Genomic DNA, 41,609 nt, shown 5'->3' on the forward strand with positions numbered 1-41,609 from the left:
AACGTTCTTAATAAGGATTAAATAAATTTTGAAACAAAAAATGATTAATGATTTTACAAAAATAATATTTTAGTTCATTTGGAAAAACTATCAATGCTTCTGTTATATTAGCATATAATTGAAGCATTAAAATAAAGGAAAGAGGTTTTTAAATGAACTTAATTTCTAAATTAATTCAAGAAGATATAGAAAATAATCCGGAATTAGAAACATTGTATAAAGAGCAGGATGAGAATTTCGAATTTGCTATGAGATTAGTTGAATTGCGTAAAGAAATTGGATGTTCATAAAAGCAACTTGCTCAAAAACTAGAAGTTCCTCACACCACTATTGAAAATATTGAAAACGGAGATACGCGTCCGACCATGTCTCTTTTAAAATCAATTGCTAATGTAACGAAAAAATAATTGCATGTTGAATAGATATAAATTCGTAACAAATAAGACAGTATTTATTATGAAAATTAATTTTTGAAATCTGAAAGATTAGTATATAAATAATGAGAATGAAGTATATAAGTCATACAACAATTTAAACTTTCAGGAGGATAAAATAATGGAAAAAGAAAAAACAATTAAAGAAGAAATCCAAGAATTTTACTTGAATGGTGGAACCTATAATGAAGTAGAAATCGATTTTGGAACACCTAAAGGATCAGAAGCATTATAAAAATTAAATATTACAAATGAAAATAATCAAAAAACGGTGGACTATTATTTTTGATTATTAGATTTTGGATGTGGACTTCTATCTTTGAGAAGTCCATTTTTAAATTCAATATAAATAATTATTAAGTAGCTATAATGAAAAAATAGAAAGATTAATACATTAATTTAAGTAGGAGTTGATGTGGAAAGTTTTCAATTAGTAATATCGAAATGAATCACTTCATAATATTTTTAAACTTTTTTGAGTATAAAAAATAAGAGCATAAGGAAATACAATGCCACTTGCGTGTCAATCAGCATAGCTGATGTATTTTTCTTTAATATTTCTGATCCGTTTATTCTATTTAAAACACTGGTGTAATAGCGTTTTATTGATTTTTATACACACTAAAATTAAGTGATTGTAAAGTTATACATTTTTATGTAAATGGCATCGAGTATTTTACACTTTTATTCAAAATCACCTTGATATAGAGCCTTTTATATTTGTTTTTATACATGGTGTATAAGTTTTTAATAGGATTTGATACACGATGTATAAGTCGATTTTTATTAAAAATAGAAAGTTATCAATGGAAAAGTGACTTAAAGTAGAACTAAAAAAGAGGAATTAGATATATAGTGAAATTTGATTTGAGATACTAGTTTACATTTATATTTTTGAAAAAGAGTAGAAATATTGAAAGAAACAATAAGTTTTTTTACTTTAGCTTTTACTTCTTTTAAGTTTACAAAAGATACTTTGATGGAAAAACATTAGACTGTTATTCTCTAATTTTGTATTTGTTTATTTTATGGAATGAAGGTAATCAACATAGTGTGCTCCTTGATATATTTTTTATGGTAGATTTGCTATTTCAAAAGGAAGGAAACCTCCACAAAAACTTTGGTTGTCTTGTGGAGGTTTTTGATTTATTAAGAGTATCTATTTCACTTTGATTTTAGAGTTTTTAAAGTGAATAGTGAAAGTATTTCAATTTACTAGAGAATTTTTGTGAAGTGATATGAATTTAACAAAGCTAGACAATTCTTATTTTATTCTTTAGAAGGTTTAGTTGCTAAGTAAAACTTTATTCATTATACAGAGGAAGAACTTAAAAAGTATTTAGGTGATAGTTACTATCCTGTAAATCTAGTGGAATTTTTAACACAGTTAACATTAGATAGGATTGAAAATTTTGGTTCAAAGGATAAAAAGCAAATTATCGGTAGAATTAAGCATATTGATATAGAAAGAGTCTTGAAATCAGCTGAAAAGCTAAATCTAAAATCTGAGATAAAATGATTTGAATCTACAACGAAAGTCCCCTTATTAAGTTAATTAAAACTTAATAAGGGGACTCGAGAAAGGAATAGCATTATCTGATTATGAAATGCTGATGGTTGTACTCATAATCATTGGTTTAGTATTAATTAGCAATAAAGACCAAAAAATAATCATTCTCAATTTTTGACCGAGTAGGTAAAGTGGATATTTATCACTTTACTGAAAGCCTAACATCTTTCAAAGAGGCTCATTAGGACAGCATGTTAGCGCATGTTGTTCTTTTTACACATTTAAATAATAGCATAGTGTTTTTTAAATATTCAATAACCTTCTTTAAATAAGATAATAATACACAACTGATAATTTATTGGACACACGTGTACACATTATACATGTAGATTGTATGCACGTATAATGTATGCAGTAAAACATAAAGTAGAAGTTGTGTTATTTTGAACGAAGTTGGTTTAATCATAATAAAGTTGAACTGACATAATTCAACTTATCGGAAGTGCATATTTTCGCTATTTGTTGTAGTGATGCTATAAGTTAAAAACTTGCTTTATCGTACAATTTCTTGTACAATTAAGATAATAAATATTTAACAACTGTAAGGAGGCATTTAATATGACTGTTAAATCTTATTCATATGTACGTGAGAACTTTAAAGATATGATTAATAAAGTTAATGATGATAGCGATACGATAACAATTACAACAAAAGATCGTAATGCAGTTATAATGTCAGAAGATAATTATAACGAAATAATGGAAACACTATACTTGCAACAAAACCCTGCCAATGCGAAACATTTATCAGAATCTATTGAAAACCTAGAACGTGGTAATGTAAAAACTAAGGATATTTTGATATAAGTGGCTAAATTGAACATTACCTTTTCGCCACAAGCATTTGATGATTATGAATATTTTCAGACAAAAGATAGAAAGATGGTTAAAAGGATTAATCAGTTATTAAAAAGTATCTCTAGAGAGGGCGCATTAGATGGTATAGGTAAACCAGAAAAGTTAGTTGGCAATTTTTCTGGATATTACAGTAGACGAATTAACCAAGAACATAGATTAGTATATACAGTGAATGACAATGCAATATTAGTTGCATCTTGTAGATATCATTACAAATAAAAGCACCCTACTATTTGATATAATAGAGTGCTTTATACTTAATACTACTTATTTAAATCTCTATACTTTTTTATCAATAAAGATATTTATTAATTGAACAATAATAAGTAGAATAATTACAGCAAAACTACTATAAATTAATATATTAGTTGATGGTCCTTGTGCAAGTAATAATCCTCCAATTCCCTAAGTAGTTAAGAAAAGGGTAATGTGATGAAATAGCTTCGCTTATAACTTGAGAGAGGTATATAAACCTAAGCTTGCATAGGATTAATAGCATATAATAAAGGTATATTGCAAAAAGTATTGAGTATTTTAAGTGAATAAGAAGTTTACTATGGATACACTTTAATCACACAATTTCTAACTTGTTGTATAATAGACTCTTATTATATGGATTTATTAAAGTATATTTTTAGTAATAAAAGTATTTTGCTCTGAATCTTTAAAGTACTACTACAATTTTTCTATTAACTAATAAATTAAAAGCATTATTTACTGGCATTTTATAAAATAATATACATTAAAAGGACAATTTCCATCTTTGGAAATTGTCCTTTTTAAAATTATAGTTAATATCAATAAGAAGGAACTTTGGTTTTCTTAAAACAGTTCGTATTTTCAAAAATAATTTACACTCACTTTATAATCAACTAAATATTTGAAAATTTAAACTTATATGATAAGTAGGTATGGGCTCTCGATATTTTTAACTAGAATTTTTAAGAAGTCAGATGCGGACGCGCCATCCAATACCTGATGATCGAATGTTAGGCTGAGTGGTAAACGTGAAATTTGTTTTACATTTTCATCTTCTAAAATAAGTTCAGTTGAAACATCACCAACACCTAGGATTCCAGTTTCACCTAAATTAAGTATAGGTGTAAAATATTCTATACCACTTGCTCCCATATTTGTAATTGTGAATGTAGCACCGTCTAATTTCACTTGGCTTGTATCACCGTCTCTTACTGCATCAGCGTTAATTTTTATAGATTTTGCTAACGAACCAATTCCCTTTTCGTTAGCCTTTTCAATTACTGGAACCATAAGGCCATCATCTAATGAAGTTGCAATACCTAAATTTACGTTATCGTACCTAGTAAGTTCACCTTGTTCATAGCGCGCATTGATAGGTTGGTATTCAGTTAAACTAAGTACTACTGCCTTGGCTATTAGCGCAGTTACTGATACTTTGACTTCTTGACCAGCTTGGTTTAACTCTTCGTTTAGTTTATCTTTGAAAGCTAATAGTTGGTCGAAGTTTGCTTTTCGATGTAATGTAAGCTGCGCTGTTTTATCGAGGCTTTGGCGCATATTTTGGGCTATACTCTTACGCATAGGATTTAATCCCTCACCAATAGATGAAGCGTTATCGGTGCTTGTTTGTGCCTTCAAATTTTCTGAAGTAGAGTTACTATAAGATTCTTTGTCATCGCCGTTTTCTAACACACGATTAATATCTATTTTAGTTATTCTACCATTTCCACCAGTGCCTTTAATTGTAGTTATATTGAGACCATTATCATTGGCCATATTTCTTGCCAATGGTGAAATGAAGATACGTGTTTCACTATTTTGTTCATCTTCTGTTGGATTTTTGCTTGTAATATGGGAATTATTATTTTCTTGACTATCATTACTGTCTGATGATTCGTCTTCGTTTGGATTATCGGTTGTTTCATTAGTTGTTTCAGTATCTGTAGATTCTCCTGACTCACCGATTATACCCAGGACAGATTTCACTTCTGTATTTTCACTTTCTTGTACTTTTATCTCTAGTAATGTCCCAGTGGCAGGGGATTCAATATCTTGCGTTAATTTTTCTGAGCTAATTGTTAGTATAGCTTCACCAGACTCAACAGTGTCCCCCTCTTGTTTATGCCATTCTTCTACTGTACCCTCAGTCATTGTCATACCTAATTTTGGCATTATAATGTTATTACTCATAATTCCACCCCCTTTAGTTTAAGATTTTGCTTTTTTCAAGTCATTAATTAATTCTGAGGCGATATCTAACACTTTATTTACATTTGGAATATATGCTTGTTCCAAATTTTGAGCGAATGGAACAGGCGTATCTGGTGCAGTTACTTTTTTAATTGGTCCATCTAAGTAATCGAAACCTTGATCCCCGATAACTGAAGCTACATCGCCAGCAATATTACATTGTGGATTAGATTCATCGATAATGATTAGTCGACCTGTTTTCTTTACAGATTCTAAAACAGTTTTTGTATCCCATGGAGATATAGAACGTAAATCGATTACTTCTACTGAAACGTTATCTTTATTTAATTGGTCTGCAGTTTGTTCAGCGACTGCCACCATTTTACCTACGGCAACAATTGTTACATCTTGACCCTCACGTACAATATTTGCTTTACCAATATCGACTGTATAATAGTCTTCAGGTACTTCACCTTTTTGTCCGAGTAGAGTTTTGTCTTCTGAGAAGACGACGAGATTGTCTTCTTCTAATGCGGCTAGGAATAATCCTTTGGCATCGTAAGCATTGGAAGGTACAACTACTTTAACTCCTGGTATGGCAGCAAAAACGTTATATAATGTTTGAGAGTGTTGGGCTGCGGCACCAGCGCCAGCGCCATGAACAGTTCTTAATACCATTGGTATTTTTGCTTTGCCGCCAAACATATAACGCATTTTTGAGCCTTGGTTTAAAATAGGATCTAAACCGAAACCAATAAAGTCATTGAACATAAGTTCAGCTATTGGTCTTAATCCTGTTGCAGCAGCACCTACAGCAGAACTTAATGTAATGTGTTCAGCAATTGGCGTATCTATAACACGATTACGGCCGAATTTTTTAGCTAAGCCTTGTGTAACGCCGAATACACCACCAAATGAATCATCATCTTGTAAGTGGTCAACCTCGGCGCCACCGGATACATCTGTTCCAATTAAAATTACAGAATCATCTTGTTCCATGCCTTGAACAATACCTTCGTTAATTGCAGACATAAATGTTATTTTACGTGTTTCACTCATTTTAAATCCCCCTTATTTATGCAAAAACATCTTTATATAATGATTCTATATCTGGTAACTCACTATTTTCTGCATAGGATGCTGCATCTTCTACAACTTGTTCAGCAGCTTGTTCAATTTCTTTTGCTTCACTAGATGTTAGCCAACCTTCGTCAATGGCCTTACTTTTAAATTCTTCAGTAGCATTACGATCTGAGTTACGATCGTCTTTAGATTTTACTTTTTGTTCATCGCCTTCGAAATGCCCATATTTACGATAAGTATCACACTCGATTAAAGTAGGTCCATCACCATTTTTAGCGCGCTCTATAGCATCTTGTGCTGCATCTCTGACAGCTATTAAGTCCATTCCATCAACTCGTGCACCAGGTATGGCATAAGCAGAGGCACGTTCAGCAATTGTTTCGGAAGCACTGGCATAGTCGTGTGTTGTACCTTCACCGAATTGGTTGTTTTCACAAACAAATATGACAGGCAAATTTAAAATTGACGCAAAGTTTAACCCTTCATGAAAATTACCTTCGTTTGCAGCACCATCACCAAAGAAACAAACTGCAACGTTTTCTTTACCTTGATTGCGAAGTGAAATGCCTGCACCTGATGCCAATCCAAATCCACCACTCACAATACCGTTTGCGCCTAACATACCTTTATCAATTTCAGCTACATGCATGGATCCACCTTTACCATGACCTAAACCATCTTTTTTGCCCATAATTTCAGCCATCATACCATTTAAATCACAACCTTTTGCGATAGCATGTCCATGTCCTCGGTGTGTACTAGTTATATAATCATCATCTTCTAACAATGACATAACACCTGTAGCTACGGCTTCTTCTCCGATATACAAATGTACAAATCCTGGTATCTTCCCATCACTAAATGTTTTATGCACTTTCTCTTCAAAGTTACGAATTTCATTCATCGTTTTATAAATCCAACGTGCTTGTTCTTTTTCCATAAAGCAGACCTCCATTTATATTTAGTATTTTAAGACTATAAACATTAGGGATTCAGTTACTTGTAATTACATATGAATAGCTTTATTAAAGAAATTATCTGCACTTTCTCCTATGGATTCAGAGAGTGAAGGATGGGGTTGAATAATATTGGATAGTTCATTGATCGTTCCTTCAGAAGATTTAACACTTAATAATTCGCCAATTAAATTTGTTGCTTCAGGTGAAACAATAAAGGCACCCAAAACCTCTTTATATTTTTTATCAACAACTAATTTAATAAATCCTTCGTTTTCTCCTTGAATGATCGCTTTTGCGTTACCTTGCAAAGTTGATTGTGTGACTTCAATATCATAACCATTTTCTTTAGCTTCATCCTCATCCATACCTATAGAAGTAGCTTCTAATTTAGTATAAATGCACCTAGGAACTTGAGTGTGTTGGATAGGCGATGGATTTAAACCGGCGATTGTTTCGCTGGCAATAATACCTTCAGAACTAGCAGCATGGGCAAGTTGATACCCACCTATGAGATCTCCAATAGCATAAACATGATTTATACTTGTGCGATAATATGAATCAATAGAGACAAAGTCTTTATTTTGCTTTAAATTTAATGACTCAAATGACTTTGTATTAGGTTTACGACCAGTTGCTACAAGTAATTTGTCATGAGTAATATTTGTCCCATCTTCTAATCTAATTTGTTGTTGGGACACGCTATCAATATTTATATTTGTGTGAATACTGATATTTTGACTTTTTAATTGTTTTTTTAACATGGTTCTAACTTCTTTAATTTCTGTAAGTAAAATATCTTCGGCAACTTCAATCATCGTTACTCTGACTCCTAAGTCTGCCATGGAAGATGCTAGTTCAGTAGCAATGACACCACCACCAATAATTGTTAGCTTTTGAGGTAATTCTGGTAAATTAAAGAAGGTGTCAGTAGTTTCGTAATTAATTTCATTTAATCCTTTAATAGGTGGGATAAAGGGATGGCTTCCAGTAGCTAAAATAATATCTTTAGATTGGATAGTATACTGATTGCAATGGATACTTAAGTCTTCATTAATTTGTGCTTTACCTTCAAATATATCAACCTTATTTTTCTTTAATAACTGTGTAACGCCACCGGTTAACGTTTGAACAACATGTGTTTTTCGTTCTAACAATTTATCGTAATCGATATTGATACTACTTGTTTTGATGCCCCAGTCATTTGCTTTTTTTATATCGCTCATTTTTTTGCCATAAGTTAATATTAATTTGGATGGTATACATCCAACATTGAGACAAGTCCCCCCAATATGAGACTTTTCAATAATTGCTACCTTTTTACCAAGTTGTGCCGCTCGAATTGCTGAAACATATCCGCCCGGACCAGAACCAATGACAACAACATCATAATTATTAACTGTAGAATTCACGTTTAAAACAATCCCCCTTTCAATATGTAAACACCAATAAAAGAAATTAGTTTTGAAATTCCAATTTAATTATCGATATTTATTTTACATAAGTAGACAAAAGAAAGCGCTTACTTATGTAGTTGAGATAATATTATCAACAAAAAATACATTTTTCAACTTTTTGAACATTTGACAATTTAAAGCGATGACTAGAGAATATAGTGATGTATAAACTGTTGATCTACTAACTCCAGTTTGTGTATCAATTTCTTCACCTGTAAGGTTTTTTGCATATAAAAACTTAATTACTCTTAATGACAATAATTTAGATTCTCTCTTAAATAAACTTGTCTATTTAATCCTGAAGGAGTAACATCTTTGGAATCGGCTTTTTATAAGGGTTGCTTTCAATTTTTTGTTTGTGTTCTTTTTCCATTACTCTAGCTGTTTATATATACGTTTAAAGGCATAATTTGATAAACCTTGAGATATTATTTGTCACAAGTGTGTAATTGAGTTCCTATAACGTCTGTACTACGCGTCACTTGTACTGTAGGTAAAACCCAACTTATATCTGCAACGTCACTAGAACCTGACATTGGTTGGTCTGTTTTTTCATAACTATTTACGACATCGCTTGAAAATTTATTATATAATTTTTCTTTATCATTTATAACGTCAAAGCTATTTAAAGGTTTCAAGGCATTAACTTTTTCATTTTCTGATAAAGTTTCTCACGTTTTTTTGGCAAAGTCCATTTCATCATTAGTATACTGTATGATGTTTTCCTCTTCTTTTAAGTATTCATACATTACTTTTTCTAATGCTTTGTTTGGTGAGTAATCAGAACACACTTTATCAATTATTATTTCATATTCTGTTTCTGTCATTAAAGAAGCACCATGTGCAATTTTTTTAATACGCTCAAATAACTTTTTTGTTTCTTTTAAATTTTTAGTACGTATTAAATATAATACTTCTGCTTTTGATTGAACTACATTTGGAGATATGCCTCCGGTATTGGTAACTGCATAATGAATGCGCGAGTTATCGTGCATTGAAGAATGGAGATGAAGATATTAAAAAATGAATCAAGCTTATTTAGAACGACGTAACTATATACATATATAGTCGAATCCAAAAATGGGCCTACCTGTTGAAAAAACGAAGGTGCTTTTTATATTTTTCCAGATGATAGTCAATATAATAAAGACCTGTTTGAATTTTGTACACAATTTTTAGAATCAGAACAATTGGCCTTAGTGTCCGAAAAATCCTTTTTAGAATTTGGTGAAGGTCATATTAGACTATCGTTTGCTTGTATGACACGAGAAATAAAAAAAGCATGTAATAGGATATTTAAACCCTCCGCTCTTTTATTTAAACATAATTCAACTTATCGGAAGTGGATATACTTACGTATTTACAGATGGTATAATAATGAAGTCGCCTATAACTCCATGCGTATAACATGGAGGAGGTGAGTTTATGTGGCATGATATATTTGTTTCAGTAATTGCACCCGTGATCACTGGTGTAATTCTCATATTATTTAGATGTTGGCTAAATAACAATGATAAATAGGCGACATACCAATAACACCTAAAAAAAAACCCCCTAATCTATGTCCGTAGATTAGGGGGTGGTGTTTTATGTGCATAATACATTTGTTAATAACATTATAACATCATGTCGGATGGAAATGCAAAATAAGAATAAATATACATAGTTTAAATAAAGAGCAATTTACTTAGCTTTGCCTCCACTTAATTCATTCACTGCTAGTATAGCTTGCGCTATGTCTTCAGCAGTGAATTCATCACTTAAATTAGAGAAAGTATCATTAGAGTCTTTTGCTAATTCTCCTACTTTTATTAAGTCCTCAAAAGAAGCGTCGTGTAAATACATATTACTTAAATTTGTTGGCATTTCTAAGAATTTATAAAAGTCCATATATTTTTTAATTTCTTCATAAGGTCTATTTTCTAAAACCATTTGAACCAAAGTCCCATACGCTACTTTTTCGCCGTGTCCAAGTTTATGAATGTCTCCTGATAAAGCTGTAAACCCATTGTGTATTGCGTGGGCTGCAGCAAGACCCCCATTTTCAAAACCAAGTCCTGAAAGTAAAGTGTTTGCCTCGATAATAGACTCCACTTGAGGTGTTACAATACCTTGTGCTGCAGAAAAATAGGCGCTTTTACCGTATTTAAATATTGTTTCTTCTGCTTTTTCAGCAATGGCTAAAGAAGCTAATGTTGGTTTTCCATCTACCATAGTTTCCCCTCTACGGTTTAAAGTTGCTTTAACTTCTACTAAAGTAGCTAAAGCATCGCTCATCCCCGCCGCAAACAATTTAATTGGTGCTTGGACTATAATTTGTGAATCTGCTAGTACTACATTTGGGTTTTTATAGTAAAATCTGTAACCCGTAAAAACACCTTCATCCGAATAGATAACTGATAAAGCACTCGTAGGGGCATCTGTAGAAGCAGTTGTTGGGACAATAATAACAGGAGAATTAAGATCATCCGAAATTGCTTTTGCTGTATCTAACGTCTTTCCTCCTCCAACCCCAACAATTACATTTATGTTATGGTCTTTAGCTATTTGGCTAAGTCTTGCTATTTCGTTTTCAGAGGCTTCCCCATTAAATTCTTCGTATTTATAACTCATTTCGCTAGATTTAAAACTCTCATTTATATCTTTATTTGTTAGTGACCAAACTAAACTATCTGAAATAATCAAGGGTGAGTCACCTAATTTATTAACCTCATTAGCTAAACTTTTTATTTCTCCTTTTCCTTGTATATATCTACTTGGCGATTGAAAAACGTATTTTGACATACAAACCCCTCCTCATTATTTGATATACACTTATTTTATCCCCTGTATTCATATGTATAAATCATAAATCTTTGTAAATGAGAAAGGCTATACGTAAAACAATTACTTATTCGAATGATTTAACTTCTTTGTTTTTTGAGCAAGAGGTATTCGGGGTGTGGGTTGTTGTTTTTTTATTATTCAAATTAGCAAATAAGTTTTTGTTTAAGTCAATATTTTAATTTTGTGTGTTTAACATACTTCTTTTGAGGTTATTTGAGGTTGTAAGTAGGATATTTATTATGGCTTTCTATCAACGTTAGGAATTACTTAATATTAACGCAGTTTGAAATATTACATTACTGGAGGGGTTTTATGGATTTTATCATTACAATAGTAATAGGTGTAATCGTTGGCGTGGCATTTTCAATCTGGTTAACTAACAATAAAATTACTAATCTTATTATTAGTTTGATTTCAGCAGTAATTGGTGCATTCATTGGTCTAACAATGTTAAATTCTTCAGGCAACGCATTACCAAATTCAGCAGGCATGTTCTTTATAATCCCGACACTTGTTGGCTCTGTTTGCTTGACTTTACTTGTTTTGTTTATTATTAAAACGAGCAAAGATATTGCAACAAATTAAATTAGTTTACATTGCCGTAGTATATGAGAGCCTTCTAGCAATGAGGGCTCTCATATTAAGTAACGCTGCATTAATTTTTAATAATGCAATGAACAATAAATTTTAAAATAACTATGACTATAAGGACTAATATAAATTAAACAGTGTTTTTTCTATAAAGAGAGTTGCGTATTCATCAGAAACCAAAAACAAAAAAGGTAACATTATGGATTCAGTTGAACTAGCATGTTTTTTAACTGCGACGATACTCGCGGTTCATAATATATTCATAATGATTGGTGTAGGTGTTCCATTAATATTTACTATAGCGATGATTTTTACAATTATAAAAAAAGAATGGCTGGGCGTTCATTATGGTTATTTTACAAATGGTCTTTTCTTTTTTGTTTATAGCGCAAGTAAATTACTATATCTTTTATATCCTTACGTACGTTTAGAATGTGGTGCTGTAAATGATAACATGGCTATAGCTTTAATTATTGCATTTATTGCTGTTTTTCTATTACTTATTACTTTGTTGATATTATTAGTAAAATTATTTATTTTCAACAAAAAATATGTCGAAGGAGAAAATAAATTAAAGCTAATTATATTAATTCTTGGTAATAGACTATATAGAACAAATATTAATAATTAGGTGATAAATATGAAAAATAATTACAAAGATAAAGAAGTGGCTTTAAAAATTATTCATAATGACAAAATACAGGAACATATGGATGAAGTAAGAAAAGAATATTTTAATATCTTTAAATCAGGATATAAATGTAAAAAAGTTTACGAGAAATTTAATTTAAAAGAGAGATACACTAAGAATCAGTATAAAATGTTAAAAGAATTATCAAAACCATATAATTGGGATGTTAAGTATAATATTTTATCAAAACGTATTGAGCTAAGAATACCATTATTTACTTAAATAGCAGAAGGTTTGAATGAGATTATTTCAAACCCTTATTAACCATTTAAGAAGAAATTAGAATTGTATCGAACGAATTATCAAGAAGATTTAGCACATGTTATGAATGAAAGTTTAAAAATTATATCTTTCACGTAAATAATCTAAACACTTATCAAGTTCCGTTCTTTTCGTTTTACGACCACTTGCTTTCTCGCTAAAGATGCGTTCACAACCATATTCTTCAAGTGTATCAATTTGTCCATCAAGACTTTGATCTTGTGTTGATACACGTGCATAACCAATTTTAGCCATTTGAATGCCACCTCTTTTAATCGTTTTCTGGGTACTTATTAACGAAATCTAATTCTCGATGCAAATAAGCGCGTCTCTCATCGTCTAAAAACTCACTATTTTTGATATTTATGGTACATTGATTATAACACAAGTTTAGAAACTGAAATATGTAAGAAAAACCTCTAACTTTTATAGTAAGAGGTTTTGTGTCAAAAACGAACCATTTGTAAAATATTTGAAAAAGGTCATTATCGTCACAAATCAAAAAATGATAAAACCGTTCTTATAATGTCAGATTTATTTGTGAAAATATAATTAAGTGTGATATTAGTATGAAAAATACTACTAGCATTAATTTCTTTTTTTCGTTTCTTTTTAACCCTTTTATGAGAGTCTTTAGTGCTAAGGGTGTCACGTAATCTTTCTATTACCGCAAATTTCAATACAAAAGCTAATGATTATCCAGGATTAATCTAATCTGTTAATAGTATTAAAACACGCACTTATAATGCTAAGCGCGTGTTTAGTTAAATTATTTGAAATAAAATTTTGATGTAATACCTAGATATTTTTCTTCTTGAAAACAAAAACGAGAAGTACCAAGAAAATTACAATATAAACAATATTTCCGATGAACATTTCATGTAATTCCAGCTTAGTTAAGGATTTTATCGTGTCGTTATTTATAATTTGAGAGCTTAAATTCAACATATTAATCGGTAACCATTTTAACCATTCCCATTGCGTAATAAGTGCGAATAAGATACCTGAAATAATAGAAATGGCGAAATAAAAGATAATACCGATTGCGATAGAAACCCCAGGGCTTTTAAAGATACAAGAAATAAGAAGCGTTAAGCTTAGTAATAACCACATACCTATATAATTACCTAATGCAGTTAATAACATATCTTGTAAAAGGGATAAATCATCACCAGATTGTTTTAAAATATTCACATCAGAGAAGAAAGTTAAGTTAAGAATTAAACTAATCACAATACTAATAGCAAATATGATAAGTGAATAAATAACTAAAGAAATGATCTTACTGATGATAATGCTTGTTCTAGAATAATTTCTATATAATAAGTTTTTAATCGTGCCATAATGGAATTCCATCGTTATAATCGTACTCGCCTGAATAATCATAAGGAAAAAAATCCAAGAAAATGAGCTATAGCCTTGTTTAAATAAGGACTCGGATCCCATGATATTAGGGTAGTTCTTGCTTAGTATTGCTAAGCCAAGCATTACGGCAAAAATAAGTATAGGTATAATAATTGATGATTTTTTCTTGAACATTTTAAATAGTTCTTGTTTGATGAGTGTTGCCATAGTTATACTTCCTCCTTGCGATCAATGATATTAAGGAGAACATTTTCGAGGTCGCTTTCACCTGATTGGTTTAACTCATCCATCGTTGTTTCTTTAATGATTTCTCCATCATCAATAATTAGTATTGAATCTGTGACTTTAACGAGTTCACTTAATATATGACTTGATATGAGGAAGGTAACTCCCTGTTCTCTTAAGCTGATAATTGCTTCTCTTACATTTTTTACAGCTTTTGGATCTAAACCATTCATAGGTTCATCTAAAATAACAAGTTGCGGATGATTTAAGAAAGCAAGTGCAATACCTAATTTTTGTTTCATTCCTAATGAATAGGTTTTTACTTTTGTATGTATAAACTTCTCCATTTTTAATTCTTTGATAATCAAGTCGATGTTTTTATTGTCTGGATCTTCATCGATTAATTTCATGTTGTCATAACCTGTTAAAAATGGATATAAACCAGGACTTTCAATCAATGCGCCTATGTCATTCTTATTTGAACTTAGATGCTTTTTGAATTTTCCTGATTGATAACTGGAAAGACCCAAAATCACTTTCATAAGTGTGGTTTTACCAGCACCATTACCTCCAACTAAGCCTATGATTTGGCCTTTTTCAAGCGAGAATGTTATATCTTTCAAAATATGTTTTCGCTTGATTTTTTTATTAATATTTTCCATGGATAGCAGCTTCAACGTAACCCTCCTAATTTGTGACACAAAATAAGTTTAACAAAAATATTATTCAAAAGGAATACTGTTATTATAATGATAGTGTGTTTTAAAAATGTAATGTAGTTAGGAATTCAAACTATAAATTTAAAGTAACGAAAAAACCCAAAAACTGGTTTGTCAGTTTTTGGGCTTTTTTAGTTAACATAATAGGACTTTATCAGTATTAGATAAACATTCTCTGTAGTAAACCATTTTTTCGTTGTTTTAATACCTCAATTTTATTGTATTGTTTTCTTATTAACTTATCTAATTTATTTAAGAATACTCCTATTTTTCTTTGTTCCTCAATACTTGGTAGAGAAATTTTTATAGAATAAAACAACTCTAAATTTAAATTACGTCTAACGATACTTGCTCCTTGTTCAGAAGCTTGTGCATATTCATAAATATATCGAGGACTTTTTAATAAATCTTTTGCAAAATTAATATCAAATTGATGACTTAAATTATATATTCTATAAGACGGTGAAACTATACCTATATCAAAACGTTGGTTAAAATTAATATTTCCTAACCATAAGTTTTGAGGACTTAATACTAATTGGTTCAACCGTAAAATTTTATATCCTGTACTATCTTTACTACCAATCTGCTTTTTGAAATACTCTTCTTGAGATAATAAACAATTTTTAGTAGAAGAAAGTAACACATATTGATTATTAGATGTTGTTCTTTCATTTACTTCATTTATTAAATCACCTAATTTTTCATTTTCCCAATTAGGATAATCATTTCCATTGTCATCTTTAAATCTTAACTCTTGAGAAAAAATCTTTTGCATATATCCCTTTTTCTGTTCTTCTAACTTCTCTAATTTTTGTTCCTCTAATTCAATTTGTCGGTCAAGTTTGCTAAAAAAACTACCGATTTTTTGTTGTTCTGAGTACTGCGGTATACTAAATTTTAATGTATCCATAGCATTAAAATTTAGTGCAGGCATAGCTGATTGACTAGATAAAGATTTTATTTTAAAGTGACTTTTCTTTAATAAGAAATAGAAATATCTATTATCTACATTTTGTTTTTTTACAAATTTAAATAAATTATTAGCTATAACTCCTTCGTAACCCATTGATATCGTGCCCGCTGATGCTCCATACCGAATCATGATTAAATCTTTTTGATTTATTAAACCACTTTCTTTACGGTCTTTTATATATCTTTTTTTTGGATTTTCAGTAACATCTACTATTCTTATAAATCTTTTCATATTATTAATTTGTATTTTGTATTGATTTTCCACTGGTATCTGTTGCCCCTGTTGGTATTTATAGAGGTCTCCCAATCTTTTTTCTTCCCATTCTTCGATAAACTCAGGAAATCTCAATTCAGGCACATTCTTCATCTTATTAGTCATGTTTTAACACTCCTAATTCTTTGAGATAGCTATTAATTTCTTGTTCCACTTCTACAATTTCATCGTCAATTTGATTTAAGTCTTTTTGAACTTGTTCTAAATCAATAGGTTCTTCTTCTTCAAATGTATCAACATATCTTGGAATATTAAGGTTATAATCATTTTCTGCGATTTCTTCTAAACTTGCCGCGTAACTATACTTATCTAATGTTTCTCGATTTTTATACGTTTCAACAATTTTTTCTACATCTTCGGTTGTTAAATGGTTTTGATTTTTTCCTTTTTCAAATGATTGTGATGCATCAATAAACAACACATTTTCATCATCTTCACGACACTTTTTAAAGACGAGTATACTTGTTGGTATCGATGTACCGAAGAATAAGTTCGATGGTAAACCGATGACCGCATCTAAATAGTTTTTTTCTTTAATTAAGTATTCACGAATGACACCTTCAGCTGCGCCACGGAATAACACGCCATGCGGTAAAACGACAGCCATTGTGCCATTATCATCTAAGTGATAAATCATGTGCTGAATGAATGCAAAATCTGCTTTTGATTTCGGTGCTAATTTCCCATAATTACTAAAACGTGGGTCTTCTAAGAATTGTGAATCTGAACTCCATTTCGCACTATAAGGTGGATTGGCCACAACTGCCTCAAAACGTTCATCTGAAATGGCTGGATCTTCTATTGTATCTCCATTTTCGATTTTAAAATTCGCATAGTTCACATCATGTAACAACATGTTCATACGTGCTAAGTTATACGTTGTACTGTTGTATTCTTGACCATAATATTGACGCACATCGGCTTCACGACCAACACGAAGTAATAAGGAACCTGAACCACATGTAGGGTCATAAACACTTTTGAGGTCTTTTTTATTGGCTGTTACGATTTTAGCTAAAATGGTTGAAACTTGTTGGGGTGTATAGAATTCGCCTGCTTTTTTACCTGAACTTGCTGCGAATTGACCAATTAAGTACTCGTAAGCATCACCTAACATATCAATCTCCATATCACTATGAACAAAAGGTAATGTAGATATCTTCATCATTACTTTTGAAATCAATTTTGTACGTGCAGCATTAGAGTTACCCAAACGTGAAGAATTAAGGTCTAAATCATCAAATAGGTGAATAAAGTCATCTTCACTATCATGACCCCGTGTAGAATTTTCTATGTTTTTAATCGCATTACTCAGGTCTTCCATTTCAAAAACTTGTTTCTCAATTTTTTTAACTAAGTGACTAAATAGATATTGTGGTTCAATCACATAACCGATACGTGAAATAAATTCTTGCTCTAAGACAGGTCTATAATCTTCATCTGCCATCGCAGTTTCATAATCTATATTGTCTTCAGCTAAGAGTATTTGTGCTTGTTCTTCAATTTTTTCACTTAGGAAACGATAAAAAATCATACCTAAGATATAGTTTTTAAACTCGTTGGCATCCATATTGCCCCGTAAGTCATCAGCGATAGACCATAGATTTTTTTGTAATTCAGCTTGTTGTTGGCGTTGTTTTTCCGTAATAGACATTTAATTGTCCTCCTTGAATAAAGTGTTAGATAAGAATTGTTTTTTTAATCGACTTTGTCTTTGTTTTAATACGTTTAATTGTTTTTCTTTAATACCAATTTGCCCAATCAACCGTTGTCGTTCAATGGAAGGTAAGGTAATATAGAGTGATTTTAACTGTTGATGTGTTAGTTTTTTTATTGTTGAGCCACCCTGCATATATTGCTTATATTGTGATTGTACCTCTGGGGCTAGTTGAAACCAATAGACTAAAAAAGCAGGTTCCAATAAGTCTGAAGTAACTTCAATTTTTGTATAGTTATAAGGTAAAATTGAACCGTCGTGTCTTGAGCTCACTAAGGTACACTCACCTGTCATCATACTTATGACAATATCATCTTTACGTACAACGGTTGCTCTTGATGTATCTTTTAATTTGATGACTCTAGGTTGATATGTATCATCTATGGTTAACCCTAAATCTATATCTAACATATTTTGATCATATACCATATAACGATTCCCCAGGTCGCTCTCATCAACTTCTAAGCGCTGTATTAATGTGCCACTTTGATAATTAACATAATCTTTTAACATACCAAACCTCCTGTAGTTGTGTTTTTCTACAAAACAAATATAGCATGACTTTAAAATAAAAACAAGTGTAGTTTTTGAAAACTACACTTGTTTTACATTAAACACTATATTTTTTAACCATATCTTTGATAAATGATTTAACACGCTTTATTTTTTTAGTACGTATTAAAAGACCGCCAGAAACGCCTTCTTCAATTAAATTATTATTTAAATGACCACTAAACTCAAATTCCTTAACCAATGATTTCAATAATTCTAACGGATAATCTGTTTCCTCAGAAAATTGTTCCAACTCTCCGACCTTCACTTTAGATTCATAATTATAATAAGCATCATCAATTGAATCACCTTCATTTAAGTTCGGTACGACTTTATCTAGGAATGTTCGAATTAAATCGGATTTTAATCTCAATTGGTCATCGTCAGCTTTATCAAGCACTTTACGAATCTCTTTAATGTCTTTTTCTTGTTGTTCTGTATCGCTTAAATCAATTTGATTTAATAAATCTAAAATATACTGAACATTAATCAAATCATTTCGTAAAATCTCAATATTAAAATCAATATTATCTAATATAGATTCTCCCTCTGGAATTTCTTTATCAGGTCGTATCACTTTATCATAGATATCTAAATATTTACCTTTATAATCTTCATATGTTTGTTCATCAATACCTAACGTTTCCTTATCAAATGCAAATTCATCAAACGTTTTTAACTTTTGCATATGCTTTGCTAACTCGCGATATGCAATAACAAAGTCACGCTGATCTTCTTCTCTTTCTAATTGGTCTGCGGCTTGAGGTGTTTCAGCTAATTCAAATAGTTCGATCAGAGCCTGTTTAAATTTCGTTAAGTACGCTTGGAACGATAAGCTCAATACCGTATCTGTATTGTCTGTTTTAGAGAAAAGCTCAATAGCTTCATCCGTTTTTTCTTTTAAGTTTCTATAAGCAACGATATTTCCATAAGGCTTCGTTGGTTCTTCCACACGGTTGGTACGTGAGTAAGCTTGAATAAGCGTATGATGCTGTAAATTACGATCAACATATAACGTATTTAATTTTTTACTATCAAAGCCTGTTAAGAACATATCGACAACGATAAGAATATCTAATTTTTGATCGGGTAATCCTTTTTTGACACGGTTTGATACATCATTGAAGTAACCATCAAACGTATCCGTTGAGAAATTTTTATCAAAGGTCTCGTTATACGTTTGAATAATACCTTCTAATATATCTCTTCTCGTTTGTTCATCCATCGTATCATCTATGGCTTCATTATCTTGATAACTGAATATTGTCGTGACATTAAAATCATGTACACCTTGTTTCTTCAATTTTTGGAAAACATGATAGTATTGAATTGCCATTGGAATACTTTGAACGGTCAACATACCTGTGTACATTTGGTCACGTGTTTTTTTATTATGATTCGCAATAATATGTTCTGCTACTTTTTGAACACGTTCGTCTGCCATCCATATTTCAGCTTCATTAATTTTATTAACATAACCGTCTTCGGTAATTTTTTCACTACGGTCAAACGTATTCATATATTCAACAGAAAAACCTAGCACGTTACCATCTCTAATCGCATCTTTGATTAGATAATGGTGTAGACATTCTCCAAAAATATCCGCAGTCGCGCGTCCATCTTGACTCGCATTCTCTTCAAATCTAGGTGTTCCCGTAAAACCAAAGTATTGGGCGTTTCCGAAATGTTGTCTGATGATACGGTGCATTGAACCAAATTGTGTTCGATGGCATTCGTCAATAATAAAAACGACTTTATCTTCTTTATAACGTTCCATTACTGGATGTCCTGATTTAATCGCATTATCCATTTTTTGAATCGTCGTAATAATTAGTTTCCGTGTCGGATCATCCATTTGTTTGAGTAACTTTTTAGTATTGAACGTCCTATCAACAGAATCTGACTCAAACTTATTAAATTCCCCTAAAGTTTGACCATCTAGGTCTTTGCGATCGACTAAGAATATCACTTTCTTAATATCTGGTTCTTGCGCTAAGATTTGACTCGCTTTAAACGATGTGAGGGTTTTACCACTCCCTGTCGTATGCCAAATATAACCATTGTTATTTGTTTCTATAGCACGATTTAACAAAGCCTCTACAGCATAGACTTGATACGGTCTCAAGGCCATTAATATTTTATCCGTTTCATTAATAATCATATAACGGCTAATCATTTTAGCAATATGGCACGGTTCTAAGAAAGATTCAATAAAATCTTTAAGCACATTAATGCGCTCATTTTTTTCATCGCTCCAATAAAACATATGACTTTTCATGATTTTTTGATCGCTATTCGCGTAGTAGCGCGTTTCCATTTTATTACTCACAACAAACATTTGTATGAATCTGAATAGCCCTGTATAGTTTTGGCGGCGATAGCGTTCAATTTGATTAAAAGCTTCTGTAATCGCAACGCCACTACGTTTAAGTTCAATTTGAACCAAAGGTAATCCATTAATTAAAACAGTTACATCATAACGACTTTTGTGTGTATCATTTACACTCACTTGATTTGTGACTTGAAATGTATTTTGACACCACTTTTTTATATTCATTAAACTAAGATAAACTTTTGTTTCATCGTCACGTTCTAGTACATATTTATCTCTTAATATTTGAGCACTTTCAAATACACTTTTATCACTTATATCAATCATGATACGTTTGAATTCACTATCTGATATAGGCGTACCCTCTAATTTATCTGCATTTCGTTCATTTAAAATACGTCTGAAATTCTCTTTCAATTGTGTTTCGTTGCGCAATGATACACGCTCATACCCCAAATCTTGTAGCTGTTTAACTACATTTTCTTCTAAACCATATTCACTTTGGTATCCCAATTTAATCGCTCCACCCTATTAAATTTAAGTATAATTAAATATTAACATATCAGAAATTAAATAGATGTTAACTAATCATCTTCTGTTATATGATTTTTATGTATTAATTTATGATTATAAAAAGACTCCTTTTAAATAAGGAGTCTTTTAACTGATATAAAATAACAGTTATCTAAATGAAAAATCAGTTTTCAATCACTACTTAAATTTCGAGTTCTACCGTAGTTTAAGTAGAATATTGTGACCTAATTTATTTGTTTCTTAAAATTGCAATATCAATGTGTCGTATAACATTTTATTTATTAATATAACCCTTTTAACTCATTACTTGTATCAATAAATATATTTTTAACTTGTTGATAATTACTTAAGGCTTCTTTATATGTTTCTCGTCCAATACCTGATTTTTTATAACCACCAAACGGCGCGCCTTCTGGCACTTGATTATATGTGTTAATCCAAATGCGACCTGTTTTTACAGCTTTCGCAATGTTTAACGCACGTGTAATATCTTGGGAGAATACGCCTCCTGCTAAACCATACTCAGAATCATTAGCAATTTTAATTGCTTCTTCGTCATCTTTTACTTTTATAATTGTTAAAACAGGACCAAAAATTTCTTCTTGAGCTAATTTATCAGCATTATCTTTAACAGCGATTAATGTTGGTTCTAGGAAGTAACCACTATCTAAACCATCGTTAGTAATACGTTTACCCCCTGTGAGAATTTCAGCATTAGATTGTTCTGCATAAGTGATATAAGATTGGATTTTTTCCATCTGTTCTTGGCTTGTTTGACTACCCATTTGTGTTTTTTCATCTAATGGGTCGCCTATTTTAATATTTGAAAAGGCCTCTTTTAGACGTGAAATTAATTTATCATATATACCTTCCTGAACCAGCAGACGAGATCCAGCACTACAAACTTCCCCTTGGTTAAATAAAATTCCAAGTTGTATACCTTCAACTGCTAAATCTAAATTAGCATCATCTAAGATAATATTGGCACTTTTACCGCCAAGTTCTAAAGTAGCTGGTACAATACGTTTTGCACCGGCTTCAGCAACTTGATATCCCACATTTGTTGAGCCTGTAAACGAAAGCTTGTTAACACCTTCATGATTAAAAATAGCATTGCCTGATTCTGAACCTTTACCTGTTACTACATTGACTACACCTTTAGGTAAAATTTCTTGGAAAATTTTAGCAACTTCCAATAAACTTAAGGGTGTTGAGGAAGAAGGTTGAATAACAATTGTATTACCTGCTGCAATTGCTGGTGCTATCTTCCAAGATGCTAATAACATCGGGAAGTTCCAAGCTACAACTGCCCCTACGACACCAATTGGTTCGTGGCGAATGATGCTCATTGTGTCTTTATCTATATCATTGACAGAACCTTCATGTGTTTCGATAACGCTTGCAAAATAATTAAAGTGTCTTGCAGCGTATGGTATGTCAATACCTGAGGTTTCACGGATTGGTTTACCATTATTTAAGGTTTCGATTGTTGCAATTTTTTCTTTATTTTCCATCATTTTATTACTAATTTGTCTTAATAAATTAGCACGTTCTGTTTTAGATGTTAAACTCCATGACTCAAATGCCTCTTGAGCTGCTGCTACAGCTGTATCTACATCTTTTTCATTAGCTTTGGTAATATGTGATAATGTTTCTCCTGTCGCTGGATTTTTAACTTCTAGTGTTTCATCACTATGCCCTTTCACAAATTCTCCGTTTATAAACAAACCATAATTCTCATCCAAATAATTTTTAATATCTACTGTCATTTGAATCTCTCCTTTGTTTTAAAACTTCTTGTGGCTTAGTTATCTTATTGTTACTTTAGTATAACTTATATGGTAATACTTATTAAATTTTTCAACTGTTAACTATTTTGATTTGAAAAAGCTTGAGCTACTTTATTTAATTTTTCTGGTGCATCATTTACATCCATGTGAACTTCAATAAAATGCATTTTATTTGGCGTATCATTAATTTCATTTAACACCTTTTTCAATTCTGAACTAGTTGTGACATTATTTATTTTAATGTTATTTCCTTTCGCCCCAAATATTGAAGGTAACATTTTGTAATCCCACATTTGAATGTCATTATAAGGTGCTGTTTTACCATGAATCTTACGCTCAATTGTATACCCATCATTGTTGATGATAAATATAACAGGTTTTAAATGCTCACTAATAATTGTTGATAAGGCTTGTACAGTTAATTGTAATGCACCCTCACCAATTAATAACACATTTCTACGATGTTTATTTGCAATTTGTGTACCAAGGGTCGCTGGTAGTGTATATCCTATTGAGCCCCATAATGGTTGGCCAATAAATTTATTATCTTCATACAGTGTTAAATCGTAAGCCCCAAAGAAAGCAGTACCTTGGTCAGCGATAATAACATCGTCTTTTTTTATAAATTTTTGTATTAATTTGAAATAAGTTTCTTGTGTCAATGGTTTCTCATTTATATCTAAATTGTTATCTTGATAGCCTTGATAGCTTGGATAATTTGCTTTACTAACGTAATTCATCGTTAATAAGCCTTTTAAAAGGTCTGGAAGGTTAACTTCCGAGTCTTTGATTTCCTCTATTATGAAATTGCGATGATTCATCGTTATTACATCTTCTAAATCAAAGTTGTATGAGAAGCCTGCAGTTGCAGAATCTGTTAATTTAGCCCCTATATTTAAAATTACATCACTTTTATCTACATAATTTTTAATTTGTTCTTCTGCAACCTCTCCATCATAAATACCCATGTAATATGAGTTTTCTTCATTAAATGCACCTTTACCTAAAGAGAGTTGAACTACTGGAATTTGCGTTTGGTTCACAAATTTTTCTAATTGCTGATGCAAATTGAAACTATTGATTTCATGGCCTGCAATAATCAAAGGATTTTTTGCATTTTTTAATTTTTCTTCTATCATTTTAATATAACTAGAAACGTCTCGTGTGTTGGGTTTTCTATAACGGTAAGGTGCTTTTACTTCAATTTCTTCTGCTGCAACATCGATTGGTAAATGAAGGTGAACTGGACGTTTTTCATTTATTGCAGCATCAATTAGCCGTGGTATTTCCTCTTCTGCATTCTCAGGCGTTATATATCCTTGTGCGGTAGTAATGTGTTTATACATTTTACGGTAATCATCAAAACGACCTTCCCCTAACGAATGGTGTACATATTTACCAGCATTTTCGACTTCGCGTGTGGGGGCACCTGTAATGGCTATGATAGGAACACGTTCTGCATAAGCCCCTGCTATTCCATTTATAGCACTGAGTTCTCCTACTCCAAACGTGGTAACCATAGCACTAATACCTTTCATTCTGGAATAACCATCTGCAGCATAACTGGCATTTAATTCATTTGTATTACCTACCCAATCCATATCATCTCGGTTAATAATGTCATCTAAAAAGGTAAGATTAAAATCTCCCGGAACTCCAAAAATTTTGTCAACGCCCACAGTACTGATACAATCCATTAAATATTGTCCTACTCTTTTTTTCATTCATCATTTCTCCTTTAATCTCATATTAACACTACAAAAATAACTCAATTAACAAAATAAAGATCTTGAAATTGAATTTTTCCTTATTAATCTTTTTCGATTACTGTTAAAAATTGTATACGTTAACTTCTGATTATTTGAGGTACAATTATGACTAAAATAAATGTATTTATTTATTAATTTGATTATTGGCTTTTGACGAAAATTTACCATGTACACGTAGTAAAGCTTCAATACGTTCTTCTGCTAAATGTTCTGCAGCTTCTAATGGTAGGATGTTTTTTTCATTAGCGATGTTTAAAATCTTACCTATTTGATTATATACACCTTTCACTTTTTGAGTTGCACGTTCCTTATTATAACCTTGTAACTCATCTGAAACATTAATCACGCCCCCACTATTTACAACAAAATCTGGTGCATAGATAATACCACGTTCATTTAACATTTTCCCGTGTTTATCTTGGTCTAACAACTGATTATTAGCGCTACCACAAATCATTTTAAATTTTAATTTTGGTATGCTCTCATCATTTAAAACACCACCTAATGCACAAGGAGCGAAGATATCAGCTTCAACACCATAAATATCTTCGATACTCACTGCCTTAGCATTAAAGTCCTCTACAGCACATTTTATAGCTTCTTCGTTAACATCCGTTACAATAAGATCAGCGCCTTCTTCATGTAAAAATTTGCACATATGATATGCAACATTTCCTACCCCTTGTACAGCGACCGTTTTACCTTCAAGAGTATCGCTACCAAATGCTTCTTTTGCCGTACGTTTCATAGCATAATAAACACCTAATGCTGTCATTGGGCTTGGATTACCACCCGAACCAAATGACTCACTTATACCACATACATAAGGTGTTTCTTGATAAATCATATCCATATCTTCAACACTTGTGCCTACGTCTTCTGCAATAATATAGCGCCCATCTAAACTATTAATATAACGTCCCAATGCTCTAAAAAATGCTTCTGACTTATCTGTTTTTGGATCGCCCATTACGACTGTTTTTGCGCCACCTAAGTTAAGTCCTGCAGCTGCATTTTTATACGTCATACCTTTTGCTAAACGCATCACATCTACAATCGCTTCCTCTTCTGTATCATAATTCCAGAAACGACACCCACCTAGTGCAGGACCAAGCGTAGAGTCATGAATACAAATAATTGCTCTTAAGCCACTTGTTTTATCATGACAAAATACTAGTTGCTCATAATCAGATTGTTCCATTTTCTCAAAAATCATGTCTATTCCTCTCCTATGCATTTAATAATTATAGAAAGCCCTTACATATTTACTTTAACATGCATATAATGTTACTGTTTTCTGAAAATATAAAATGATAATTTGAATCCTGTTTTATAACTTTTAGGTTTATTTAATTATTAATAGATAATGCTTATTCTTATACTAAAAATCCAAAAAAATTGAAAAAATATAATTCGCAAATTTCAAGTTTAAGTTAGCCACCTTGAGTTCACCATAATCAGAGATTGTGAAAGCACTATGATGGTGGGTGTGTTCCTCCTCCCCCGAGGGGGCGGAGGCGATTTTACACTAGGCGCTCTGAGCCGATTGCGTCTGTTTGAATGCTTTAACGAAACATTCGTGTGGCGTCTTGTAGTCCAGGATTTTACGCGGGTAGTCATTCATCCACCGCTGAATCCGTTGAACTTGCCGATCACTGATGGACGAGATGGACTGGCCTTTCGGGATAAACCGACGGATGAGCTTGTGCTGGTTTTCGCTGGTGTCCCGTTCATATGAGGCAAACGGCCGGGCGAAGTACACATCGGTCACTACTTTCAGCGTGTTATACAGTTCACTGAATTCCGAACCATTATTTGACGTGATGGTCCGAAACAGTGACGGCATATGCGCGCCGGCACGTTCGACGAGTGATTCCGCCGCCTGTGTGACAGGCTGGGCGGCTTTACCATTGATTTTCAGGATGACTTCAAATGAAGTTGCGTCATGTGATTTCATTCCTTTATTGAGAGTTGTGGTTAACTTCAATATAACATGAAATTCACATGGCGTTTTTTGTATCATAGGTGGCTAGGTTCATTATAAAATCCACCTCCTCCAAACAAACGTTTATCTAAATGAATACTAGGGAATTATATAAATTACAATAGCAAATTATGGAGACAGAGCAATATTAAGGAGGATAAACGTTGAAACAAGTACCAGAAACAAAAATTAAACTAAAAGATGCAAAAGAATTGATGAATAAAGGATATAATTTACTAGGTGAGCTACGCGAAGATGTGGATGCTCCAGTAGTGAAAGCAGAATTTTTTAATGAAAGTATAACAGTTATTTACGGCGAGGAAGCGGCTCGGAAGTTTTATGACCCTGAAAATTTTAAACGGGAAGGTGCGATGCCAAAACCTGTGCTCAAAACATTGTTCGGCGAAGATGGAGTGCAAACATTGGACGGAAAAGCGCACCACCATCGTAAAAATTATTTCATGGATTTAATGACACCGGAAAGAATGGAAGAATATCATCAAGTTTTAGCGAAACATTTATCAGAAGCTTTAGATAAACAACATGGTGAGTTTGAGTTATTTGATCTAGCGAATAAAGTATTATTTAATGCTATTTCGGAATGGTCTGGAATTAATTTAGCCAAGTTTGATAAAGAAACATTAGAAAAGCTTGCTGAGAATCAAATTTCGATGATTAGTAGTGCGGTTACTTCTCCTACAGATCATATGAAAGGTATTTCAGATCGTAAGGAGTCAGAGAAATGGGCGCAGGAACTCATAAAAGAAGCGCGAAAGCATCCTGTTCCGGGTAAAGAAAATCGTGCTTTATATACTTTTGCGAATGCGACAGATCTTAATGGGGAATTATTACCTGTCGAAGTAGCGGCAGTTGATTTATTAAATATTATCCGTCCAACAGTAGCACTAACTGTTTGGGTAGCCTTAATGGGGCATGCGCTTTTCGCCAAAGAAGGTATTTACAATGCCTTACAAGCAGATTTTGCTAACCTGCAAGACCCTTTCATCCAAGAAATGCGTCGTTATTATCCATTTTTCCCAATGTTACCGGCAATTAGTATAAGTGATGTGGAAATAGATGGGTATGAGATTCCAAAAGATAGTTGGGTCGTTTTAGATGTTTACGGAACGAACCATGATGAGCGTAATCTGGTTTTACCAGAGCAGTTTGATATCGAGCGCTATATCGGTAAAGCAAAAGATTTATCATATGAAGAAGAATATGAAATGATTGCTCAAGGTGGCGGGAAATTTAGAGAAATGCATCGTTGTGCCGGGGAGTGGATTACCTTGCATAGTATGCGAGTGTTTTCAGATCACTTAGTGAATAAATATGAATTTACTGTACCTGAACAAGACTGGACGATAGCGATGAATCAATTTCCAACCTATCCAAATAGTAAGGCATTATTGTTCAAGGATTAGTAAAAAAGTTTACTACTTTAAAAGTTTTTCAGGTCGCAAATTTCAAGTTTAAGTTAGCCACCTTGAGTTCACCATAATCAGAGATTGTGAAAACACTATGATGGTGGGTGTGTTCCTCCTCCCCCGAGGGGGCGGAGGCGATTTTACACTAGGCGCTCTGAGCCGATTGCGTCTGTTTGAATGCTTTAACGAAACATTCGTGTGGCGTCTTGTAGTCCAGGATTTTACGCGGGTAGTCATTCATCCACCGCTGAATCCGTTGAACTTGCCGATCACTGATGGACGAGATGGACTGGCCTTTCGGGATAAACCGACGGATGAGCTTGTGCTGGTTTTCGCTGGTGCCCCGTTCATATGAGGCAAACGGCCGGGCGAAGTAAACATCCGTAACAGACTTTAATGTTTCATGGAGTTCACTGAATTCAGACCCGTTATCGGCTGTGATGGTCTTGAATAATGATGGCATATGCGCACCGCCCCGTTCAACGAGTCGTTCGATTGCCTCTGTGACAGGTTGAGCGTCCTTGCCTTCAATTTTCAAAAGCACTTCAAAACGGGTCTGTCGCTCCACCAATGTCAGCAGCACCGCATCATCCTTGTGTTTTGAACCGATGACGGTGTCGATTTCCCAGTGACCGAATGTCTCCCGGGATTCGACACCTTCTGGCCGTTCAGCGATGGACGGTCCCAGATCACGTTTATGTTCGCGGTCCTTGCGTGTTTTTGATTTTGTGTTGCGGCTGAGCTTCTCCGATAGATGGATGTTCTTTGTGCGCATGATCTGCCGGTCAATCCAGTTGTACAGTGTCGTCGTACATGGTATCAGTTCAGCAGGGCACACATCCCTTTGTTTCGCAGCACCAATGACGGCATCGGGCGACCAGTGGTGGTCCAGCATCTGTGTATCTGCCCAGTCGACAAATGTATTGGATCGGCTCCATTTTGGCCGCCGGCCAGAGTGAAGGCGGTGGGTTTCATAACGCGTCTGAGCGTAGTCTGGATCATAGACATGATACTCATAATCATATGTTTTTCCATTCTGTTTCTGACGGCGGATTTGTCGGACGGTTCCGCGTTTGATTTCGTTATTGATGGTCTGGGGTGCACGTCCTAAACGCGCCGCAATGTCACGGTTGGAGTAATTCTCCTGCTTTAAAATCTTAATTTGGGCCCGTTCCGCTTTGCTCAGATGTTTTCCTTTGATGGATTCAGTGGTATCATGAAGTTGCGTCATGTGATTTCATTCCTTTATTGAGTGTTGTGGTTAACTTTCAATATAACATGAAATTCACATGGCGTTTTTTATATCAGAGGTGGCTAAGTTCATTATAAAATCCACCAAAAAATATAATTACATAAAGTACTGTATCATTTTGAATACTTAGTAATTAAATAAAACTAAATACTAAAGAAGCCAACGAGATAAGTTATGATGATTGTCAGTCATGAAAAAAATCTAGATGAGCAAAATAGTTCTAAAAAGCATATTAAAAGAGACTTCTTAGAAAAAAAGTCTCTTAATTGTTTTAAAATTTGGTATGAATTATTATATTTTAGTCACTAAATTAGATTTTTAAAAAAGAATATATCTCTTTTATCTGTAAAATCATCAAAATTAGCATCTCTTTGAAATCCTAATCTGTAAGCTAAATTTATAGAAGGCCAGTTACCCTTATCAGTTCTTACTACAAAAAATAAAGTGTTTTTTTCACAAATTCCATTTTTTCTGCGCCATCGCTTCCTATTACATTTTCGCTTTCTTTTGCAATAAACATGAAGAACCACGTTCATTATTGTTCTAATATTTCTTCCATTCATTAAGCATTTATGTGCGGCTCCTTGTATTTATATCACCAATAATTATTGATTTGGCAGGATACAGTCCAGACCTATAGGTTTTTGTCTTTTTTAATTTTATATATATGGATATCCCTAGAGATAGTTATTATAGGCCTAATTAATAACTCAAAGCTCCCAATAACAAATAAGACTGTGCCATAGAAAGTAGTTGATTCACTAAAAAACAAGAAGCTACCGACAATGAAGAATAAAGCTAACATTATATCGTTAATTTGATAAAGGAGTTTGTAAAACGCGTCAATTTTTACATCAAAACCTAGAAAGTTAAATTCTAGTTCTCTTCTTGTACTTTCTTTCATGGAAAACCACCTCTGATTCATTATACAATGCTTGAAAAATTTTTGAATTTATAGGAAGTTGGATTATTGAAAATATTAATTTTTTGATAAGTTAAACTAAAAAATATATATTATTACAATTAGTTTTTGATTTATTTATAATTAATTAGTTTTAATTTATAGTCATTTATAGATTTCACTGTGCCATCTTTCTTTTTAATGATGATATGATCTTTTGAAATTTGGGTAGGGCTTTTTACACCTACAGCAGCAGCAATATTAAACAAACCTTCATGCAAACTTGTAACGTAGTTAGTAACGCGATACTTTTTCTCGTCAATAATGAGACCTTTTTCTCGTTTAGGATCAGTTGTTGCCACACCAACTGGGCAAGTATTCATATGACATTGTTGACTCATGACGCATCCAACGCTGATCATCATCCCTCGTGCGATATTAACTAAATCTGCTCCTAAACCTAAAGCAATAGCAATTTTGTCTGGTGTGATAAGTTTACCAGAAGCAAAGACTTTCATTTGGTGACGAATATCATACTTTTCAAGTAACGCTGTTACAATAGGTAGGGCTATAAACAATGGCAAACCCACACCATCTTGAAGTTCTTGGAAAGTGGCACCGGTGCCACCTTCCCCGCCATCGATAGTGATAAAATCAGGGTATTGGTTAGTTTCAATCATAGTATTAATAAGTTTTTCAATTTCTGATACCTTACTAACTACAATTTTAAAACCTACAGGTTTCTGACCTTGGTGTTGTAAAAACGTTACCCAATTTAATAAATCTTTGGGGTTGCCAATTGAATTGAAACGGTTGGGAGAATTAATTGTTTTCCATGGTTCTACGTTTCTAATTTCAGCAATTTCCTCTGTTACTTTATTACCTTGCATATGACCACCCCGTGTTTTAGCGCCCTGCGCTAGCTTTATTTCAAAAGCTTTAATTCTGTCGCGGTTTGCCAATTTGAGAAATTCTTTTAAATCGAATTCCCCTTCTTTATCACGTACGCCGAATAAACCTGGTCCAATTTGGAATATAATATCTGCGCCACCTTTAAGATGATATTTAGATAAACCGCCTTCACCTGTATTCATCCAAGTTCCAGCTTGACCTAACCCCATGGATAAAGCTGTAATAGCATGGCTACCTAAGGCACCATAACTCATACCTGATTGACCGACAAGTCGTTTAATTTTAAAAGGATAATCTAAGCCTTTTCCAAGTATAATAGCGTCCTCGTCAGACAAAAAGTACGGATCAATTTCAGTTTTAGATATATGTTCATCTCGGTTAAATAAACGTTCGTTATCGACTTCATAAATAAATGTAGAGATCATAGTTGATTGATCGATATGTAATTCAGCTGTTTGTAAGGGAAACATAGTATTTTGAATATAGAAACCATCTTCATAATCATTTTGAGTGCCATAACTAGACATTCTTGAATTGTATTTACCCGCGACAACAATATTAGTGTAATCATTTCTTGAGAATGGTTTACCTTTGGTATCTTGTAAAAATAAATACTGGCGCATTTCAGGCCCTATTTTTTCTAAAAAATAGCGAACATGCGCGAGTAACGGATAATTACGTAATACGCTGTGTTGTTTTTGTCTTTTGTCTTTAAAAAGTAACAGAGCGCCTGCTAAAAGCACGCTAAGTAAAGCTAAAACAATAATAATGTTTACAATTAATTGTAATATAGTTAAAACAGTCACATTAACCATCCTTCATTATTAATATTTAATTTAAATATTAATACATTTTAATAATATATAAATTCTTCATAAGGCAAATTAAAATAATGTCCTAACACTTCTGCTTCTGTTTCGGTAGGAGTTTTTTCTCCCTTTTCAAATTGCCATAATCTTTTTTCATCAAATGATAAGTCAGACATTTTATTTAATTCATCCTTAAGTTGTTTAAGTGTTAGCTCATGTCTTTTTCTTAAATTAATTAATATATCCATTTATTCTCTCTCCTTTTTTATACTTATACAAGTCTCAAGACTATCATTTCTGATTTTAAATATATGAAGCATATATTTAATCACATCATCTTATGTGCATATCTAAATTTAAAACTACAGTTAGAAATATTTCTAACTGTAGTAAGTGTGTAATCAAAAAGTTATATGGGAAGCCCTGTTTTATTAATACCTTTAATTTATCTAAATTAAACCTGAATTTACATAATCTATGGTTATCAGAATAACATTAAAAAGGACTCCTTATTCAATAAGGAGTCCTTTAATCGTTTCAAAATGAAATATTGTCTCAATACAGATTATTTTAAATAACCTCTCATAGTCACTAATCCTACAAATAGAAACAGTATAACAATGATAACCTCCTACTTACTGAGAATTTCCGACAGAGATAGGGATAATTTGTGAAGTTAACATTTGTTTGTACAATATCTTCTGTCATCACGGGTTGCTTAGTATATTATATATGTTTAATATTTTTTCTAAAAAAACACCTCTGACTAATTGGGCCATTCCAAAAGCTTCTTCTGAAGAGAGGTCCTTTTCTATAGATTATAAGTGAGCTGAGTGTCCACCTTGCATTACCCAATAAGTACCAATTATGATAATTAAGGTAATGATAATCGCAAATATAACTTTAAAACTTTGTATGTTTCCGTCTTTACCTTCAGTTAAATGCATGAACATTAATAATTGAACTGCAGCTTGTATAAATGCAAAACCAAAGAGGATAGTAATCTTCACATTAAGTGCCATAGATGTGTATAAAGTTACAAATACCGCTAATAACGTTAGAACGATTGAGGCAATAAAACCTACTGTGTGTTTTACTATTGTATTCATCCGCTAAACACCATCCCTATCATATATACGGCAGTGAAGATGAAGATCCATACAACATCTAAAAAGTGCCAATATAAACTTACTATAAATAATTTAGGAGCATTGTCTTTATTTAATCCTCGCATAGCTACTTGAATTAATAAGCAGATAATCCAGACGATACCTAACGATACGTGGGCACCATGTGTTCCTAATAGTATAAAGAAACTAGACCAATAAGAACCGATAGTTAGATTAACACCTTCACCTACATAGTGGGCGAACTCGTAAATTTCAAAACCTACGAACACGATACCTAGTAATACAGTGATAATCATCCAAACCATCATTAATTTTTCTTTTTCGTTTCTCATATAATATATTGCAATACCACATGTGTAAGAACTAATTAATAACGCAAATGTCATTATTAAAACTAGGGGTAATTCAAATAACTCAGTCGTCATTTTACCAGCATAATCGCCACCGTGTTGCAGTGTTAGTAACGCTGCAAATAACGTACCAAATAATGAAAATTCAGCTGTAAGGAAAATCCAAAAGCCAAGTTTATTTAATTCACCTTCATGCGAACGTTGATCAATTGTGTTTGCATTATGACTCATGACTTACAGCCTCCTTTTCTTTTACACGTGCTTTACGTAAACGTTTTTCGGTTTCTGCTACTTCAGAAGCTGGGATATGATAACCGTGGTCAACTTGGAAACTGCGGAAAATCATCGTACTAAAGATGCCGATTAAGCAAATAATGGCTGGAATAATAGTTTCAAAGATTAAGAAGAACCCACCAATTGTGAAGAAAATCCCCATAAAGAAACCAACTGGCGTGTTATTTGGCATATGAATATCAGTATAATTGTGATTATCTAAGTAGTGACGACCGTGTGCTTTCATATCAACAAATGTATCATAGTCATTCCAGTCAGGTGTGATAGCAAAGTTGTATTTAGGTGGCATTGCTGAAGCAGTTGACCACTCTAATGTACGACCTAAACCATCCCAGTTATCGCCAGTTGATTCACGTGGTGATTTGAAGAAACTATATGCAATACTTGCAATTAAGAACATGAAGCCTAATGCCATCGTTAGTGCTCCGACAGTAGAGATTATGTTTAGTAACCACCAACCATCTTCTGGCATATAAGTGTATAAACGACGAGGCATACCATCTAAACCAAGCACGAATTGTGGTAAGAAACAAACATTAAAACCAATAATGAATAACCAGAAACACCATTTGTTTAACGTTTCGTTTAACTTAAATCCAGTCATCTTAGGCCACCAGAAAATTAATGCTCCTAACAAACCAAATGCAACACCTGCTACTAATGTGTAGTGGAAGTGTGCAATTAAGAAGTAAGTATTATGATATTGGTAATCGGCTGCTGCCATAGAAAGCATCACACCAGTTACGCCACCTATTAGGAAGGTAGGGATAAATGCTAGTGCGAATAACATGGGTGCTTCAAAAGTAATTCGACCTTGATAAAGCGTAAACAACCAGTTAAAGATTTTAACACCGGTTGGTATACCAATAAGCATGGTTGAAATTGAGAAGAATGAGTTGATTAATGCACCATTACCCATTGTGAAGAAATGATGAACCCAAACTAAGAAGCTTAAGAATGCGATACCTGCAGTCGCCCAAACCATACTTTGGTGACCAAATAGGCGTTTACGCGCAAACGTTGGAATAATTTCAGAATAAATACCAAATGCTGGAAGGACAACAATATAAACTTCGGGGTGCCCCCATACCCAGAAGAAGTTAGCCCAGAGCATTGGCATACCACCATTTGCAACTGTAAAGAACGCTGTACCGAATATATTATCAGTTGTAAATAGTGCTAACGCGACTGTTAATATTGGGAATGCTAAGATAACGAGTAATGTTGTAATGAAAGCAGTAACTGTAAACATTGGCATTTCCATAAATTTCATCGTAGGTGTTTTACATCTAAGTATAGATACGAAGAAGTTAATACCCGTCATAAGTGTACCGATACCAGAAATTTGAATTGCAATTAAGTAATAGTTGACTCCGGGTCCGGGACTGAATTCTCCTGCCATCGGTGCATAATTTGTCCAGCCAGCCGCAGGTGCGCCTCCGATTATAAATGACATGTTGAATAAAACCATACCTGAGAAGAATAACCAAAAACTTACGTTATTTAATACAGGGAATGCAACATCACGAGCGCCAATTTGTAAAGGTACAATGACATTCCATAAACCAAAAATGAATGGCATTACCATAAAGATAATCATAATAACGCCGTGCGTGCTAAAGACTTCATTATAGTGGTTTGCTTCTAAGAATGTATTGTTTGGTATAGCCAATTGTGTACGCATCATTAGCGCGTCAATACCACCGCGAACAAACATTAATAAAGCACAGATTAAATACATGATGCCGATTTTTTTATGATCAACAGATGTAAACCATTCCCTGTATAGATATTTCCACAATTTAAAGTAGCTAATTGCTGCAATTACAGCGATGACGGCGAATGGGGCTCCAATTTGTGTCATTGTAATCATCCAATCACCGTGAACGAGCAATTGATCCCATGGAAAATTCATTACTGTCCACCTCCGTTTTCATGGTCTTTTTTCTCTATTTTAGATGCTTTTTCATCTTTTGCACCTTCAGATATTTTGTCCATTTCATCGATATTATGTGATTCTTCGTCTTTGAATTCACTATCGTAAGGCTCGTCGTTGCCAAGAATCATGGCTTTCATACCATGCCTTTCATAGTTCGCATTTGTGATTTGCGGTTTACGTGCAGGTTGATCAGGTTCATCTAACACATCTTCAGTTAATTCTTCTTCAGTGTTAAAGTTCGGATCTTTTTGTACGTAATTGTAACGATCATAGGCATAGAAAATATACTCAGGATCTGCTGCAGGATCAACAAATGCTAGATGGGTACCACTGAAAGTTAACTCTTCATTTTCAGTAGTTGGTAAAAGTTGCTTATCAAATGTATCTTGATCTAACTCTTTTTTTCTTTGAGCATCTTTGACCCAATCGTTAAATTCACTTTGACTTACTGAGTTAACATCGAAAGTTTGACGAGAAAAACCTTCACCATTGAAGTTTGAGTTACGTCCACGGAACGTGCCTTCTTCACTGGATGTTAATGTCCAGTCCATTGTCATACCTGTCATCGCGTATTTCTGACCACCAAGTTGTGGAATCCAGAAACTTGTCATCATATCCATTGATTGGAGTTTGAAAACAACAGGTCGATCCTTGGGAATAGTTAAGTGATTAACAGTTTCGATTTTTTCTTCAGGATAACTAAAGAACCACTTATAACCAGCACTTGCAGCATAAACTACAATAGGGTCATCTTTTTTATCTGGTGTTTCCTCATACATGTAAAGTGATTTAACCGTTGGAATGGCTATAGCAATTACAATGATTATTGGAATAATGAACCAGATCGATTCAAGTAAAAAACTATGGTGCATCTTTCCTGTTTCCTCTGTCTTGCCCATTCTATATTTGTATAGAAAGACTGTGAACAAGAGAATTACAGCGACAACGATAGCAAGCATGAAGATGATCGAATACATAATCAAAAACTTCGAATTACTTGCCATTGGCCCTTTTGGGTTTAAAACTTCTACGTTAGAACAACCACTAAGCAGGATTAGCGAGCCAAAGAGTAGAAGCAAAGACTTAAATTTCGACACTTTTTTGACCTCCTAATATTACAAATATAGGTTTTATCATCAATTTTAATATAGTTAAAATAGTCACCTTAATCACCCGTCTTGTTTCATAAACTCAGCAATTTTATCAGCGATATCTCCTTCATAAAAAGCTTTACTACTATTTTCAACGCTTGATTTGAATGTGTTAGATAAGTCTTTATTATAAAAAATGTCTCCTTCTAAATAAGGGGAGACCCGACCTTTAAAAACCCTAGAAGTTTCTTCGCATCTATGTAGTATATTTACAGGGAACCCTTCTCTTTATAGGAATCTTATTAACATCGTTCATAGAGGGCCCATTAGCGTTTAAAATGTATTGTTGTTAAATTATTAGGAGAAGTAACAACTGAATTTTGGGCTACAAATGGTTAGTCAACACGTTGATCCGCTATTTTTTTCATTATTCTCATCCCCTTCAAGCCTAAACAACCAAAATCTCATTCTATTCTTTTCCTTTTATACTCAAATATAAACATTTTACTCTTATATAGTATCTCAATTGAATAGATTTTCTAATACTAATGCTAAAATTATGTCCACTAGTAAATCGTTACTACTTATTGGTCGAATAACACTAGATATTGGAGCAAAAGTTTCAAGTGGTATTATAATAACGCTTGTCCCAATGATAAAATAGCAATTGTTATAGGTGAATCTATCGCTGGCTATTCCGAAAAAAAGAATTCTCATTGAATAAGGACTCTCTCAATCGTTTCAAAATCAAATTTTTTCTAACTTACAATCGATTGAAAAACACATTATATAAATAAATGCTTATAGAAAAGGATTAGTGTCATTTATATTTTAAATATTGGGACGACATTAGTGCTTTAAAACTCAAGAAGTTTTAAGTTGTCCTGACAAGTTGGTTGTGAAGATCCATAATAAAATTCCTTAAAATTAAAGCTATCATTAACGATAAATGTTAATGGCAGCGAGTGTGTGTGAACTAAAGAGTTTATGCTGAGGTCTCTTTAGTGTATTAATACCTTATTTTTTTATATTAAATGAAATAAATAAAATGTTTAAAGACTATTTTTAAGGAAATATTAATTATAATGAGTTCATGAAAAATATAAAACGGGGTGTAAACTGATGTCTACTGTATTTTTTCTTATTGCCATAATAATAGTGTTGTTAGTTTATATTTTTGTTAAACATCAATACACTAAAGATTTTAAAGTTCAACAAAGTAAACGTAAAAGGGAACAAAGAGTAAAAAATTTTGTCTATAATGCTTTTGATATTGATAAGATTGAAGCAATACATTACAAAAAATCACTCATTGAATTAATATACAAACAAAAAACTATTACTGTTAAAAGAGAGCAAATAATTTTTGTGGATTATGAATATCAAGAAAAATTAGAATCTCAATATAAAATGTCATCAGATGTCGATAGAGCTGAATTATTCGATTTGATTATAGAAAGTACTTATTTTTATATAACTGAAAATCATTATTTTACTTTAGTAATTAATTCTAAAAATCATAATAGAATTTGAATTAACAAGAGGAGGGATACTTTGAAACCTGTTGTAAAAGAATATATAAACGTTGATGAATTAGAAGTAGATATCAAAGCGTTAAAAGACCAAGGCGTGAATGTTCAAAATATTTACATTCTTACAAAAAACTCAGAGTGTATTACTAATATAATTAATAACACACATGTTACAAGTATTAGTTATTATCCAATTGATAGTAATAATACATTTGAGAATAAGAGCGAAAATATCAAAGAAAAATTAAAAACATTAGATTTTTCTGAAAGTGAGATTGAATCATATAAAAATAGTATATTTGATAATAAATTTTTTTTAATTGTTAATGATTTTAGAATTATAGGCGTTTTATAAAACACTTTTACTATTATCAATTGGTATTTTTAATTTCATTAGACGTACGAATTATATTTCTGTGACTTAACTAAAATATGACTTTTCACCCTGGATAGGCTTACGGGTTCCATTTATATAACATCAAGTGGAATCCGTAAGCTTATTTAATGTCTATACATTATTAAATGGAATTGTTGGTCTTTTAAATTGATTGAAGAGATATTCTATGTTGAAGATAAACAGGATACATATTTTGCTGTCTCAAATCACTTTAAAAATAAAAAAATATATATTCTATTGCCACATTCATAAATACCAAGACAATGGGAGAATGCAAGATAGAATAATTTTTAACTACAACTAAATGAGATCTTAATGTTGAATTTTGCGTAGTTTCTATAGTATTTAACAAAATCGGTTTATGTGCAAAACGAAATGGGAATTTATTATATGTAGAGTACTTAAATTAATAGGAGGTTTTTGTATATGGTCGATGAAGAACACCAACAGCTGATTCAAACATTACATGAATGTGTAGAAGCATGTAATCACTGTTATTACGCCTGTTTGAAAGAAGAAGATGTAAAAATGATGGCAGAATGTATCCGGCTGGACCGTGAATGTGCAGAAATTTGCGCATTTCTGGAACATGCATTAACGAGAAGCACCTCATTTGCGCCTGATTTGGCAAAAGTGTGCTCCAGAATTTGTGAAGCATGTGGAAGTGAATGCCAAAAACATGAACATAATCACTGTCAGAAATGCGCAGAGGCTTGTTTCAAATGCGCGAAAGCTTGTAAAGAAATTGCGTAAAATGAAATCAATCAAAGGAAAAGTGTTATACCAAGAGGAGTTATCTTGGTATAACACTTTTTACGATTAAAATTACATAACTATCAGTATTAGGAAAAAATTCCATAACTAACTATGCTACTCCTTAACTCTTTTGGCCCTTCACACTTTAGTTTATAGTAACTATAAACTAAAGTGTGAAGTAGACAAAGTTAATAAAAATTATTAGAATAGTACGAGTATTTGGTTATCTTCAAACAGGAAACTTTTCAACAAAGAGACTTTTATGATGTTAAATAGTAACTATAGTACTGATTTTAAAAGAGAAAAACTATATGTTTTCATCTTGTTTATTCGTTGAAATAATCAAAAAGTGTTAGCTGATAATAAGGCGGCTGAGCATCAAAATTCTTGTGAAAATGACGTTTACCCAGCGCCATGCCACACACAGGGTAACCACTATGGTTAAGTGTAGGTGTAAAGAAAACCTGTACATAACGAGCTGTGATATCATCAATAGTCGCTTGTATATTTTCATAAATCGTTCCCTGCTTACCATACCAAGTGTCTCCAATCTGTAGTTCCATAAACTTACCCTCTTTCAAATTTAACTCACGGTTATATATACCCTATTATGATTAAAAATTAAGCACTAAAATAAATAGACCAATACTTATAAAGAATATACTCACTTATTTATATTTTATTTTATTTTATTTTATTTTTCGTATTTTTAGAGATTGACCTGTTTAAGTAAACAATGTTATTAAAAACATCAGTCGTGTAGCTTTAAGAGATTTAATAACGAAAAGCTGATTCTGCAATTGTAATAGAGCCCTATATGGGGCGTCAAAGAACAAGGTCGCGGTGCTTATGCATAAAATTTTGCTAAACATGAGGTTATTATATTTTCTTTTGTCCTATCATTTAATGGGTAATAGTACAGTAGAGTTTTATTATTTATCATATTCAGGTTTGTTTATGAGTGTATTAACGTAAGCGCTTTCTACATAACCGAAACTTTACGAATAAAAAACTAACAACAAGTAATATAAAGCTTACCGAAATACATTTTATTCCAAAGGAGGAATTTTATGAAACCGATTAAAGATATAGAGATAAAGACATTAAAATATGAAGACGATGGTTCAATACCGAATAATCCTTCATTTCCAATATTAATATATTTAAATGTCTCAGATACCAATGACAAGCTAGACAATATTATAGAAAATAATAATTGGTTAAATTCTTGGGAAAATGGCATTTTTTCATACCATCATTACCATAGTAATTCTCATGAAGTACTTTTAATTGTAGATGGCTCTGCACAACTTCAATTAGGAGGTGAACAAGGCTCTAAAGTAGATGTTAAATTTGGTGATGTACTCATATTGCCAGCTGGTTCTGGCCACAAGTTGTTAAACGAAAGTTCAAATTTCACTGTTAAAGGAGCATATCCTAACGGACAATCTTATGATATATGTGTAGGCAAAGAAAGTGAACGTCCCCAAAATTTACGCAACATCAAAAACGCGCCTCTACCAGATTATGATCCAATATTTGGTGGACAAGGACCTCTATTTTCATATTGGAAAACGTAGACAATTTAAAGACACTTACAAATTTTTGTAAGTGTCTTAACTCTCCAAAATCCAAAAAAGTTCTTCTATTTATTATTTTTCCTCTTTTCCATTTATATACTTAATAA

The 41,609-nt window shown here is 32.5% G+C and carries 38 protein-coding genes and 4 pseudogenes; 13 read left to right on the forward strand and 29 right to left on the reverse strand.

Annotated features, from left to right (window positions below):
• The first annotated feature begins 152 nt into the window (after positions 1-152).
• The 4 genes and pseudogenes from SOJ_RS14755 to SOJ_RS13065 all read left to right on the forward strand — a co-directional run bounded on the left by SOJ_RS14755 (position 153) and on the right by SOJ_RS13065 (position 3,081).
• A complete protein-coding gene (locus SOJ_RS14755) occupies positions 153-290 on the forward strand; it encodes a hypothetical protein (protein WP_002508594.1) in 138 nt (45 codons plus the stop codon).
• A gap of 12 nt (positions 291-302) precedes the next feature.
• Positions 303-407, forward strand: a pseudogene (locus tag SOJ_RS14760) (helix-turn-helix domain-containing protein); the annotation flags it as partial.
• 2,155 nt (positions 408-2,562) lie between these two features.
• Entirely contained in the window at positions 2,563-2,811 is a 249-nt protein-coding gene (locus SOJ_RS13060; RefSeq protein ID WP_002508597.1) for a type II toxin-antitoxin system Phd/YefM family antitoxin, read from the forward strand.
• A complete protein-coding gene (locus SOJ_RS13065) occupies positions 2,812-3,081 on the forward strand; it encodes a Txe/YoeB family addiction module toxin (RefSeq protein ID WP_002508598.1) in 270 nt (89 codons plus the stop codon).
• 675 nt (positions 3,082-3,756) lie between these two features.
• Here SOJ_RS13065 and SOJ_RS13070 read toward each other — a convergent pair.
• The 7 genes and pseudogenes from SOJ_RS13070 to SOJ_RS14765 form a co-directional block, all read right to left on the reverse strand.
• On the reverse strand, positions 3,757-5,031 hold the full coding sequence (locus tag SOJ_RS13070) for a dihydrolipoamide acetyltransferase family protein (RefSeq protein ID WP_002508599.1): 1,275 nt from the start codon (positions 5,029-5,031) through the stop codon (positions 3,757-3,759).
• An 18-nt stretch (positions 5,032-5,049) separates the two neighbouring features.
• On the reverse strand, positions 5,050-6,090 hold the full coding sequence (locus tag SOJ_RS13075; RefSeq protein WP_002508600.1) for an alpha-ketoacid dehydrogenase subunit beta: 1,041 nt from the start codon (positions 6,088-6,090) through the stop codon (positions 5,050-5,052).
• 16 nt (positions 6,091-6,106) lie between these two features.
• Positions 6,107-7,054, reverse strand: coding sequence for a thiamine pyrophosphate-dependent dehydrogenase E1 component subunit alpha (locus SOJ_RS13080; protein WP_002508601.1), 948 nt, complete (start codon positions 7,052-7,054; stop codon positions 6,107-6,109).
• Positions 7,055-7,120: 66 nt separating this feature from the next.
• Entirely contained in the window at positions 7,121-8,482 is a 1,362-nt protein-coding gene (lpdA, locus tag SOJ_RS13085; protein ID WP_002508602.1) for a dihydrolipoyl dehydrogenase, read from the reverse strand.
• Positions 8,483-8,683: 201 nt separating this feature from the next.
• Positions 8,684-8,776 (reverse strand): annotated as a pseudogene (locus SOJ_RS14840) (recombinase family protein); the annotation flags it as partial.
• A gap of 179 nt (positions 8,777-8,955) precedes the next feature.
• The gene (locus SOJ_RS14100; protein WP_002508603.1) at positions 8,956-9,165 is read right to left on the reverse strand and encodes a hypothetical protein; all 210 of its coding nucleotides are present in this window, start codon (positions 9,163-9,165) and stop codon (positions 8,956-8,958) included.
• Positions 9,166-9,198: 33 nt separating this feature from the next.
• Entirely contained in the window at positions 9,199-9,522 is a 324-nt protein-coding gene (locus SOJ_RS14765) for a hypothetical protein (RefSeq protein ID WP_002508604.1), read from the reverse strand.
• Between the two features lie 430 nt (positions 9,523-9,952).
• Here SOJ_RS14765 and SOJ_RS14460 point away from each other — a divergent pair, with 430 nt between their 5' ends.
• Positions 9,953-10,048, forward strand: a complete 96-nt coding sequence (locus SOJ_RS14460) for a type I toxin-antitoxin system Fst family toxin (RefSeq protein WP_115353180.1) — start codon at positions 9,953-9,955, stop codon at positions 10,046-10,048.
• Between the two features lie 162 nt (positions 10,049-10,210).
• Here the strand turns inward: SOJ_RS14460 and SOJ_RS13100 are convergent, their stop codons facing one another.
• A complete protein-coding gene (locus tag SOJ_RS13100; RefSeq protein ID WP_002508605.1) occupies positions 10,211-11,311 on the reverse strand; it encodes a glycerol dehydrogenase in 1,101 nt (366 codons plus the stop codon).
• A 354-nt stretch (positions 11,312-11,665) separates the two neighbouring features.
• On the opposite strand from SOJ_RS13100, the gene SOJ_RS13105 reads away from it, so the two are divergent.
• The 3 genes from SOJ_RS13105 to SOJ_RS13115 all read left to right on the forward strand — a co-directional run bounded on the left by SOJ_RS13105 (position 11,666) and on the right by SOJ_RS13115 (position 12,857).
• The gene (locus SOJ_RS13105; protein WP_002508606.1) at positions 11,666-11,938 is read left to right on the forward strand and encodes a hypothetical protein; all 273 of its coding nucleotides are present in this window, start codon (positions 11,666-11,668) and stop codon (positions 11,936-11,938) included.
• Between the two features lie 205 nt (positions 11,939-12,143).
• Positions 12,144-12,575: a hypothetical protein gene (locus tag SOJ_RS13110; protein WP_002508607.1), complete on the forward strand. Its 432-nt coding sequence runs from the start codon at positions 12,144-12,146 to the stop codon at positions 12,573-12,575.
• Between the two features lie 9 nt (positions 12,576-12,584).
• On the forward strand, positions 12,585-12,857 hold the full coding sequence (locus SOJ_RS13115; RefSeq protein WP_002508608.1) for a hypothetical protein: 273 nt from the start codon (positions 12,585-12,587) through the stop codon (positions 12,855-12,857).
• 129 nt (positions 12,858-12,986) lie between these two features.
• Here SOJ_RS13115 and SOJ_RS13120 read toward each other — a convergent pair.
• From SOJ_RS13120 to SOJ_RS13170, 11 genes and pseudogenes are all read right to left on the reverse strand, one after another.
• Positions 12,987-13,151: pseudogene (locus SOJ_RS13120) on the reverse strand (recombinase family protein); the annotation flags it as partial.
• A gap of 543 nt (positions 13,152-13,694) precedes the next feature.
• The gene (locus tag SOJ_RS13125) at positions 13,695-14,468 is read right to left on the reverse strand and encodes an ABC transporter permease (RefSeq protein ID WP_002508610.1); all 774 of its coding nucleotides are present in this window, start codon (positions 14,466-14,468) and stop codon (positions 13,695-13,697) included.
• 2 nt (positions 14,469-14,470) lie between these two features.
• Complete coding sequence (locus tag SOJ_RS13130; RefSeq protein ID WP_002508611.1) at positions 14,471-15,163, reverse strand: ABC transporter ATP-binding protein; 693 nt, start codon at positions 15,161-15,163, stop codon at positions 14,471-14,473.
• Positions 15,164-15,365: 202 nt separating this feature from the next.
• Entirely contained in the window at positions 15,366-16,559 is a 1,194-nt protein-coding gene (locus SOJ_RS13135; RefSeq protein ID WP_002508612.1) for a restriction endonuclease subunit S, read from the reverse strand.
• Positions 16,552-18,108 (reverse strand): type I restriction-modification system subunit M, encoded by a 1,557-nt coding sequence (locus SOJ_RS13140; RefSeq protein WP_002508613.1) that lies wholly within the window; start codon positions 18,106-18,108, stop codon positions 16,552-16,554. The genes SOJ_RS13135 and SOJ_RS13140 overlap by 8 nt, the downstream gene beginning before the upstream one ends.
• Positions 18,109-18,684 carry a restriction endonuclease subunit S gene (locus SOJ_RS13145; protein ID WP_002508614.1) on the reverse strand — a complete coding sequence of 192 codons (576 nt, stop codon included), beginning with the start codon at positions 18,682-18,684 and terminating at the stop codon, positions 18,109-18,111.
• Between the two features lie 97 nt (positions 18,685-18,781).
• Positions 18,782-21,568: a type I restriction endonuclease subunit R gene (locus SOJ_RS13150; protein ID WP_002508615.1), complete on the reverse strand. Its 2,787-nt coding sequence runs from the start codon at positions 21,566-21,568 to the stop codon at positions 18,782-18,784.
• A gap of 302 nt (positions 21,569-21,870) precedes the next feature.
• Positions 21,871-23,358, reverse strand: coding sequence for an aldehyde dehydrogenase family protein (locus SOJ_RS13155; RefSeq protein WP_002508616.1), 1,488 nt, complete (start codon positions 23,356-23,358; stop codon positions 21,871-21,873).
• A gap of 98 nt (positions 23,359-23,456) precedes the next feature.
• Positions 23,457-25,103 (reverse strand): alpha-keto acid decarboxylase family protein, encoded by a 1,647-nt coding sequence (locus SOJ_RS13160; RefSeq protein WP_002508617.1) that lies wholly within the window; start codon positions 25,101-25,103, stop codon positions 23,457-23,459.
• Between the two features lie 169 nt (positions 25,104-25,272).
• Complete coding sequence (locus SOJ_RS13165; RefSeq protein ID WP_002508618.1) at positions 25,273-26,364, reverse strand: Leu/Phe/Val dehydrogenase; 1,092 nt, start codon at positions 26,362-26,364, stop codon at positions 25,273-25,275.
• Between the two features lie 312 nt (positions 26,365-26,676).
• Positions 26,677-27,087: pseudogene (locus SOJ_RS13170) on the reverse strand (IS30 family transposase); the annotation flags it as partial.
• A gap of 209 nt (positions 27,088-27,296) precedes the next feature.
• Here SOJ_RS13170 and SOJ_RS13175 point away from each other — a divergent pair.
• Positions 27,297-28,556, forward strand: a complete 1,260-nt coding sequence (locus SOJ_RS13175; RefSeq protein WP_002508620.1) for a cytochrome P450 — start codon at positions 27,297-27,299, stop codon at positions 28,554-28,556.
• A gap of 148 nt (positions 28,557-28,704) precedes the next feature.
• Here the strand turns inward: SOJ_RS13175 and SOJ_RS13180 are convergent, their stop codons facing one another.
• From SOJ_RS13180 to SOJ_RS14900, 9 genes are all read right to left on the reverse strand, one after another.
• Entirely contained in the window at positions 28,705-29,790 is a 1,086-nt protein-coding gene (locus SOJ_RS13180; protein WP_002508621.1) for an IS30 family transposase, read from the reverse strand.
• A gap of 655 nt (positions 29,791-30,445) precedes the next feature.
• Positions 30,446-30,715, reverse strand: coding sequence for a YrhK family protein (locus tag SOJ_RS13190; RefSeq protein WP_037539657.1), 270 nt, complete (start codon positions 30,713-30,715; stop codon positions 30,446-30,448).
• Between the two features lie 131 nt (positions 30,716-30,846).
• The gene (locus tag SOJ_RS13195) at positions 30,847-32,430 is read right to left on the reverse strand and encodes an FMN-binding glutamate synthase family protein (protein ID WP_002508622.1); all 1,584 of its coding nucleotides are present in this window, start codon (positions 32,428-32,430) and stop codon (positions 30,847-30,849) included.
• A 47-nt stretch (positions 32,431-32,477) separates the two neighbouring features.
• Positions 32,478-32,681: a helix-turn-helix domain-containing protein gene (locus SOJ_RS13200; protein ID WP_002508623.1), complete on the reverse strand. Its 204-nt coding sequence runs from the start codon at positions 32,679-32,681 to the stop codon at positions 32,478-32,480.
• Positions 32,682-33,251: 570 nt separating this feature from the next.
• Positions 33,252-33,542, reverse strand: coding sequence for a cytochrome aa3 quinol oxidase subunit IV (gene qoxD, locus SOJ_RS13205; RefSeq protein WP_002508624.1), 291 nt, complete (start codon positions 33,540-33,542; stop codon positions 33,252-33,254).
• On the reverse strand, positions 33,539-34,144 hold the full coding sequence (gene qoxC, locus SOJ_RS13210; protein ID WP_002508625.1) for a cytochrome aa3 quinol oxidase subunit III: 606 nt from the start codon (positions 34,142-34,144) through the stop codon (positions 33,539-33,541). Before qoxC ends, qoxD begins: the two co-directional genes overlap by 4 nt.
• Positions 34,134-36,122: a cytochrome aa3 quinol oxidase subunit I gene (gene qoxB, locus SOJ_RS13215; protein ID WP_002508626.1), complete on the reverse strand. Its 1,989-nt coding sequence runs from the start codon at positions 36,120-36,122 to the stop codon at positions 34,134-34,136. The genes qoxC and qoxB overlap by 11 nt, the downstream gene beginning before the upstream one ends.
• Complete coding sequence (gene qoxA / locus SOJ_RS13220) at positions 36,122-37,243, reverse strand: cytochrome aa3 quinol oxidase subunit II (protein WP_037539660.1); 1,122 nt, start codon at positions 37,241-37,243, stop codon at positions 36,122-36,124. Before qoxA ends, qoxB begins: the two co-directional genes overlap by 1 nt.
• A gap of 72 nt (positions 37,244-37,315) precedes the next feature.
• Positions 37,316-37,504: a gamma-glutamyltransferase gene (locus tag SOJ_RS14900; RefSeq protein WP_155759075.1), complete on the reverse strand. Its 189-nt coding sequence runs from the start codon at positions 37,502-37,504 to the stop codon at positions 37,316-37,318.
• A gap of 855 nt (positions 37,505-38,359) precedes the next feature.
• On the opposite strand from SOJ_RS14900, the gene SOJ_RS13225 reads away from it, so the two are divergent.
• The 3 genes from SOJ_RS13225 (at position 38,360) to SOJ_RS13235 (ending at position 39,919) form a co-directional block, all read left to right on the forward strand.
• Positions 38,360-38,770, forward strand: coding sequence for a hypothetical protein (locus SOJ_RS13225; protein ID WP_002508628.1), 411 nt, complete (start codon positions 38,360-38,362; stop codon positions 38,768-38,770).
• A 21-nt stretch (positions 38,771-38,791) separates the two neighbouring features.
• Positions 38,792-39,124: a general stress protein gene (locus SOJ_RS13230; protein ID WP_002508629.1), complete on the forward strand. Its 333-nt coding sequence runs from the start codon at positions 38,792-38,794 to the stop codon at positions 39,122-39,124.
• A gap of 468 nt (positions 39,125-39,592) precedes the next feature.
• Complete coding sequence (locus tag SOJ_RS13235) at positions 39,593-39,919, forward strand: four-helix bundle copper-binding protein (RefSeq protein WP_037539661.1); 327 nt, start codon at positions 39,593-39,595, stop codon at positions 39,917-39,919.
• A gap of 329 nt (positions 39,920-40,248) precedes the next feature.
• Here SOJ_RS13235 and SOJ_RS13240 read toward each other — a convergent pair whose 3' ends face one another.
• A complete protein-coding gene (locus SOJ_RS13240) occupies positions 40,249-40,485 on the reverse strand; it encodes a hypothetical protein (protein ID WP_002508631.1) in 237 nt (78 codons plus the stop codon).
• Positions 40,486-40,992: 507 nt separating this feature from the next.
• On the opposite strand from SOJ_RS13240, the gene SOJ_RS13245 reads away from it, so the two are divergent.
• Entirely contained in the window at positions 40,993-41,502 is a 510-nt protein-coding gene (locus SOJ_RS13245) for a cupin domain-containing protein (protein ID WP_002508632.1), read from the forward strand.
• Positions 41,503-41,609 lie beyond the last annotated feature (107 nt).

It is taken from the genome of Staphylococcus sp. OJ82 (assembly GCF_000294465.1).
Lineage (GTDB): Bacteria > Bacillota > Bacilli > Staphylococcales > Staphylococcaceae > Staphylococcus > Staphylococcus equorum.

Bases quoted from the DNA above. Each gene is read 5' to 3' on its own strand.
- SOJ_RS14755 (WP_002508594.1), top strand. From the start codon at position 153: ATGAACTTAATTTCTAAATTAATTCAAGAAGATATAGAAAATAATCCG.
- SOJ_RS13060 (WP_002508597.1), top strand. From the start codon at position 2,563: ATGACTGTTAAATCTTATTCATATGTACGTGAGAACTTTAAAGATATG.
- SOJ_RS13070 (WP_002508599.1), bottom strand. From the start codon at position 5,031: ATGAGTAATAACATTATAATGCCAAAATTAGGTATGACAATGACTGAG.
- SOJ_RS13075 (WP_002508600.1), bottom strand. From the start codon at position 6,090: ATGAGTGAAACACGTAAAATAACATTTATGTCTGCAATTAACGAAGGT.
- SOJ_RS13080 (WP_002508601.1), bottom strand. From the start codon at position 7,054: ATGGAAAAAGAACAAGCACGTTGGATTTATAAAACGATGAATGAAATT.
- SOJ_RS14765 (WP_002508604.1), bottom strand. From the start codon at position 9,522: ATGCACGATAACTCGCGCATTCATTATGCAGTTACCAATACCGGAGGC.
- SOJ_RS14460 (WP_115353180.1), top strand. From the start codon at position 9,953: ATGTGGCATGATATATTTGTTTCAGTAATTGCACCCGTGATCACTGGT.
- SOJ_RS13100 (WP_002508605.1), bottom strand. From the start codon at position 11,311: ATGTCAAAATACGTTTTTCAATCGCCAAGTAGATATATACAAGGAAAA.
- SOJ_RS13105 (WP_002508606.1), top strand. From the start codon at position 11,666: ATGGATTTTATCATTACAATAGTAATAGGTGTAATCGTTGGCGTGGCA.
- SOJ_RS13110 (WP_002508607.1), top strand. From the start codon at position 12,144: ATGGATTCAGTTGAACTAGCATGTTTTTTAACTGCGACGATACTCGCG.
- SOJ_RS13115 (WP_002508608.1), top strand. From the start codon at position 12,585: ATGAAAAATAATTACAAAGATAAAGAAGTGGCTTTAAAAATTATTCAT.
- SOJ_RS13125 (WP_002508610.1), bottom strand. From the start codon at position 14,468: ATGGCAACACTCATCAAACAAGAACTATTTAAAATGTTCAAGAAAAAA.
- SOJ_RS13135 (WP_002508612.1), bottom strand. From the start codon at position 16,559: ATGACTAATAAGATGAAGAATGTGCCTGAATTGAGATTTCCTGAGTTT.
- SOJ_RS13140 (WP_002508613.1), bottom strand. From the start codon at position 18,108: ATGTCTATTACGGAAAAACAACGCCAACAACAAGCTGAATTACAAAAA.
- SOJ_RS13145 (WP_002508614.1), bottom strand. From the start codon at position 18,684: ATGTTAAAAGATTATGTTAATTATCAAAGTGGCACATTAATACAGCGC.
- SOJ_RS13155 (WP_002508616.1), bottom strand. From the start codon at position 23,358: ATGACAGTAGATATTAAAAATTATTTGGATGAGAATTATGGTTTGTTT.
- SOJ_RS13160 (WP_002508617.1), bottom strand. From the start codon at position 25,103: ATGAAAAAAAGAGTAGGACAATATTTAATGGATTGTATCAGTACTGTG.
- SOJ_RS13165 (WP_002508618.1), bottom strand. From the start codon at position 26,364: ATGATTTTTGAGAAAATGGAACAATCTGATTATGAGCAACTAGTATTT.
- SOJ_RS13180 (WP_002508621.1), bottom strand. From the start codon at position 29,790: ATGACGCAACTTCATGATACCACTGAATCCATCAAAGGAAAACATCTG.
- SOJ_RS13190 (WP_037539657.1), bottom strand. From the start codon at position 30,715: ATGAAAGAAAGTACAAGAAGAGAACTAGAATTTAACTTTCTAGGTTTT.
- SOJ_RS13200 (WP_002508623.1), bottom strand. From the start codon at position 32,681: ATGGATATATTAATTAATTTAAGAAAAAGACATGAGCTAACACTTAAA.
- qoxD (WP_002508624.1), bottom strand. From the start codon at position 33,542: ATGAATACAATAGTAAAACACACAGTAGGTTTTATTGCCTCAATCGTT.
- qoxC (WP_002508625.1), bottom strand. From the start codon at position 34,144: ATGAGTCATAATGCAAACACAATTGATCAACGTTCGCATGAAGGTGAA.
- qoxB (WP_002508626.1), bottom strand. From the start codon at position 36,122: ATGAATTTTCCATGGGATCAATTGCTCGTTCACGGTGATTGGATGATT.
- SOJ_RS13225 (WP_002508628.1), top strand. From the start codon at position 38,360: ATGTCTACTGTATTTTTTCTTATTGCCATAATAATAGTGTTGTTAGTT.
- SOJ_RS13235 (WP_037539661.1), top strand. From the start codon at position 39,593: ATGGTCGATGAAGAACACCAACAGCTGATTCAAACATTACATGAATGT.
- SOJ_RS13240 (WP_002508631.1), bottom strand. From the start codon at position 40,485: ATGGAACTACAGATTGGAGACACTTGGTATGGTAAGCAGGGAACGATT.
- SOJ_RS13245 (WP_002508632.1), top strand. From the start codon at position 40,993: ATGAAACCGATTAAAGATATAGAGATAAAGACATTAAAATATGAAGAC.